Annotated in this window: 53 protein-coding genes and 1 pseudogene (1 of these 54 cut by a window edge); 11 read left to right on the forward strand and 43 right to left on the reverse strand. The window is 34.9% G+C overall.

Features of this window, described 5'->3' with window-relative positions; translation table 11 throughout:
• Positions 1-21 precede the first annotated feature (21 nt).
• From JM172_RS04025 to JM172_RS04035, 3 genes are all read left to right on the forward strand, one after another.
• Positions 22-321, forward strand: coding sequence for a hypothetical protein (locus JM172_RS04025; RefSeq protein ID WP_214480808.1), 300 nt, complete (start codon positions 22-24; stop codon positions 319-321).
• Positions 322-959: 638 nt separating this feature from the next.
• The gene (locus JM172_RS04030; RefSeq protein ID WP_214480809.1) at positions 960-2,591 is read left to right on the forward strand and encodes an SWIM zinc finger family protein; all 1,632 of its coding nucleotides are present in this window, start codon (positions 960-962) and stop codon (positions 2,589-2,591) included.
• Positions 2,584-5,427 carry a DEAD/DEAH box helicase gene (locus tag JM172_RS04035; protein WP_214480810.1) on the forward strand — a complete coding sequence of 948 codons (2,844 nt, stop codon included), beginning with the start codon at positions 2,584-2,586 and terminating at the stop codon, positions 5,425-5,427. The genes JM172_RS04030 and JM172_RS04035 overlap by 8 nt, the downstream gene beginning before the upstream one ends.
• Before the next feature lie 801 nt (positions 5,428-6,228).
• Here the strand turns inward: JM172_RS04035 and JM172_RS04040 are convergent.
• A complete protein-coding gene (locus tag JM172_RS04040; protein ID WP_214480811.1) occupies positions 6,229-6,747 on the reverse strand; it encodes a VanZ family protein in 519 nt (172 codons plus the stop codon).
• A gap of 312 nt (positions 6,748-7,059) precedes the next feature.
• Positions 7,060-7,218 (reverse strand): YwzD family small protein, encoded by a 159-nt coding sequence (locus tag JM172_RS04045; protein WP_214480812.1) that lies wholly within the window; start codon positions 7,216-7,218, stop codon positions 7,060-7,062.
• Positions 7,219-8,023: 805 nt separating this feature from the next.
• Here JM172_RS04045 and JM172_RS04050 point away from each other — a divergent pair.
• The 3 genes and pseudogenes from JM172_RS04050 to JM172_RS04055 all read left to right on the forward strand — a co-directional run bounded on the left by JM172_RS04050 (position 8,024) and on the right by JM172_RS04055 (position 10,082).
• Positions 8,024-8,458 carry a GNAT family N-acetyltransferase gene (locus tag JM172_RS04050; RefSeq protein ID WP_214480813.1) on the forward strand — a complete coding sequence of 145 codons (435 nt, stop codon included), beginning with the start codon at positions 8,024-8,026 and terminating at the stop codon, positions 8,456-8,458.
• Between the two features lie 571 nt (positions 8,459-9,029).
• A pseudogene (locus JM172_RS25605) lies at positions 9,030-9,131 on the forward strand (hypothetical protein); the annotation flags it as partial.
• 96 nt (positions 9,132-9,227) lie between these two features.
• A complete protein-coding gene (locus tag JM172_RS04055) occupies positions 9,228-10,082 on the forward strand; it encodes a methyl-accepting chemotaxis protein (RefSeq protein ID WP_483297241.1) in 855 nt (284 codons plus the stop codon).
• A 205-nt stretch (positions 10,083-10,287) separates the two neighbouring features.
• Here the strand turns inward: JM172_RS04055 and JM172_RS04060 are convergent, their stop codons facing one another.
• Positions 10,288-11,295, reverse strand: coding sequence for an NAD-dependent epimerase (locus tag JM172_RS04060; RefSeq protein ID WP_214480815.1), 1,008 nt, complete (start codon positions 11,293-11,295; stop codon positions 10,288-10,290).
• A gap of 505 nt (positions 11,296-11,800) precedes the next feature.
• Between JM172_RS04060 and JM172_RS04065 the strand changes: the two genes are divergently transcribed.
• Positions 11,801-12,166, forward strand: coding sequence for a carboxymuconolactone decarboxylase family protein (locus tag JM172_RS04065; protein WP_214480816.1), 366 nt, complete (start codon positions 11,801-11,803; stop codon positions 12,164-12,166).
• A 187-nt stretch (positions 12,167-12,353) separates the two neighbouring features.
• Here JM172_RS04065 and JM172_RS04070 read toward each other — a convergent pair whose 3' ends face one another.
• The 3 genes from JM172_RS04070 to JM172_RS04080 form a co-directional block, all read right to left on the reverse strand.
• Positions 12,354-13,046, reverse strand: a complete 693-nt coding sequence (locus tag JM172_RS04070; protein WP_214480817.1) for a CpsD/CapB family tyrosine-protein kinase — start codon at positions 13,044-13,046, stop codon at positions 12,354-12,356.
• Positions 13,036-13,773, reverse strand: a complete 738-nt coding sequence (locus tag JM172_RS04075; protein WP_214480818.1) for a YveK family protein — start codon at positions 13,771-13,773, stop codon at positions 13,036-13,038. Before JM172_RS04075 ends, JM172_RS04070 begins: the two co-directional genes overlap by 11 nt.
• Before the next feature lie 793 nt (positions 13,774-14,566).
• Positions 14,567-15,931: a flippase gene (locus JM172_RS04080; protein WP_214480819.1), complete on the reverse strand. Its 1,365-nt coding sequence runs from the start codon at positions 15,929-15,931 to the stop codon at positions 14,567-14,569.
• Positions 15,932-16,113: 182 nt separating this feature from the next.
• On the opposite strand from JM172_RS04080, the gene JM172_RS04085 reads away from it, so the two are divergent.
• From JM172_RS04085 to JM172_RS04095, 3 genes are all read left to right on the forward strand, one after another.
• Positions 16,114-17,655, forward strand: coding sequence for a right-handed parallel beta-helix repeat-containing protein (locus JM172_RS04085; protein WP_214480820.1), 1,542 nt, complete (start codon positions 16,114-16,116; stop codon positions 17,653-17,655).
• Positions 17,656-17,953: 298 nt separating this feature from the next.
• Positions 17,954-18,892 (forward strand): nucleoside/nucleotide kinase family protein, encoded by a 939-nt coding sequence (locus JM172_RS04090; protein ID WP_214480821.1) that lies wholly within the window; start codon positions 17,954-17,956, stop codon positions 18,890-18,892.
• Positions 18,877-19,653, forward strand: a complete 777-nt coding sequence (locus tag JM172_RS04095; protein ID WP_214480822.1) for an AAA family ATPase — start codon at positions 18,877-18,879, stop codon at positions 19,651-19,653. Before JM172_RS04090 ends, JM172_RS04095 begins: the two co-directional genes overlap by 16 nt.
• 28 nt (positions 19,654-19,681) lie before the next feature.
• On the opposite strand, the gene JM172_RS04100 is transcribed toward JM172_RS04095, so the two are convergent.
• From JM172_RS04100 to JM172_RS04155, 12 genes are all read right to left on the reverse strand, one after another.
• The gene (locus JM172_RS04100) at positions 19,682-20,740 is read right to left on the reverse strand and encodes a hypothetical protein (protein WP_214480823.1); all 1,059 of its coding nucleotides are present in this window, start codon (positions 20,738-20,740) and stop codon (positions 19,682-19,684) included.
• 45 nt (positions 20,741-20,785) lie between these two features.
• Positions 20,786-22,243 (reverse strand): lipopolysaccharide biosynthesis protein, encoded by a 1,458-nt coding sequence (locus tag JM172_RS04105; RefSeq protein ID WP_214480824.1) that lies wholly within the window; start codon positions 22,241-22,243, stop codon positions 20,786-20,788.
• Between the two features lie 32 nt (positions 22,244-22,275).
• Positions 22,276-23,478 (reverse strand): glycosyltransferase, encoded by a 1,203-nt coding sequence (locus JM172_RS04110; RefSeq protein ID WP_214480825.1) that lies wholly within the window; start codon positions 23,476-23,478, stop codon positions 22,276-22,278.
• A gap of 113 nt (positions 23,479-23,591) precedes the next feature.
• A complete protein-coding gene (locus JM172_RS04115) occupies positions 23,592-24,767 on the reverse strand; it encodes an O-antigen ligase family protein (RefSeq protein WP_214480826.1) in 1,176 nt (391 codons plus the stop codon).
• Positions 24,768-25,574, reverse strand: a complete 807-nt coding sequence (locus tag JM172_RS04120) for a glycosyltransferase family 2 protein (protein ID WP_214480827.1) — start codon at positions 25,572-25,574, stop codon at positions 24,768-24,770.
• 20 nt (positions 25,575-25,594) lie between these two features.
• The gene (locus JM172_RS04125) at positions 25,595-26,527 is read right to left on the reverse strand and encodes a glycosyltransferase family 2 protein (protein ID WP_214480828.1); all 933 of its coding nucleotides are present in this window, start codon (positions 26,525-26,527) and stop codon (positions 25,595-25,597) included.
• A gap of 100 nt (positions 26,528-26,627) precedes the next feature.
• Complete coding sequence (locus tag JM172_RS04130) at positions 26,628-27,821, reverse strand: glycosyltransferase family 4 protein (protein WP_214480829.1); 1,194 nt, start codon at positions 27,819-27,821, stop codon at positions 26,628-26,630.
• Between the two features lie 14 nt (positions 27,822-27,835).
• Positions 27,836-28,849, reverse strand: a complete 1,014-nt coding sequence (locus JM172_RS04135; RefSeq protein WP_214480830.1) for an NAD-dependent epimerase — start codon at positions 28,847-28,849, stop codon at positions 27,836-27,838.
• Positions 28,850-28,882: 33 nt separating this feature from the next.
• Positions 28,883-29,473: an exopolysaccharide biosynthesis polyprenyl glycosylphosphotransferase gene (locus JM172_RS04140; RefSeq protein WP_214480939.1), complete on the reverse strand. Its 591-nt coding sequence runs from the start codon at positions 29,471-29,473 to the stop codon at positions 28,883-28,885.
• Between the two features lie 385 nt (positions 29,474-29,858).
• Positions 29,859-30,791 (reverse strand): NAD-dependent epimerase/dehydratase family protein, encoded by a 933-nt coding sequence (locus JM172_RS04145; protein ID WP_214480831.1) that lies wholly within the window; start codon positions 30,789-30,791, stop codon positions 29,859-29,861.
• A 566-nt stretch (positions 30,792-31,357) separates the two neighbouring features.
• Positions 31,358-31,819: a VanZ family protein gene (locus JM172_RS04150; RefSeq protein WP_214480832.1), complete on the reverse strand. Its 462-nt coding sequence runs from the start codon at positions 31,817-31,819 to the stop codon at positions 31,358-31,360.
• Positions 31,820-31,855: 36 nt separating this feature from the next.
• Positions 31,856-33,022 (reverse strand): nucleotide sugar dehydrogenase, encoded by a 1,167-nt coding sequence (locus tag JM172_RS04155; RefSeq protein ID WP_214480833.1) that lies wholly within the window; start codon positions 33,020-33,022, stop codon positions 31,856-31,858.
• Between the two features lie 942 nt (positions 33,023-33,964).
• On the opposite strand from JM172_RS04155, the gene JM172_RS04160 reads away from it, so the two are divergent.
• On the forward strand, positions 33,965-34,396 hold the full coding sequence (locus tag JM172_RS04160) for a YwpF-like family protein (protein WP_214480834.1): 432 nt from the start codon (positions 33,965-33,967) through the stop codon (positions 34,394-34,396).
• Positions 34,397-34,617: 221 nt separating this feature from the next.
• Here JM172_RS04160 and JM172_RS04165 read toward each other — a convergent pair whose 3' ends face one another.
• The 25 genes from JM172_RS04165 to JM172_RS04285 form a co-directional block, all read right to left on the reverse strand.
• Positions 34,618-35,124 (reverse strand): hypothetical protein, encoded by a 507-nt coding sequence (locus tag JM172_RS04165; RefSeq protein WP_214480835.1) that lies wholly within the window; start codon positions 35,122-35,124, stop codon positions 34,618-34,620.
• A gap of 262 nt (positions 35,125-35,386) precedes the next feature.
• A complete protein-coding gene (locus tag JM172_RS04170; RefSeq protein WP_214480836.1) occupies positions 35,387-35,551 on the reverse strand; it encodes a hypothetical protein in 165 nt (54 codons plus the stop codon).
• A gap of 8 nt (positions 35,552-35,559) precedes the next feature.
• The gene (locus JM172_RS04175; protein ID WP_214480837.1) at positions 35,560-35,967 is read right to left on the reverse strand and encodes a hypothetical protein; all 408 of its coding nucleotides are present in this window, start codon (positions 35,965-35,967) and stop codon (positions 35,560-35,562) included.
• A 483-nt stretch (positions 35,968-36,450) separates the two neighbouring features.
• Positions 36,451-36,651 carry a hypothetical protein gene (locus tag JM172_RS04180; RefSeq protein WP_214480838.1) on the reverse strand — a complete coding sequence of 67 codons (201 nt, stop codon included), beginning with the start codon at positions 36,649-36,651 and terminating at the stop codon, positions 36,451-36,453.
• 365 nt (positions 36,652-37,016) lie between these two features.
• On the reverse strand, positions 37,017-37,451 hold the full coding sequence (gene fabZ / locus JM172_RS04185; protein ID WP_214480940.1) for a 3-hydroxyacyl-ACP dehydratase FabZ: 435 nt from the start codon (positions 37,449-37,451) through the stop codon (positions 37,017-37,019).
• An 18-nt stretch (positions 37,452-37,469) separates the two neighbouring features.
• Positions 37,470-37,763: a DNA-directed RNA polymerase subunit beta gene (locus JM172_RS04190; RefSeq protein ID WP_250886507.1), complete on the reverse strand. Its 294-nt coding sequence runs from the start codon at positions 37,761-37,763 to the stop codon at positions 37,470-37,472.
• 257 nt (positions 37,764-38,020) lie between these two features.
• Positions 38,021-38,869: a flagellar hook-basal body protein gene (locus JM172_RS04195; RefSeq protein WP_214480839.1), complete on the reverse strand. Its 849-nt coding sequence runs from the start codon at positions 38,867-38,869 to the stop codon at positions 38,021-38,023.
• Positions 38,870-38,941: 72 nt separating this feature from the next.
• Entirely contained in the window at positions 38,942-39,781 is an 840-nt protein-coding gene (locus tag JM172_RS04200; RefSeq protein ID WP_214480840.1) for a flagellar hook-basal body protein, read from the reverse strand.
• Positions 39,782-39,968: 187 nt separating this feature from the next.
• Entirely contained in the window at positions 39,969-40,970 is a 1,002-nt protein-coding gene (gene mreB / locus JM172_RS04205) for a rod shape-determining protein (RefSeq protein ID WP_214480841.1), read from the reverse strand.
• A 246-nt stretch (positions 40,971-41,216) separates the two neighbouring features.
• Positions 41,217-41,492: a sporulation transcriptional regulator SpoIIID gene (spoIIID, locus tag JM172_RS04210; protein ID WP_214480842.1), complete on the reverse strand. Its 276-nt coding sequence runs from the start codon at positions 41,490-41,492 to the stop codon at positions 41,217-41,219.
• 732 nt (positions 41,493-42,224) lie between these two features.
• On the reverse strand, positions 42,225-43,121 hold the full coding sequence (gene spoIIQ / locus JM172_RS04215) for a stage II sporulation protein SpoIIQ (RefSeq protein ID WP_214480843.1): 897 nt from the start codon (positions 43,119-43,121) through the stop codon (positions 42,225-42,227).
• A gap of 205 nt (positions 43,122-43,326) precedes the next feature.
• Positions 43,327-44,352, reverse strand: coding sequence for a stage II sporulation protein D (gene spoIID / locus JM172_RS04220; protein ID WP_214480844.1), 1,026 nt, complete (start codon positions 44,350-44,352; stop codon positions 43,327-43,329).
• 216 nt (positions 44,353-44,568) lie between these two features.
• Positions 44,569-45,879 (reverse strand): UDP-N-acetylglucosamine 1-carboxyvinyltransferase, encoded by a 1,311-nt coding sequence (murA, locus tag JM172_RS04225; RefSeq protein WP_214480845.1) that lies wholly within the window; start codon positions 45,877-45,879, stop codon positions 44,569-44,571.
• Positions 45,880-45,915: 36 nt separating this feature from the next.
• Positions 45,916-46,656, reverse strand: coding sequence for a YwmB family TATA-box binding protein (locus JM172_RS04230; RefSeq protein ID WP_214480846.1), 741 nt, complete (start codon positions 46,654-46,656; stop codon positions 45,916-45,918).
• Positions 46,657-46,823: 167 nt separating this feature from the next.
• Positions 46,824-47,831, reverse strand: coding sequence for a nuclease-related domain-containing protein (locus tag JM172_RS04235; protein WP_214480847.1), 1,008 nt, complete (start codon positions 47,829-47,831; stop codon positions 46,824-46,826).
• Between the two features lie 478 nt (positions 47,832-48,309).
• A complete protein-coding gene (locus JM172_RS04240) occupies positions 48,310-48,543 on the reverse strand; it encodes a DUF1146 family protein (protein WP_214480848.1) in 234 nt (77 codons plus the stop codon).
• Positions 48,544-48,826: 283 nt separating this feature from the next.
• A complete protein-coding gene (nuoN, locus tag JM172_RS04245) occupies positions 48,827-50,338 on the reverse strand; it encodes an NADH-quinone oxidoreductase subunit NuoN (protein WP_214480849.1) in 1,512 nt (503 codons plus the stop codon).
• A gap of 5 nt (positions 50,339-50,343) precedes the next feature.
• Positions 50,344-51,870 carry an NADH-quinone oxidoreductase subunit M gene (locus JM172_RS04250; RefSeq protein ID WP_214480850.1) on the reverse strand — a complete coding sequence of 509 codons (1,527 nt, stop codon included), beginning with the start codon at positions 51,868-51,870 and terminating at the stop codon, positions 50,344-50,346.
• Positions 51,867-53,735 carry an NADH-quinone oxidoreductase subunit L gene (gene nuoL, locus JM172_RS04255; protein WP_214480851.1) on the reverse strand — a complete coding sequence of 623 codons (1,869 nt, stop codon included), beginning with the start codon at positions 53,733-53,735 and terminating at the stop codon, positions 51,867-51,869. The genes JM172_RS04250 and nuoL overlap by 4 nt, the downstream gene beginning before the upstream one ends.
• A gap of 45 nt (positions 53,736-53,780) precedes the next feature.
• Positions 53,781-54,095 carry an NADH-quinone oxidoreductase subunit NuoK gene (nuoK, locus tag JM172_RS04260; RefSeq protein ID WP_214480852.1) on the reverse strand — a complete coding sequence of 105 codons (315 nt, stop codon included), beginning with the start codon at positions 54,093-54,095 and terminating at the stop codon, positions 53,781-53,783.
• Entirely contained in the window at positions 54,092-54,607 is a 516-nt protein-coding gene (locus JM172_RS04265; RefSeq protein WP_214480853.1) for an NADH-quinone oxidoreductase subunit J, read from the reverse strand. The genes nuoK and JM172_RS04265 overlap by 4 nt, the downstream gene beginning before the upstream one ends.
• Positions 54,604-55,023, reverse strand: coding sequence for an NADH-quinone oxidoreductase subunit NuoI (gene nuoI / locus JM172_RS04270; protein ID WP_214480854.1), 420 nt, complete (start codon positions 55,021-55,023; stop codon positions 54,604-54,606). Before nuoI ends, JM172_RS04265 begins: the two co-directional genes overlap by 4 nt.
• Before the next feature lie 51 nt (positions 55,024-55,074).
• A complete protein-coding gene (gene nuoH, locus JM172_RS04275) occupies positions 55,075-56,082 on the reverse strand; it encodes an NADH-quinone oxidoreductase subunit NuoH (RefSeq protein ID WP_214480855.1) in 1,008 nt (335 codons plus the stop codon).
• On the reverse strand, positions 56,082-57,182 hold the full coding sequence (locus tag JM172_RS04280; protein ID WP_214480856.1) for an NADH-quinone oxidoreductase subunit D: 1,101 nt from the start codon (positions 57,180-57,182) through the stop codon (positions 56,082-56,084). The genes nuoH and JM172_RS04280 overlap by 1 nt, the downstream gene beginning before the upstream one ends.
• A gap of 3 nt (positions 57,183-57,185) precedes the next feature.
• A protein-coding gene (locus JM172_RS04285) for an NADH-quinone oxidoreductase subunit C (protein ID WP_214480857.1) crosses the window boundary here: on the reverse strand, positions 57,186-57,671 show its final stretch. 711 nt of this gene lie beyond the right edge of the window; only the last 486 of its 1,197 coding nucleotides appear in the window; its start codon lies off the right edge, out of view; its stop codon occupies positions 57,186-57,188.

Raw genomic sequence — 57,671 nt, forward strand, 5'->3', positions numbered from 1 at the left:
TATATTTTTGGAGATGTGAATATGTTAAAAAAATCCTTAATAAGCTTTTTTGTTTGTTTTTTAGTGTTAATTAATCTAGTCATTTGGCCAATTATTTTGCAAGAAAAACCTCAGGATGATAAAGCCGAGAGCAGTGATACTGAAACAACGAGCTCACATGCGAATAATACGACAGATGAATCCTCTGAAGAAGAATCGAGTGATGATGAACAGATTGAAGAATCAAATCCTGAAGAAAATCCTGAACAAAATACTGAAAGTGAACAAGCTGAAGAAATTGTTGATCAAGAGGAACAATTTCAAATTATTGATATAAAATAGGGCATGTAATAGAGACCTTCCATTTTTAGCAAAGCATGAATGGTAGCATAATTGAATAGTGAATACACACCATAAGTCCTTGTAAAAAAGGTACCCTAGTCATTACGCTGGATCGCTTAAGCGTGTTAGTTCATTGGATTGGGAATGAGTTCAGCTTCCCTTAGCAGATTTAACACAAACAGCCTTTCCTACCAATTGAAGCTTATGAAAGACAAACCCACTCATTATCAATGGATAATCATCGGCAATGAGTGGATTTCTTTGTTAAGTAGACCTTGTTTTAAAGCGTTCAATAAAACTGTTGTTGCTAACACATAAATATATGTACCTATAAAATGAGGTGCATCATCACTTTTCTTCTAAAAAAAATTACAATCGTATAACACACCCCTAGTTGATACAATTTAATAGCAATCGCAAACAAAGTTCATGCACGGATTGTTGAAAGGTTCTTCAATATTGAATTTTGTTGTTAACTTCTATTACCATGAGACTATTTCGACAGTTTCCCATCCCGTTAAGTGCTAGAGGTTATTCCTTTGTTTTACCAAAAGTGGGTCGACAGTGCTGTATGAGGTGGTTTACAATGATAAGATATGGTATTTTTCGGTGTGAATTTGTCATAATGGAGGGTTTGTATGCTTCAAGATGTGCTTTCTAAGGAGCAAGTTGTCAATTGCGCAGAAAAAATTAAAGAATTACTTGCCCCGGACAACGAGAAGGACAGAATATTAGCGAATAAAGGTCTTCTTCTTTATCGCCAAGGAAACGTATATAACGTCAACGTTGAAGAAGACGTAGTCAGAGCGCGAGTGCAAGATGTCACACCATTTGATGTCAGCCTTGATTTGGATTTTATTCAATTCAGTGAATGCACTTGTACAGCAGAACATTTTTGTAGACACCAGCTTGCTGTCTTTTTTTCGGTTTATGCTGCAGTCGATCGCGTAGGTAACTTCTTAGAGGAATGGAAGAGAAGTAGAACAAAGATTGTCGAAAATATAGCTTTAAGTACGCTAGGTACCAAGAAGGTCATTGCGAAATATGAAGAAAAATCTATCGCTAGTTGGATGGATTTTTTTGAAAAAGAATATACTTCTTTTTTACAGCAGCGTTCACATGACGACAATTATTTTTTTGCTAGCCTTTATCATCGCTATTACGCTAACTTAAAAGGCGAAGCACCGACTCAACTAGAATTAAAGCGCTTATTTACCATGCATGCCGGCTTAACAACCATGGCAAAGATGAACGAACATTTAACTGACATAAGCATGTCAAGTTATGGCATGGATAACTATGTTACTCCATATATACACCACCTCGTAGATGACATCATAGAACAAGCTGAACTACTTGGTAACGTTACTTTACCATTTATTTTTGATTCTTTATTACAAGAGAGTATTGAAAGGCTTCATACGCTCTTTATTCCAATAAATCAATTTAAGTATGATCGAATGACTGTTTATCGCGTCATTTGGTCTAAGCTATTACAAAAAAAACAATGGGTTGACTTAGAAAGAGCATGGCTACAAACACGACTAGACGAGCGAGAAAATGAGGATAAGAAAGCTGATTTATATGTGATAGCCCTTGCACATATGGCATTTTTAGATAAAAACGATGAGGATGCAATTAGCTTATATTCACAGCTTGATGACCCTACTGCCTTACCGTACAGCTTTACATGGCTCATACAGTTAGCCGACAAAAAAGCATGGGCAAGAATGGATCCCTGGGTTTACGATATGTTAACGAAGCTAGATGAGTATATATCGTCTTCCCACTCCTATGACCAAAGTCGAACGATGACAAGAAAAATATTACATTTACTTGCTGACTACAGTTCAGAGTCTAATAAAGACGATGTATATGTCGAAGCGATGGAAAAGCTGTTACCTTATAGCTATTATGAATTTGATGATTATTTGTATACACATGAACAATATAAAAAATGGGTTGATCTACAAATTTTAGTAGGTTTCGCTGTTGATGAGCATGACAGATATACGTTAAAGGAAATTGAGGAAAAGGATCGCGAAGTGCTACTCCCCTACTATCACTATTCCATCATGAAAATGGTGAAGCTAAAAAATCGTCAAAGCTATAAGCAAGCTATTAAATTTTTAAAAAAGCTGCGCGCACATTATCGTAAGCTAAAGCGAGAAAATGATTGGAATATATATATAAACAAGCTCGCCACGTCCCATAAAAGACTGCGTGCCTTTCAGGAAGAGTTAAGGAAAGGAAAGTTGCTTCATGAATAGTACATTAGCGTTGCACATCGACACGTTAATAGTTGAAGATCAGTTTTTTATATACGATCGTTCCGTCGTTGAGGACAACGATTATGAGAAGCTATTTCTCTGGCATGAAGCCTCTTTTTATGGATCATTTCTTAAAATGCAAACCGTAAAAGGTGTGAAGGGAGTCATTCTTTCTCCTTGGGAAGCACTCGACTTTTTTGCTAAGGATGTTCATAACTCATTTATACATGTTGACTGGAGTGAGGAAAGCCAGCTATATAGGAAAATTGCACCTCTGCTAAAAGAAGCCCTTACGAGTACAGACTTTTTACCAGACTATCATAGTTGGAAACTTCACCAACGATTCAGGTGGAAATTAACTGACGTTTGGCTTTCAGAGATCAAGGAAGCTGTTAATCATAATGAAGAGCACGAAAGTATTGCTATAGCATGGTTCTCTAGTGCTTTAGCAAATTGGCTCCAATCCGATGATGAACTAAAAAATGTATGGAATGACATTGAACAAACATTCCCACTCATTAGCCTCAACGCACATGATGAACATCAACGCCTCCAGTCTAGTGAGATAGACCCGAAGCATGATCAAAAACACCCTCAGACGATCGTCTTTAGTGAAGATGATTGGTTAGAAAAGATCGGTTGGAAACTAGATACAACGCCCTTTACTGTTGGATTGCGACTTGATGAACCTGAGCAGGATGATGGAATTTGGCTGTTAGAAACGTTTTTACGCTCAAAGGACAATAAAGACGAGCTAATGATTTTGAATGAAGATCAACTGCCAACCAAATGGAAGCCATTTATTGATCGCATTGAAAGAGAACAAACATTGTGGGGAAAACTTATTCCTTGGCTACAAACAGATAGAGGTATACTGGCAAAGTTAACAGAACAGCATGCATGGGAATTTTTAACCGAGGCAAGTGAAACATTGCTCTCAGCAGGTGTTGAAATTTTGCTGCCATCATGGTGGCAAGCATTAAAGGATACGAACCTCTCTATGAAAGCGAAGGTTAAATCGACATCATCCAACGGTAGAAAATCTTTTGTCGGCTTAACACAGCTAATAGATTTCGATTGGCGATTTTCGACAAATGGTATCGATTTATCGGAAGACGAATTTTTGACACTCGTCGACCAGAAACGACGCCTTGTCAACATACGGGGAAAATGGGTGAAGCTTGACCCAGAATTTATTAGAAGAGTACAAAGCGTTCTTGAGAAAGCAAACAAAGAAGGCTTGCATTTTCGAGACATTCTTGAACAAGAGCTATTACGAGATGAGTTAACAGATGGTCAATCCCCTGCGGATGACAGACCATTTGCAATGATCCAAATTGAATTGAATCGCCATTTAAAAAACATGTTAAAGCAGCTAAATGAAGTTCAAGAGATTCCTTCAGCAACAATCCCAGCTACATTTTGTGGTGAGCTGCGTCCTTATCAGCAACAAGGTGTTGACTGGCTGTTATTTTTACGTAAATTTGGTTTTGGTGCATGTTTAGCTGATGATATGGGCCTTGGCAAAACGATTCAAATGATTGCTTATTTGTTAAAGGTTAAAGAGGAAGGAAAAAAACATAAGCCATCTCTATTAATTTGTCCAACTTCCGTTTTAGGTAACTGGCAAAAAGAACTTGAAAAGTTTGCACCTTCGTTACGTATTCATTTGCATTATGGTTCTTACCGTGCAAAAGGTGATATATTTGAGTCCACTGTTCACAATGCCGATGTAGTAATCACTTCATATGGACTGTCACACCTTGATTTTGAAGATCTTTCAAGCATACAGTGGGGAACGATTTGCATCGATGAAGCACAAAATATTAAAAATGCGGACACAAAACAGTCTAAAGCGATACGCCAATTAGTAGGTGAACACCATATTGCGTTAACAGGTACACCGATGGAAAATCGACTTTCGGAATTATGGTCAATATTTGATTTTAGTAACCCAGGTTATTTAGGAAGCCTAGGTAAGTTCCACAAAGACTATGTGAACCCGATTGAAAAAGACCGATCTGAGCAACACATTAAAAAGCTACAAAAATTAACTCGGCCCTTCTTATTACGTCGCACAAAAACCGATCAAGAAGTAGCATTGAATTTACCTGATAAACAGGAACAGAAGGAATATTGCCCGCTTACTGTGGAGCAAGCATCATTATATGAACAGCTTGTTCAAGACACGCTTACAAAGATTGAGCAAGAAACAGGGATCAAACGCAAAGGCTTAATTCTAACGATGCTCAGTAAATTGAAGCAACTATGTAATCACCCTGCTCTCTATTTAAAAGAAGAGCAACCGCTTGATGTATTGAATCGATCTACAAAGCTTGGTAAGCTACGAGAGCTTATCGACAATATTCGTGAAAGTGATGAAAGCTGTCTCATTTTCACACAATATATTGGTATGGGTAATATGATCAAAAAATTGTTAGAAGATGAGCTCGGTGAAGAAATATTATTCCTGAATGGTAGCTTAGCTAAAACAAAGCGTGATCAAATGATCACACGCTTTCAAAATAAAGAAGTAAACATCATGATTTTATCATTAAAAGCTGGTGGAACCGGCTTAAACTTAACCGCTGCTAATCACGTCATTCATTTTGACCGTTGGTGGAATCCTGCAGTAGAAAATCAGGCAACTGATCGAGCACACCGAATTGGGCAAAAACGTTTCGTGCACGTCCATAAATTTATCTCGACTGGTACGCTTGAAGAAAAAATTGATCAAATGCTTGAGCAAAAGCAAGCGCTAAACGATCAAATTATTCAAACTGAAGCATGGATTACAGAACTATCTACAGAGGAGCTGCAAAACTTGTTGCTGTAAGTTGGTGAACTGAATACGTTTCATCTTATATTTGTTAACAAGCTATAAAGTCCATATTAAACTCTAGAGCAGGTTTCACCTAATGAGCTGTTGTAGATATAGAGGCAACCAGTTTGCCAATTAGCTACTCTTGATAAATACCTCCCCCCTACTTAGGTATGGGGGACCCATCTCATAGCGAACTAAAACATCGATCAAGGAGGTAGGAAGATTTGGAAAAGCCTAAACGAACGAGAGGACGAAAGAAAACTACAGTAAACCCAAAACACGAGGGGAAAGCTGAGCAGTGGCAGCAACTGTTACAATTAGTGGAGAAGAAACTAAAGAAGTAAAGCATGATAGGAAGGAAAAACGCTAGGTAGATGTAATTCACAGCACATTCAGGTAGATAAAATATCTATTTAGCAAACATGTGGTGCATAGTAAAACAACCTTCAGCTCTAGGCTTTAAATCATAGTAACACGTAGACAAATTATCGAATGTTCGCACATATCCCTATCTCCTACCTTACTTTATATAAAGTAAGGCTGTTTTTCTTACTAAGAAATACTCACGTTCACAACTAAAATTCGTGGCATCTTTTGTGATATAAAATTGTATGAATCACATATCATCTCATTTCAGCAATCAAGTTAACGAAAAAAGTATAAGGCAAAGACAATTAATATCACCACATATACATATTAGTACTGTGTTTATATGACTTTTTCAATTAATGGCATCATTAAAACGATTCATTCGAGTGAAGAATCGTTTGCTACTTTCCATATGTACATCATCTAAAAACTTGGAGCTGAACTTTATTTCTTGAAGACATAGAATCCAGTTATTTTCACAGATTTTCTGAAAATTATTGCAGCTGTTACGATTCCCACTAAACCACCAAAGCTATCTAAAAGGACATCGGCTATAAGCGGGGAACGACTGCCCGTAAACATTTGATGAATTTCATCGCTAGCAGCATAAATAATGATAAATGACATCGCATAGATCATGCATTTCCATTTATTTCGGAAAATCATCGCTAGAGCATTGAGTGTTAAAAAGCCTAATAAAAAATAAATAAAGAAGTGAGCACCTTTACGGATGAAAAACTCAAGAAATGAATAAGGTCCCTTACTTGCCACACTGATTTCCGATCCACTATAAGTAAATTGTATATGAGAAAAATAATCGATAATCCATTGCTTGTCGATATATTTTGCTAGTTGTGGTCTTAAGTCTTGCTGTGAATATGGTTGTGATGAAAAGTAAAAAATGACGGCCGCACAACTAATAACAGACAGCCAAATGAGTATAAGTACAGCTTTTTGTTTCATTTATAATCCCCTTCTATATGCATATCCTTAAAAAGGTTGGTATCAAGTGTGGGAAACAACTGACAAAGGAAGCGCTGACCCTATACATACGTGGGATTTCCACCATCCACCTTTGCTATTTGCAGTTGCCCTTACCAAAGCTCATTGAACTACCTCACCCTGACCTATTCCATCCTTTTTTAACAGTTATTCAACTACTATTTATAGCCAAAATATTAAAAATTTATATCTTTTTTTCATTATACTCATTTCACTAGATCATATGACACCGTCAGCGTGTTCTTGACAGTTTAACAATTTGTTTCAGTTAGCTTATTTTACTCCTTCTCCTGCTATTTTTGCTGATAATTTACTTACTAATTCTTTTGCCGTTATCGTTTCAGAGCCATTGCCTTGTTGGTGTGCATACTTTAAAATGTCGAGAAATTGTTGTGTAGAAATGATCGGTTTTATTCCTTCTGTTTTTAACATAATACACCTTCCATAAGTCTTATTTTCAATTCATTATTTAGCATTGATTACAGTTAACAGAACAGATCGCTACGGATTTCAAGCCAATGTGAAGCCTTTTCTTTCTAGTGTATTCAACAACTAGAAGGGAAGACACCTGCTTCTTTAAAACGCTGACTGTTTAGTAAAACTGACAACTTTATTATTAATGGCTGTTTACGCATTGATTATTGCTTTTCGTTCTAAGGTATAAGTACGTATATATCTAACATTCGTGGCATCTTTTCTTCTTTACCAAGATGGCTAACATATAAAATCACTTTTTATGGTACTAATTTGATAACTAGTAACAAAGTTTACGAAAAGAGGAACTATGGCAACAAAGTTTATGAAAATACCCCTTGCTAAAAAATATAGTGGAATACAATTAGCTTTCGAGTTATCCAATGTTAATTGCGATGACAATCGCAGGAAAGCTTCACTAACTGCACTCATTCATTAAGGGTAATTGTTACTTTCGAATGAAGGTTAGAATACGTATACAGCTAGTATTCGTGCCACCCATTCTTCAGTGGAAGGATAACAGCTTCATAAACTAAACCCTATCTTATCTTGCTGACATTTTAGTGGTGATAACCACAATATCCCTTAACCCTTTCTATCTTTATATACTATTACTCTTTCAAATTCAAATAATAACCAGTACATTCACAAAAAATACCATTCTTATACTAGTATGATTTCTGGCGTTTTTAGTACCGTGACATGCACTTTCAAATTTACGGTGAATATACAGTAAATAACTTAAGGTGCGAGGAGAGTCAAAATGAAAATAGTGAAAGCGTCAAATAGTGATGTGCAAACAATATTTCGGCATGCTAAGAAAGTAGCTGTCGAAAGCACGATGGGCTACGCTAAAGGGCATGAACAGCATGCAGTGAATGGCATCAAAATGGCCCTAAGTAATGGCTATTATTTAGTTGCAAAGGAGGACCATAAACTATTAGGCTGGGTTCTTGTTACAGGGACGATAGATTCTATTAAAAATACGTATATCGGCTATATTGCAGACTTATATGTGCTTGAAGAACATCGCAAAAAAGGGATCGGAAATAAATTATTAAAAGCTGGCTTAAATAAATGTAAGCAACATGGTTATAAATACGTTCAACTAAATGTTTTTGCTAAAAATCCCGCCAAAAATCTTTATGAGGAGTTTGGCTTTGAAGATCTCATTCACACAATGCAAATCAAGCTTTGATAAAGGCTCTTTTCGTATACTTTGTTGCTATTTTTATTAAAAATGGACAATTTGACGAGTTTTATGAGTGCTCATTAATTGTTTAGGTAGAAAAGATGCCACGAATATTAGCTTATTTGTGTTCACCTCTTTCGATGAAACGACCCATTCCTGCGAAAATTGATAAAAGAAGCCTTATACTTATATAGAAAACGCCCTTCTTGCTATTAATAAATGGGTGTTTTTCATGCAAAGAATATCAACGCGCATACGACTCTCTCCTTCTTTATCTATTAGTTAGCTCAATCAGTTCATGACAAAACAAGAAGATATTAGTATAATATGTAAAAATATAAATATTTTGAGAGGAGAACAGCATATGTCAAGTCCTGTTTCACTTACAAGATACTTAATTCGGACAATTTTATTTGCTGCAATCGGTAGTTCTATATTAGGTATATCATTAAGTACCATAATTGGCTTAGAACGAACCTCATTTGTTACTAATGTGATTGGTGTTATCATTGGAGGTGCAATCATCGGTTCACTTATTAGCTTTTTAAATTACCAAAAGTTTTTCCGTCCAATGACCATGATCATTAAACATACGAATCGACTTGCAGAAGGTGACTTAACATCTCGTCTAGATGAAAACAGAACCGGAAGCTTAAAGCCAATTGCGATATCAATAAACGAAATGAGTGACGAATGGCACCAGCTTATTACAAAAGTCTATGATGTATCGATTCAAGTATCAGAACGTTCACAGGAACTGTCTTCAAGCACCGAAATGAACAACAGAGCAACTGAGCAAATCGCTCTCGCTCTTCAAGGCGTCGCGTCTGGAACAGACAATCAACTCTCAAAAACAGCCTCTACATCACAATTTATGTCAGATATTTCATCAGGCATTAACCAAGTTGCTTCATCTATCCAGTCTGTAGCGAGGTTAACAGAAACGACAAACAAACAAGCAAACTTAGGAACTGAAGCGGTCACAAAAACGGCAGCACAAATGACTCAAATTCAGCAGCAAGCAGCTTTCGCTTCAGAGATTGTTAACAAATTCGGCGAAAAATCAAAAGCGATTGGCAAGATTGTTACACTCATAACCGAAATAGCTGAACAAACAAATTTATTAGCATTAAATGCAGCCATAGAAGCAGCAAGGGCTGGTGAGCATGGGAAAGGATTTGCTGTTGTAGCAGATGAGGTTAGAAAGTTAGCTGAACAATCTGGTAGTGCGACAGAAGACATTCGAAAGCTTATTGAAGAAATTCAATTCGAAGCAGATAAAGCAGTGCAATCTATGATTGAAGGAAAGACAGATGTTACGAACGGCCTTTCATTAATTAACCAAACTGGACAAGCATTCAATGAGATCGCCAAGATGATTGAAGAAATAGCTACACAATCGACAGAAGTATCAACAACCGTTGAGCATGTAAATGCAAGCGCTAACAACATTGTCGTGGCTTCGGAGGAAATTGTTAACATAGCGGAGCAATCTTCAGCAAATACCCAAAACGTTGCTGCACTAACAGAGGAACAAAGCGCAACGATGGAAGACATCTCTCATGCGACGGTCGTTCTTGCAAATACCGCAGCTGAATTACAGGCTATGGTTGGGCGTTTTAAAGTGTAGGCTCTTCGTATACTGTTCTATTTTCACTAAAAATGGACAGTACTATGCGTTTTATGAGATGTAAAAATAGAAAAGGTGCCTCGATCACTAGATGTGTATGTACTTATATGTTAGAACGAAAGTCAACAAACAAAGCGATAACAGCAAAAGTTACAAGGAAAGAGCATTCAGGTGGAGTCTATCCTTCACCTGATGTCCGCATGGATTAAGCTTCATTGTATTTTAAATACCAATCAATAAATTTACTTACTCCTTCTTTAAGTGATGTTTGTGGCTTAAACTCGATCTCATTTATTAAATCCTCAACATCCGCATATGTTTCTACAACATCGCCTGCTTGAAGGGGCAAAAAATTCTTTTTTGCAGTCATACCTAACTTTTCCTCAATAGCTTGAATAAAGTCAGTCAATTTGATCGGGTTATTACTGCCAATATTAAATACTCTGTATGGTACATAGCTCGTTCCAGGATCAGGATTGTTTCCAGACCAATGTTCATTTGGCTCAGGTTTTTTTTGTAATAATCTACTTATGCTTTCAACAATATCATCAATATATGTAAAATCTCGCTTCATGTCCCCTTTATTATAAACATCAATTGGTTCTCCATTTATAATTGCCCTAGTAAATAAAAATGGTGCCATATCAGGACGCCCCCACGGACCGTATACTGTGAAGAAGCGTAAACCTGTTGTCGGAAGATTGTAAAGATGACTATACGTATGTGCCATTAACTCATTAGCTTTTTTCGTTGCTGCATATAAGCTAACAGGATGATCGACATTATCGTGCACAGAAAATGGTTGCTTCGTATTTGCACCATATACTGAGCTTGAGGAAGCATAAATTAGCTGTTCTATACTATGACGGCGGCAAGCTTCTAGCATATTAACGAATCCAACTATGTTCGAGTTAATATAGGCATGAGGGTTTTCTAAGCTATAACGCACACCTGGTTGAGCAGCTAGATGTATGACTACAGTTGGCTGATATTCACGAAACACATTCATGATCGCATGTTCGTCAGTAATGCTACATTTCTTAAACATAAAATTTTTATGTTCTAACAATTTTAATCTATCTTTTTTCAACGAGACATTGTAGTAATCGTTTAAATTATCAACCCCAACAACATCATAGCCATCCTGTAATAACCGTCTTGATACATGTGCTCCTATAAAGCCAGCAGCTCCAGTTACTAGAATCCTTTTCAATCCTCTCTCCTACCTTTCATACCTCACACATCATAAGAAACCTAAATGGAACTACAATGACACCTTAAATACAAAATTACTCGCTAAGATTTTTAGCCATCAACTAATGTTGATTAATATTGGCTGTTTCCGCATTAATCGTTACTTTTCGTTCTTACATATAAAGCCCGTATACATCGAGTGTTCAAGACATTTTTAAGTTCTCATAAAATTCATCATAGTAAAAAATAACACAGCGTTTACGAAAAGAAACATTAGTAATCAGTTAAACGATCCTAGCTATTCTTATAAAGTTTAAAATAGCATGCAGGATTAAAAAAGTTTAACTAATAATTGATGGGCTATAGGCTATTAGTGTTCAAAAATGGGCGCTTTTCATATTCGATATTCTATTTTAAACCAACCGAAACTAAAAAGAAAATTGTCGCCTTCTTTCGTTTAATTACTTCTCAATTAGCTTATAATAACTGTTGACCTTTGCAAATTAGAAATGGAGTTGATGATAATGGAGTTTGAAGCTAGAAATTCAACGGAAGCATCTCTTCATCATTATAAGGCTGGACTCGGTTTATTTACTGAAAAGATGCCCGAGCTAGCTAAAAAGTATCATTCTTTTACTGAAGAATGCTTTAAGGAAGGTAGCTTATCACAGAAGGAAAAGCAATTGATTGCATTAGGTATTAGTTTATATGCTCAAGATGAATATTGTATTATTTACCATATAAAAGGGTGTTTGGATCAAGGATGCACTGAACAAGAAATACTAGAAGCTTGTGGAGTGACTACAGCATTTGGAGGCGGAGCTTCAATGAGTCAGGCAGTCACCCTTGTCCAAGAGTGTATGCAAGAGTTAAATCAATTGGAACATTAATGTACGCTAATGGCACAGTTAAAAACTTGTGCCTTTTCTCTTGTCTAATCCTTTGAATGATTTTTTTTGATAATCAGATAATCACACATTCACACTTCACGCTCGCACTTCTACTTTAAATAACAGAGATTTGATAATGCCTTGTTGCTAACTAGTTAAAAAAGCAACAAAGTTTACGAGAAAAACCCTATCTAATATAATTAAAATATTTATTTTTACCTGCTACCTTTTTATTTAGTACTGCTCCTAAAATATTCGCATTCGTTTGCTCCAGTAATTCTTTAGCTTTTTTTACCTGTTTTTTATCTGTTTTTCCGCTTTTCACTACAAGAAGAACACCACCACATAAATTGGAAACAATTTGTGCATCGGTTACTGCTAAAACAGGAGGAGTATCTAACAAAACCAGATCAAATTTCTGGAGCGCTTCTTCCAAAAAGTCATTCATACGTTTTGAACTAAGTAGTTCAGCAGGGTTATTTGGGATTGGGCCACACGGAACGATGGATAAATGATCTATTTCAGTATTAGAAATGACATCATCAATCGAAGAATAAAACCCTGCTAAAAAATTTGTTAGTCCATTTTCTTGAGATATTCTAAATATATTGTGTAAAGTTGGTTTTCGAAGATCAGCATCAACAATTAATATACGTTTTCCTTGTTGTGCAAATGAGATTGATAAGTTAGTAATCGTAGTAGACTTGCCTTCATTAGGAATCGAAGAAGTAACAACAATTGATTGCTTGGCATGAGCATTCATACTAAATTGGATGTTTGTCCGTAGGGATCGATACTGTTCCGATACTATTGTTTTTGGCTTCAAATAAGCGATCCTACCTCGTAATCTACTTTTAGCTTTGCCTTTTTCAGTTCTCAAGGTTATTCACTCCCCTCTCTAGTTGAACCTCTATGTTTGTCGAATCTTTTTTGACTTTTATCTTTTTTATTTTATTCACAGTACCTAGTATATTCATGCTTAAATCATCAATATCTTGTTCTGATTTCACAGAATTATCGAAAAACTCTATTAAAAAAATGAGTACTAATGAAACTAAAATAGAAGCTACAACAGAGAGAGCAATGATTAGGTTTGGGTTTGGTTTGATAGGATTGCTCGAAGCCTTAGCTTCAGCTAAGATTGTCACATTGTTTACATTCATTAGCTCATAAATATTTTCTTTGAAAACTTGTACAATAGTATTCGTAATTTGTGCGGCTAATTCATTATCCTCATTAGTCACTTCAATCGAAAAGACTTGTGATTGACTTTCCGTTTGTATCGTTATTAGCTTATTTAAACTTGAAGGAGAGTAGCTTAACTCTAGTTCCTCCACTACTTGTTCTAAAATAAACGGACTTTTTATAATTTCGCTATAAGTATTTATTAACTCTAAGCTGAGTCGAATGTCATTAGAACTGAATGGCTGTACTTGAGAATTAGTCGGTGAAACTAGTATTTGTGCAGATGATTTGTAGGTAGGAGTTAGAACATAAAAACTGATTAATCCACTAATAACAATGGCTACTATCATCATGATGATTACAATCCATATTTTTTTAATAACGATATAAAGTATTTGTTTAAAATCGATTTCTGCTTCCATCTCTTCCTCCAATGATATATTTACTTACTTTTGTTCTTCTAGCACTTTTGTTAATTACTTAAACTAGTAAACTATCATAAATATGATTACAAAAAAACATCTCACACTCTACCACCCATAACATTAACTAAATGTACTTTTATTAAGACTCTTTTTAGTAAGCTTTGTCCCTATAAGTTCCTAAAATAGAAGATAAAGATATAGTTCTTACTCAACAGTCGTCGTTTTATAGAAGAAATGATGATCATACGTTTTCAATGAATATTCATGACACCTTGTCCTCTTTAAAGACTACTTCTTACATACCTTTTTCGTTCTAATGCAATAGCCATCACAATAACTTTGTGAACAGTGCTTTTACAAAAGTACTGTTGTTTTTCATATAATTGATGATATTAAATTTTATGTTCATAACTAACAAATATTCCAACTATCTCTTTTTAATACTAAATATCTATCAAGATAACTAGAGTGCGTAGTACTTTTCTACCTTCCATTCGTTTGGCATACTATACCAATACGTAAAAATAACATGACTACTAGATAAAATGACCTGTTCTAGACAAAACCACTTTTTGAGCAACCTTCCAATAAAACTCTTCTACAAGATTAATAGTCTTTGAATCTAAGACCTCGACCCAAACTTTTTCAAAAGCTTCGTATTTTATATTCAATGAACAGATCCTATAAAAAATTACATAACAATTCATATGTCTAATACTAAAAAAATAATTAAGTCATCAATTTGCTGCTGGTTGACTTTAAACACTCTTCAATGACTGATATCATTATTTTATTTTACGAATGGAATGTACCATGTACGAAAGCTAAATATTTTATAAGCATAAATGGAAGCCATAACTTCCCGAACAATGATGCTTAATGATGTTGCAACAGCTGCACCGATCATCCCAAAGAAAGGTATTAAAATTAAGTTGCCCAGCACATTCGTAACTGCAGAAATGACAATTGCATTCCTAGCTAATTTTTCATTCCCTGTCATATTCAGCAGTTGCATTACACTACCAGCACATGCATTAATACACTGACCAATACATAAAATGATAAGAGGGATTACCCCTTCGACATAGACATCTCCAAAAATCCCCAAAAGAGCGGGCGCGAAAAGAATAATGATAAATAACAGTGGAATAGACGTCCAAACGATGAGTCTAGATGAAAAACGGAAGATCTTTATTAAATCATGCTTTCGCCCTTCCCAGTACAGCTCAGAAAATTTAGGCAAAATAATCATATTAATAGAAGATAGTGAAAAACTAATTAACAGTGATAGTTTAAGAACAATACTATAAACTCCTACAGCGCTAGTACTTTGAAAAACACCAAGCATAACGACATCTGTCCAATTTAAGATAAGCGACATAGCCGACGTTAAATACATTGGAATTGAAATATGAAGTATTTCCTTTAAACTTTTCGTTTCTATTTGATTAAATAACAGTTTTTGGTCTCCTACATCTTTTTGAATGTAATTATGCCAAGAATACATACTCATAAATGCGGTGATCGTAACAGCGATTGAAAGAGCATATATGATATGCATGAAGTTTTTATTCAATATAAGCAGGAAAAAAACTAGTAAAAGTAGGTTCCCAAAACGAATTCCAATAATTTCAAAATATATAGATTTTGTAATAGATTTGACCGCTCTAAATGCTTTTGAGTACATTCTTGTCATAACCATAAAGGGTAAGACGATAGACACTATTCTAAATGGTTGTATAAGCAGTTGTTCTTGAAATACTAGGATAGCAATTGGCTCAGCTAAGATAAAAAGTAAAGCACTAAATAAAACAGAGAGTGGTAATAGTAATTTCATAACCTTTGTAAAAATGGTGTTTGCATGCTTCATAGAATATTGACTACGATATTCTGTAATTAATCTAATGATTGCTGTGTCTGTACCAAGTAAAACGAGCGTAAGGCAGATCGTTAATAACGTAAATGACAACGTATATATGCCTAATGCTTCAGCTCCATAAACTTTTGCAATCAAAAAGTTTAATACATATAACAGAATAAATGACAAAAGGCGTAATATAAATGTCACACCAGAACCCTTTATTAATTCCCAATAATCCTTGTTTTTTGTATAGTGACTGATCTTTGACCCAAGCTTGAATTGAAATACTCTCATAGATTCCTTCCCTTTTGATTAATCTACCTACACTATTACATCCTATGTTTATATGAATCTTGTATTCCATTTTTTTTGGAGCTGATTAGACGTTGATATTTATTAAAAATAGTAATTTTGTCCAATCATTTGAAGCAGGTGTTACACAGAATATATAAATAACAAAAAAAGGATGATAAAAAATGAATGTGGTTAACATATTAGATTATGGTGCTGACCCTACTGGAAACAGCGATTCAACTGGCGCAATACAGTCTGCTTTTGACGCTGCTGTCAGTGGAGATGTTAAAACTGTATATATTCCTATTGGAAATTATTCCATCTATGATTCGTTACTAGTTGAGGGCTCAATCAATATAGTCGGTGATGGAAAAGAATATTCAAAATTAATTTGGAAGGAAACATCAAACACGGGTAATGAGGATTTAATATATTTATCTAATGGATCAAGAACTGACAACTTTACGTGGTCTGATTTTCGAGTTCAAAATGCACCAAGAGACGGTATCCATATCGTAGACGTACATCAATGGGTGATTCAAAATATTATTGCTGATCAATGTGGGAGACATGGTTTTTATCATGAAAAATCATGGAAGGGAATCTTCATTGCATGTATGTCAAATCAAAATGGTCAAAACGGATTTCATGCGGGCTCTGAATCTCAAACTACCAATGTGTTGAACTGTTGGGCACTCTCCAATGGAAACTGTGGTGTAGTAGCAGCTGTTGAATCCTTTGTACATGGTTGTACACTCGAATCTAATGAATATTGTGGTATCTATGTTGGCAGTGCAGGGGTAAATGTTGCTGGAAATTATTTTGAAGGAAAAGGTAATTATAGTAACCCTACAGCAGGAAATGTTTATCATGTTTTAGTTGAAGATACGAATGGGGTTCATATTAGCGGTCAAGATGCACTGAAAAATATAGATATTGGACTGATGATTAGAAGCTCAAGAAACATACAGCTTAGTGGATTAACTGGAAGGCAAGCAGGTGGAGCATTAGGGTCATATGGTTGGGATAAATACGGAAACGTTGGGGTATGGATTACCGAAGACTGTGAGGATATTGTTGTTGGTGCTATTGAGTCAGTACCTATGGTCATTGAGGATCTATCTAAAGTTTATTTTCTTAGAGACCGTAAACCTGATCAAGATGTACTTGATGGATATGGTTTTTTCAATGAGGAAGGAAGTTATCCAGGCATCGCTGAAAATTGGATTCCCGATATCGATAAAGGAGTCGGTGAAGCAGAATTATTACCTTCGAATACCGAAGCAATAGGAGAATATGTCCAGGAAATCACCATGACCTCAACCTATCAGGGAATTAATAGCACCGCTACGTTTAAACCAAATACTACCTATACAATAGGTATATTTTTAAAAAATGAAATTAGGGTATTTATTCAAGATCCAGATAACAACAGAATAGCAGATCAAGATATTTATCCTAGTCCTTATATGAGGTTTTTAGCTTTTCAATTTACGACCGGAGGTAATCCAACAGGTTCAATACGCATCAGATCAAGAGAAGGTTCTGGGACCTTTTGGATTGGAGGTGTAAAAGTAGTTGAGGGTGCATTCGATATGAGCTCATTTCCAATGCCGAGCGAACATGATTTAGGAGAGGATGCTTACGTCCTTAAATCACCTAACGGAAGTAGATACAAAATAAGTGTTGATAATAACGGTCAATTAATTATTAGCAGTTTATAATCTCTAGTTAAATTTAGCTCCCCAAGTTTATCATTTTGTTTCAAAAGTAATAACTTTTACAATTCTATCATAGTATGAAAGATCAGCATGTTTTACACGTAATCTAGTAGATAAAGTTGGGGAGTTTGATCAACGTATAAGTTGGTGCATTGAAATTGTAAAATACTGCAGAAAGGAGTGTCTCAATATAAACGACTATGAAAACATTAAATACGGTAAACTTCGAAGCAATAAGAATAGAAAAAAGAATCTGACTTGGGTACCGCAAATACATAAATTAGCTAGAAGCAATGATTCTTTGACAATTAAAGGACGATATAGACATCCAGAATATAAACAACTAACTCCTCTTCACTATTCATTTATCGTAGACGAATTATACAACGATTTTTCACTTCTCCGTACGCATGCATTGTTAGCAAGCATAAAAAGCAGGAAAACGATAGACGAGCCTTTACATGTGGGTACAACTGATGACGCTGTCACTAGCGCAACTTCAAGGGTAACAACTACTTCTAGTAGCATAACACTTCCAGCTGATGGTTTAATTATCTCCTTTATCGGCTGTGATGGATCTGGAAAATCTACTATTACTTCGGAATTAACCTCTTTTTTATCTAGCAAACTAGACATTTATAACATGTATTTAGGTAGTGGAGATGGTACGAGCTCTCTCATTAGATATCCATTAAAGCTACTAAAACAATGGACAGATAAACGACATATAAAAAAAGGGAACCCATTAAAACAAGAACACTTGCATGGTAGAAAGCTTCGCACAAAACTAACGGTCCTTGCAAAGTTTACTTGGGCTTTAACACTTTCATTCGAAAAAAGAAAAAAGTTAAAAAAAATTCGAAAGCTAAGGAGCCTTGGATACGTTATCATTACAGACCGTTATCCTCAATATCAAATCATGGGTCGTAATGATGGACCACTCTTACATGATTGGATACAACATAAGAATAAAATCATTCAGTATTTGGCTAGGTGGGAGAGTAGAATTTACAAAGAGGCGGATATGAAGCCTCCTGATCTCATTGTTAGATTAAATATCTCAGCTGATATCGCATTTCAAAGAAAGAAAGATATGAAGTTTGAGGAGTTTCGAAAGAGAGTCAAAGACATTAGCTCATTAGAATTTAATGAAAAAGCTACAGTTATAGAAATAGATGCAAATCGATCGTTAAATGAGGTTCTTTCAGAGGTGAAAACAAAGATATGGGGTCACATATAAAAAACTTTCATAACCATAAAGACATGATGATAGAATTTATAGGTATTCCAGGTGTCGGAAAAACAACACTATCACATATGTTGGCTAAATCATTATCAGTTAAAGGCTTTCATGTTAATGAGCCAACTTATAAAATAAATTCGAAGAAAGAATTATTTAAAAAAATAACTAAGTTATTATATATTGTGAAAATATTATTGACAGCTCCAAAAATATGCATCTATGCTATTCATATTATTCTTAAAACACACCAAAAAAGTTATAATGATTTTATCAAAACTGTTTCTAACCTGTTATATGTAATAGCCATTATTAAAGCTAATTCTACTAAAAAAGGAATCCATATTTTAGACCAAGGTTTTGTTCAGGCACTGTGGTCAATTGAGTATAGTGCCCACCAGCTCATTAAACCACTCGATTTAAAACAATTAATAGAGATGGTTCACTCAAAACCGCTGTTAATAATAGACCTTCACGTCAAACATACAGAAGTTCTTAAAAGACTACACCAAAGAAAAACAAACTATAGTAGACTTGAAAAATACTTTTTGGAAGCGCTACCAAACCACATAAAAATATCAAATGAAATTTTAAACCAATTGAAGCATGATATTTCTATGACAAATATTGATGAGAAAAAATTAAAAATATTATCATTAAGCAATGATAGTAACGAGCAATTGGATATAAACACAATCGTCATTGACCAGTATATTCAAGAGCAATGTCTTAATTCTTTTCGCTCTTATGGCAAATTATAAAGGCTCGCCGATTGGCGAGCCATATATTTTAGTTAAAACTAGCAGCTAGTTCTTTCTCATAAATCATTTCATTTAATAACTCTATCCTTAACAAATTGCAATTATACCTACAAAATTCTCCCTCCACAAAAACCCAGTTACCATTTTCCCATATATATCTACCTGGAATGCCATCAATGTACATTTGACTAGGAGAAATTGATCCGAAAAACACCTGCATTTCATTAATCAAGTAATTACCTTCTAAATCCTCAAAGATATCAAAGGACATTGAGGATATTTTTAATTTTTCACACCATGCTTTAACCAAATTTAACAATTCTTTTGGCGGATCTACCCAGTCACCAAGAAAACCAGATCCACTTCGCAACCCATTTTTCCCTTTTGGTTTTCTAAACCCAAAATAAGAATTGCCAATTTTTATTACTCTCCACTCTGTTTTCATATCCACATGTTCTTGAATGTGAATGTACCCCTGTCCTCTTTCAGTAAAAGGGAAGTATTCTCTATTCATATTTTTATACATTTTTAATGGCTTTAAATAGCTTTTCACAAACTTTGGTAGATCATTTAATGTATGATATCCTCTAAAGATATTTTTTGTAAAAAAAGATTTGTATATTTGAAGCATTAATTTAACTTTAGAATTTATTTTTTTGACACCAAGGCCTGAATTTCCACCATCACTTTTAATGATCTTAGGAAATGCCTTTGTTTGTTTAACGAAATGTAGTGCTTCTTTTATATTAAAAAAGGTGTTTGACGAGACATGTGGCAGCTCATTTAATTTATAGAAGTCAGTCATCATAATTTTAGATTCATAATATAAAATGCTCTCAAGCTCAGGAACGCATTTACCTTCTAGTCTATCTTTGATTAACCATATTCTATTAAGGAACACGTTTCTCCACAATCTTGTTTTAGTAGGAGGGCGTACAATATAACCGTCACACTCAGCCTCCTCAAACTGCTCTATCCAATTAGGTGCAAATATATCAATAATGACATAATCTACATTTCTATCAATACAAGCATCTACAATAGCCTTCTCATGTCCCTGTGGATCGGAAAAAACTCCAATCTTCATTTACCCACCACCTATACTATTATTCATCCAGACAATAACTTCTTTTTATGATCTCTTTTTCATTTGTTGAACTAAACCGATTAGGTCTAACCGTGTATCTCGAAAAAGAATATTTAGCGAGAAATAAAAAATCATACATAATAAAATCGATATAAAATCCCAGATGAGGCCCTCATTCATTTGTTGTAAAAGATATCCTAATAAACCCATCAAAGTTGCAAAAAAAGCTGAAGGGAGCACATTTTTAAGTATTTTAATTATAGAAATCCCGATTGCAAACTTCATTATAAATAAATTAACAATGATACCCTGCAACCTAACCCATGAACGCGCAATGACTAACACCCAAAACCCATACTTAACGCTGATGAGACAAACAGGAATTAAGACGACTAAATGTAATACTTGAGCTAATATTGATAATTTAGGGCGACCTTTAGCTCGATACACTTCACTACAGTATCGCCCGACACCTACCATAATTGCACTAGTCAACGCCCAATAACCAATGACATCGCTAGCTTCATACCAATCATTCCCTAGAAATATTTGGGTCGCTAAATCACTATATAGGTATACACCAATGCCCAGTGGAAATACGATCAAGGAAACGTATCTTTGGATTTTAAAGAAGAAAAGATTAAACTTCTCATTATCATGTTGTAAACGTGACAAAGCAGAAAATAAAACAGGTGCAGTTGAAGCAATAATAAGCCCGAATAAAGCATCGACCATCATAATAGATGTTTTATATATTCCTAGATAATAGACACTTAAGGCACCACTAATAATAAGAACGTCTACCCAAATGGTAAACCAGATCATTACACCTTCAATTAACGACCATATACTAAAGGAAAGCATCTGTCTTAATATTTTGAATTTATAAAACAATGATGGTTTCCATTCTGATTTTACAGTTAATACAATTGCACTAAATAATTGTCCTGCAATCATACCAATAATTAACGACCAATAACCTAAACCAAATAGTGCTAAAGGGATCGTAATAAAAAATGGGATACATACAGTCCCTACTCTTACTGTAAATAAAGTCCGAAAATCAAAACTTCGTCTGTATAATGCCATTTGAATACTTGAAAAGGATGTTAAAGGTAATACCATACAAGAAATCGCAACAACGATTCCTAAACCTGGATTTCCTACTAAAGTAGCAATTAAATCACTAAATATAATGATTATTCCCCAAAGGAACAAAGAAATTCCGAGGTTTGTCCAAAAAGCAACGTTCGTATTTTTCAGCTTTTCTTCCTTATCCTTAAACTCACGTTGAACCAAGTATTTTTGAAACCCTGCATCTGTAAACATATCTGCAAAGCTAATAATCATTGTGATGGTCGCAACAACTCCAAACGCCTCGGGAGCTAAGATTCTAGCTAAAATCATATTGGTAATAGGAGTAACTATTTTTGCAGCGATCTCAGTTAACGTTGCCCATTTAGTAGCATTTATCATTTTTCCTTTTAATTCTTTATTATCCAAAGTTATATACCTCTTAAATAATATAGTCATACTTAACAGAATTTAGAAATCATGTTTTCCCATTCTTTAATAATATGATTTATATTAAAATCACTTATCCTTTCAACACTTCTATTAGCATAATATTTCCTCAAATCTTCATTATTTAATAAGTGATGAATGTGATTAGCTAACGTTAATTCTTCTTCTAGTAAGCTGTCTGTTTCCCTTAAATGATTACTTCTACAAACTGGTGTTAACACTCCGAACATCTCTCTATCAACTTCATATGTCATATTCTTAACACCCATATGAGTTGGTGCTAGTATTTCTCTTGGACCAGATAAACAGTCTGTTGAAATGATAGGTATACCGCAAGCCATCGCTTCTGCTAATGCATTCGGAAAACCTTCATATAAAGATGAAAGAACAAACACTTGTGACTTATGAATATATTTAAATGGGTTTTGCTGAAAACCCAGAAAATGGACATCTTGTTTAATATTTAAATCCTCGGCCAATTGTTCTAGTTCTTCCTTTAATACACCTTCCCCCAGAATAACTAGTTTCGCATTTGGATTTAATGCTTTCACTCTACTAAATGCTCTAATGAGATGACACTGCCCCTTTTGTTTATTTAATCTTCCAGCTGTAATAATTACTGGATGTTCAAATATACTTCTATACTGCTCTTCAATGGGTTCTTCTGATAATTGATTAATTTTTTGAATTGGGTATGAGTTATAAATAATTGTTATTTTATCTGCATCAATGCCATAATTCGTAACTAAATCATTTTTAATTTCGTGTGAAACTGCCACAATTTTATCAGCTTTTTTATACAAGATTTTGATAGTCTTTTTCCAAAAAAAAGCTTTAAGCCCCTTTTGATGTTTCGTAGACATATGATTTCTAACAGAAATAACCGTTTTTCCATATTTTCTAGTTAATAAGTTGATTAGATTCGGATATTCTAAAAAGCTGATCATTGTTTTAATTTCATTTTCTTTCTTTAGCTTCTTAATGATATTCATCCTATAATAAAGTGCTAAACATTTATAAATGACATTGCTTGCTTTTACATTTCTCACTTTAATTATTTCTCCAGTATAGGGGTATTCAACTTTTGCTTTATTTTCAAATAAAATTATATTGTTATCAAATTCATTTGATAAATTTAATGTTAAATTTGATACCGCTCTTTCAGCTCCACCTGTTGCTAGTGTTCCTATGAAAAATGCAATTTTATGTTTCATGAGAAGCCTCCTGGTATGACAAACAGTTTTGGCGATCAATCAGAACTAGCAATGAAGTCCAACCCACAAAGTATGTTGCTTACTAAGTATTCAGGTAACTTAGTTTACAATACTTACTTGAGGGCTACATTATTCATTTTGCTTCTTTTTAAATCTACAGCAATAATTAATAAAATCATTAGAAATATCCATAGCATCGTATTCCTAATACCATTATGAAACAGACCATAAAACATTAAGCCAATAATTGAACTGATATTTTTAAATCCCTCTACCTTTTCTATATAAAAAATAATAAATATAAAGATAAATAGACCTACTATTCCATATGAAAAAACAAGGTTCCCAATCGTTGAATGGATTTCCTTATTAATTTGACTTTCAAAACGATCGTATAATCCCTCTCCAGCTCCAAATATTAAATAATTGATATGGTTAAAAATCCTATCGTACCCTCGCCCACCTAATGAATCATCTTTATCTTGTCCAATTTTATTAATTCTTTCAACTACATTAGTCGTTAATGGATTGTTTACAATTTCATCCTGAAAAACAACTCCAATTGGAATAATAATTAATAGTAGAATAAAAAGTGTTTTGATCCATTTACCGTTCTTCATAGAAAATCGTTTGACAAGTGTTGGAATAAAAATGAGTAGATATGCTAGCATTGCAGCTTTTGACAAAGATATTAAACATATGACTAAACTAGAAAATAAAGATATGAAATACAAAGGTTTATATATAACGTAAGCTTTTAAAGCAAGGAGTAGGGCTGCGATTAGGATTGCATAATAACCTAACTGATTAGGGTTATTAAAAAACAACACCATTCTTGAAGAGGAAAAACCACCATATATGATGAATAGCAAAAATTGAGTAATGATGGATAATTGGACGGCTAAAGCTGATGCTCTCAAAAAGGCTACATCGTATACTTTATATAATCCTACTACCATTAACATCGCAAAAAAATTAAATATATAAAACAACGAGTTTTTAAAGTAAGCACTCCATTCTTGATTGATGATTCCCCAAATAACATTGATAAAAACTACATACAAACAAAAAAACAGCGCAACTTTCAAAATTAACATAACGGGTTCAGGAGCGAGAAACTTTCCATTTAGACCAATAAGAAGTATCCCGAAGGTGGCCAACAAAATAAAATCGGCGATTTGTAAAGATCCACTACTAAAAAGGTAAAAGGGTTTCAAGGTAAAATACATCACATAGCCAAATAATAAAGCCACAGCAGGCTTAGTATCATTAATACTTATCATAACCATTTACTCCAAGCTCCTTGATTTTACAGGGCTAAAATAATTTCTTAGCATGGTATTCACCTTACCAGGTAAGATATACATCAGCAGTGCTTTAATAATACCTGACATACATGCCTTTTTAGGAAGGTAGTTATTTTTCATTGCATTTACTCTAATTTTTATTCCATTCCTTAATTGAACTTTATTTTTATTGTAGGTAATAGAATTACTAATATCATAAACACTTGTTGATAATGTCTCTGGAATAACATATAAACTAGAAGTATGGAGCATTTTTACCCACAAATCGTAATCTTGAGAAGTATAATATTTTTTGTTATACCCACCAACTTCATCATATATAGATCTTCTAAACATAGTAGTACAATGCTCAATTCTATTACCTAAAGCCATTGATTTCTTAATATTTTCAGCTTCTAGTACTTTGTTGTACTGTTCTATCATTATGCCATCTTTCATTTTAATAATGTTACAATATGAAGTAACTAAGCCAACCTTATCATGTTCATCCAAAATTTCTTTTTGTTTTCTAAGTCGTTCAGGGTGCATTAAATCTCCAGCATCAATTCTCGCAATATATTCCCCGTGTGATAAACGAACTGCTTTTATAAGTGATTTTGTCAAACCTATATTCTCTGTATTTTTTATTAAAGTCATTCGAGGATCTAATGTGATTTTTTCTTCTATTGCTTCTACTGTATTGTCGGTTGAATAATCATCAACAATAATAAGTTCATAGTCTTGAAATTGTTGGGATGAAATTGATTCTATCGTTCTCCCAATTATTTCAGCAGCATTATAACAACTCATTACAATGGAAATATATTTTTTTATAATAACCTCTCCTTCTTTAATAAATAGAGTTTTACCATCACCTTATCCATCAGCTTATACAATTGTCGATTCAATAAGCTAGGTATCACTCTTAGCCCGAGTTTATACTTTTTCCAGCATTTAAGGGCCGCTAAGAAATCTTTATTCAAAAGATGTTGCTTATAAATCTCTAAATAGTTATAAAAATAAATTAAATGACCTCGTTTTTGATAAGTTTGTATAATGCCCTCATATTTAGATAAAAACTGTTTTTTTATTTTTTCCATAGCGGCGGTATCCAATATATTAGCCCTGTCATCTTTATAAATACTTAACAAGGACTTATTAATATATTTAGTCTTATAGTCATTAAAAAACCTTACTAGAAACTCTAAATCCTGATGTCTGTTAAATCTTTCATCATAGAATCCTGTGTTTTCAACTGCATTTTTCTTAAAAAGGAAGTTAGAGCCTGAAATATTCAATTTGTTGCATAATACATCGAATTGTAAATTACCTTCTTTGTTATACCGATTCTTTCTAATTATTTGATTGTTATCCTTCACTACAAAGTCACAATACACGGCACCAATCTTTCCGTCAGTTTTTCGTAATTCCTTCACTTGGTACCAAACTTTATCCTTATGAAACTCATCATCATCATCTAAAAAGCCGATATATTGACCTCTTGCTAGTTTTATACCTGAATTTCTTGCTGAAGCACCATTTTTGTTTCTATCATGTTTAAAATAAATAACATTTGGTGTAGTTATAAATTTTTTCATAATGCTTTCAGTTTTTTTTCTATACTCTGTATGAGGATCATTATCGTCTACAACGATAACCTCAATATTTGTATATGATTGATTTAACACACTCGCAATGGCTCTTTCTAACAAATCAGCTCTTTTATATGTTGGTATAATAATGCTCACAAATTCATCTTGCATTCTTAAGTTCACCTCATATGAAATCAATTACAAGTAACTATTATGTCTATAGAAACAAATCATGGGAAGCATGTTTTCCATCACACGATTTATTAATAGGTTAATAGCTCCTCAGCCTCTCATTCATTGCATTAATATCATATTCTTTGCTTATTAAATCTTTATAAAGAATATCTAGCCTAGCTGCCACTTTCGCTTCAGTAAATTCGCTAATTATTCTTTCTCGCGAGTTCTTTGCAAATTGTTCTAACTCTAATCTATAATTCTCTGAAATCCACTTGGATATTGTTTCTGTCAAACCTTCTATGTCATTTAATTCTACTAATTCACCCGTTTGATTATGCACAACTAATTCTTTCGTTCCTAGCACATTTGTAGCTAATACCGGCTTATTAAACGCCATGGCTTCCATTAAAATTCTCGGTATCCCTTCTTTTTCCGAAGTTAGAATGACAGCATCACATAGTTGGATTAAGTCATACATATCTTCCCTATATCCTAAAAACAAAACTTTGTCTGTAATACGAAGATTCTCAGCCAGTAACTTCATACTTTCTAATTCATCTCCTGTACCAGCAAGAAGAAACTTACACGAACGATCCGTTTTTAAATTGGCAATTGACCTCAATAGCATTTGATGATTTTTTACACCCTCAAACCTTGCACCCATTAAAAATACAAATTCATTATTGTTGATACCCATGTTTTGTAGCAGCTCTGCTTTTCTTGAAGTCGCTAACTTTTCATGCGTATCAATTTTAGTTAGAGGAATACCATTTCCTTCATATGCTGTTATAATTCTTTTTGGTACGATCTTCCTTATAACATTTAAATCTTCTTTATTTTGAGAAAAGTAAGCATGGCTAAAAAAGCTTGCCATTCTCTCTAAACCTTTATAGACAAAGTTTTTTATGTTAGATTGCCCCTGGTAAAAAGGTAAGCCATGACTTGTATGAATGATCATTTTTACTCCAGCTATTTTAGCCGCTATTCGACCTATGACACCTGCTTTAGCTGCATGTGTGTGCACAATATCATATTTCTCATTTTTCAAGATTTTAACAATCTTCATAATACTAATGAGATCCTTTAATGGTTTTATTTTGCGAGACATACTTACTGTAATGTGACGATAACCTCTGCCCTCTATTTCTGTAACTAAGCCGGTATCATCAGAAAGAAAATCAATGGTATAATTTAACTTTCTTAGTTCATCCATCTTATCTAGCAGCATATCTTTTATCGTTAAATCAATTGTTGACATATGAAGAACCTTTACATGCTTATGATTCATATAACCAACTTCCCCTATTTCGTTATTGGAGTGTAGTATTTTTTGTACCAATCAACAAATTGATGTATTCCCTGCTCAATGCTAGTTGATGGTGTAAAGCCGATATCATTTGTTAATGAATCTATATCTGCATACGTTTCTTTTACATCTCCTGGTTGCATCGGAAGGTATTCGATGATTGCTTTTTTTCCAACGGCCTTTTCTATCGTTTGGATAAAGGTCATTAATTCGACTGGTCGATTATTACCAATATTGTATACTTTATACGGTGCATAGCTTGAATCTGGCACAGGATGCTCTCTATTCCAACTTTCATTCGATTGTGGAACCTTATCTATTAAATTTACAATTCCCTCTACGATATCATCTATATAAGTAAAATCCCTCTTCATCTTTCCATGATTAAATACTTGTATAGGTTTCCCTTCAATAATTGCTTTCGTAAATTTAAAGTAAGCCATATCAGGTCTTCCCATTGGGCCGTATACAGTAAAAAATCTTAAGCCAGTAGTTGGTAAACCATACAAGTGACTATACGTATGTGCGAGTAATTCATTTGACTTTTTTGTCGCTGCATAAAGACTTATAGGGTGATCTACATTATCTTGAACCGCGTATGGCATTTTTTTATTAGCACCATAAACAGAACTTGATGATGCGTAAATGAGATGTTTAATGCTATGATGTCTACACGCCTCCAATACATTTGTAAAGCCTAGAACATTAGAGTGGATATAAGATAAAGGATTTTCTAAGCTATATCGAACACCAGCCTGTGCTGCTAAGTTAATTACTTTAGATATTGGGTAATTGTTGAATATATGCATCACTTGACCTTGGTCTTTCAAATCTACCTTCTCAAATGTAAACCTCTTGTTTACCTCAAGTAGCTTCAATCTATCTTCTTTTAATGTGACATCATAGTAATCATTTAAGTTATCTATGCCTAAAACTTCATGTCCTTCTTTTAATAGATACTGTGATAAATGATAGCCAATAAAGCCTGCAGCACCAGTAACTAAAATCATATTTTTTATCTCCCCATATTTATAATCTTTTTACTACCTTGCTCCATTTCCTGTAATTACGATGCGAACTGTTTTTAACATAATCTTCAGCTCCATCAAAATAGATTGATTCTCTATATAATAAAGATCCAGCTTTAGTTTCTCATTTGGAGTAATCTCATATCCACCATTAATTTGAGCCCATCCAGTTAATCCCGGTTTTACTGATAAGCGATTTATAAAGCCAGGAATTTCTTCATTAAATTGAGCTGTAAACATCGGGCGTTCAGGCCTTGGACCTATAATACTCATGTTACCTCTTAATACGTTAATAAATTGAGGCAATTCATCAATCCTTGTTTTTCGCATAAAACTTCCAACCTTCGTTACTCTTGGATCATTTTTTTGGGCCCATTGAGCTCCATTCTTTTCTGCATCTACACACATAGATCGCAATTTGATTAAATTAAAGTATTTTCCGTTTTTACCCACTCTTTTTTGAATAAAAAATGCAGGTCCTGGTGTCTCCAGTTTTATCAAAATAGCAAATACGATAATAATGATAGATGTCATTAACAATCCGATTAGCGAAAGAAGTATATCTGCCCACCTTTTCATTACTGGAAATATAATATTCTTTTGCATTTTAAAACTATCTTTTTCTATGTAAGTAGCAGAAACATAAGTGTCGAAAAAGTTATTTGTTGTTTTCAATACGCTGCTTCCCTCCTGTTTTGTTTAGCAATTTATCCTACTTCCTATTCTCACTCTCTATGGGCAACAAGTATCCCTCCTCTAACTAATGCTATAAACATACAAATCTACTTTTTTATAGTTGGAAAATGAACACTGAAATGTGTTTAAACAAAACCTTGATTCATTATATGCACTTGATTACTTATTAATACTGTTTTTATCATTATTAAAAAATTAAGAGAGTTTCTATCATAAAGAGTGGAAAAGCATAAGAATAAGATTGCCAACCAACATCTTTTTAGTGAAGTGATAGGCAATCTTTGTGAAATCTACCTTATACTAAAGAGTAGTTTTTATAATAATCTATCGTTTCTTTTAAACCTTCTTGAAATGAGTAGGACAAATTCCAACTTAGATGTTCCTCTGTAGATTTGTTACATAATACGCTATTCGCTAGTTCTCCTTTTCTAGAATTTTGATAGCTTACTTCTTGCTTATAATCTAGCAAAGCTGTCATTTTCTTAAATAAATGGTTAATTGTTACTGGCATAGTTGAAGAAACATTTAAGACTAATCCATCACCATTCTTCAAGGCTCGAATATTAGCAGCAGCTACATCCTTAACATAAATAAAATCTCTCGTTTGCTCGCCGTCACCATATATGTTAATTTCCTCATGATTACTCATTTGATTGGCAAAGATGGCTACTACTCCACCCTCACCCAAATAGTTTTGACGTGGTCCATAAACATTGCTATACCTTAAAATACTGAACTTCACACCATAATACTTTGAAGCCATTTTCAAATATTCCTCTGTTGTCCATTTGGATAAACCATATGGAGATTGGGGCTTTGTAGGATGATAGATATCAATGGGTAGGTATTGCGTTTCACCGTACACAGCAGCTGATGATGCAAAAATAATCTTTTGTACTTTAAACCGTTTGGCTGCTTCAATTACATTTAAAGAACCCTTAATATTAACTTCAGCATCGTGCATCATATTCACAGTAGAATTGACAACTGATACATGTGCTGCTTGATGTATGATATAATCTGGTTTTGCTTTTTGCACAACCTCATGGAATTCAGCACTTGTAACATCACATACAAACAACTCAACCTTATTTGAAGGAATGTTATCTAAACGACCAGAGCTGAGATTATCCACTACTACAACTTCATACTGTTGTTCCAGTAGTTGATCTACTATATGAGATCCAATAAAACCACATCCACCAGTTACCATAATTTTTGTACCCATTATTGCTCCCCCTCATCTTATTCATATGAATTGCAGCTAATTAACAATTTTCCTTGTGTTACGTTTCGATATGAATCTACGAATCAATACTTTCAAGTTACCTAACTCGCTTTCCATGTTATGTACGTATGACTACTTCTGTTGTCTAGCATAATATTCTCACTCACACTCCCTTTCAATAATTTATAGATAAACAATACTATGCGTCTTCATTTACCAATATGTCATTTTTTGCTAATCAGATAATCCAAAAAGTGCTTTTCATAAAACTTAATAATATTTCATAAAATTCAAATAATTTAAATGGATTTTATATCCATATCAATAACTTATGAATAATATGCACGAACGCTAGTTATATTCGTCTTTATTTCTTAGTGTGAAGATAACGCATAATGAGAGACCTTTTTAATGTTATTCAAGTATATAAAAGAGAGGGGCATACCTTGCTAGCGGCATCAAGAGGTAAACGTGATGGAGCTTGACTTAGATGTAACTGAAACTTCTTAGCTATTAAAAAAACCTCTCAATCAACAACAAACGTAGATTAAGAGGTTTCATATTTATTATTTCATCAGAAAAATTTTCGGCAGAAAGGTCATACTAATACCAACCATAGCACCAGCACTATCGATGATAACGTCCCTCATTTGAGCACCTCTGCCAGACACAAATAGCTGATGAAATTCGTCCGATATTGCAAATAACACACAAATCATTAGAGCAACACCAAAGGATTTCAAACTAGACCACCCACTGTTCCTCAATGCCAATACAACTAGCATTCCTAATACTAAGTAAGCGATAAAGTGCGCATTTTTCCTTACTAAACGATTCATTTTATGTAAATTAAATTCAGATTGAGGTGAGACCTTTTCTGCTGATTCTATGATAACTTGTGTGATGTTTTTACTTAGATGATCAGATTGCTCCTCCACTTGTGAGGATAAATAAAAAATAAGTATCATCCATGTAATGACAGTAATCCATAAAATGATGTAACTCGGCTTTTTTCGGCCACTCACCATGTAAGCTCTACCCTTTCAGTTTACTTCTTATTCTACCTAGTCTGTATTATACAAATCCCTCGTGTATACTTTCTCTTTAACATCTTCAATTTCGGCACTTAGTCTATTTGAAACAATGACATCTGATAACATTTTAAACTGAGACAAATCCTTAATAACTTTTGAGTGAAAGAAAAGTTCATCGTTTAAGGCTGGCTCGTACACTACAACCTCAATTCCTTTGGCTTTAATTCTTTTCATAATTCCTTGAATCGATGAATCTCTAAAATTATCTGAGTTTGTTTTCATTGTCAGCCTATATATTCCAACAACTTGAGGTTTTTTTGCTAAAATTTGATCGGCTATATGATCTTTTCGCGTTCGATTTGAATCTACAATAGCACCAATGATATGGTTAGGTACATCCTCGTAATTCGCTAATAGTTGCTTCGTATCCTTCGGCAAGCAATATCCACCATACCCAAAAGAAGGATTATTATAATGATTGCCGATTCTAGGATCAAGCCCTACACCATCAATAATTTCTTTTGTATTTAGTCCTCTGATTTCAGCATAAGTATCTAGTTCGTTAAAATAGGCAACTCTCATCGCTAAATAGGTATTTGAAAAAAGCTTTACTGCCTCAGCTTCAGCAGCGTTTGTATATAAAATAGGGATGTCCTTTTTAACAGCTCCTTCTGCTAATAAGCTTGCAAACCTTTCGGCTCTTTCAGATTTTTCTCCAACGATTATTCTTGAAGGATATAAATTATCATGAAGAGCCTTACCCTCTCTTAAAAATTCTGGTGAGAAGATGATATTATCGGTCTCAAACATTTCCTTCACCCTGGTCGTATATCCTACAGGAACAGTTGATTTTAAAATCATTGTAGCCTTAGGGTTAACTGCAAGGACATTCGCTATAACTGCTTCAACTGTTCTGGTATTAAAATAATTCTTGTCAGGATCATAGTTCGTAGGTGTAGAAATAATGACATAGTCAGCATGCTCATAAGCTTTATATACATCTGTTGTTGCTGATAAATTCAACTCCCTAGTTGTTAGAAATTCTTCAATCTCTGTATCTACAATAGGAGATTGTCTATTGTTAATCAAATCTACCTTCTCCTGATGAATATCTATCGCTATTACTTCATTATGTTGCGCTAATAGTATCGCATTTGATAAACCTACATAACCAGCTCCCGCTACTGTTATTTTCATTATTCAAGAATCGCCTCCTCAATCTACTAACTTAAATTCAAGCTGTATACTTTTTATTTGAAATACTAACCTTCTTCATAAACTATGATTTTTTGTTGCTTATTATACCCATTTTTTCTTCTTACTAAAACGTTAAACGCATTCATACTATTTTAATTTATACATATAAACAACATAAAAGAGGGATAATAGATTCAGTGGTTGGCCTAATTATATTGTAGTGCAATGAATGATACGAGTTAACAGAAGAAATGATGGAATGTTTAGCTAGGAAATGTGCAAAAGCTATGATGGTGCTGGAAATGAGCTTAATTGACACGTTCTACAAAGCAACATACTCTTTCTTTGACTGTGAATGAATGTAACAGCTTCACTAGCATAGATGAATCCATACCCATTCACATCCCTAGCTGAAGATCTCAACGACCAAAACTAGGCGTTATTCTTTCATAGCTATAAGTTGCTTTTCGTCATAAGAGATAAATACGAAAAACAACTAAGTTCTGGGAACCTTTTCTTCTCTAGCAATTATAAAAATCATATAGTACACACCAGTTTCTCAAATGTAAGTGAAAGTAAGCAACAAAGTTTACGAAAAAAAACTAGATTTAAGAAATCTTCACTTCAATGCTTGATAAAATTAGCCACAAGCGCAACCTGTGAGGATATAAGCTTAAGTAAGCACATGATTTTGGGACTTATTATTTCAATGGGGCGCAATATGTTTATGAAAGGACCGACTCGTTTGAATAAATCATCCATAATCTACTTTCCACGTATCTCATATTATCTGGATGAAGTCATTTACAAAACGAAAAGCTACTCCATTGAAAACACGCATTAACGAAAGTTTGTCATTATTTCTTTTAAAAATATCCCTCATTGATTATGATATACTGTAAGAAATGAAGTTGTTTCTTATTAAATGAGGGAGGTGTATACATGAAAACCTTCAGATTAGTTGCCCTCACAATATTAAATGATGACGAAATACAGGTTAGTAAGCAAGGCATTTCATTACTTGATGGGTTAATCATTAATAAAGAGGACGGCGAAAACAGGTGGTTACTTGATATTCTAATTGCTCAAGACTATTTACACCTATTCAATGAACTACATAAACAGAGTCAAATAAAGAGCATTCCGATTCAAACAGTCATCTCCAAAGAAGACAATGATCCAGCAACAATGTCTGTAAAAGTAAAGAAGATTACAACCATGGGGGATAGTGTGAGCGTTTTAATGGATGGTGTCTTGATCAATCGAAGAACGAAACGTGCCGAAATATTATTAACTGACTTACTCCAAAGAGGTTTACAAGGTGAACAGCTATTACAAGAATTTAAACAACAGCTTAATAACAATAGTCGTTAAGTGGTGACACGTGCATGTATGCTATCCATCACTTTGTTACAACTTACCATACAACAATGCGTCTCATGCATGGTGGCATACACGCTAACCATAATAATATTAATTTGAGGTATTCCTAGGGTCTGACCTTACACTATATATTCTACATTTACCGTGAATGGAATCAATTTTTCAAAGTTGTAAGATTGACCCTTTTCAATCTATCACATCGTTGTGTCCTACTATTTATTCTTTCTATCATTCGGAAAAAGTATAAATGAAAAAACATTCCCCTTCATAACACTAAATCGTTTTAATACCCTTTGAATAGAGACTTCCATAAAACTATCTTCTACATGCAATGGTTGTAAGATATACTCTTTCATTCGTTTATTCCACTTATAGGTTAATAAACGTATTTTATGATGTTCGAGGAAAATCGATGCAACTACTAATTGTTTTTTATCATTAGATAAAAAGTCTAGTTCAATGATGGAATTAGTTCTACAATAAAAAGCAGTGGAATGCGAGTGTGGTTTTGGTAAAGCAGATAAAGGTATTTGCACGTCATCGAAGTGATAAATAATTTGGTTAGTAATGACATCATCCAAATTCTTCAAATGTGTATTTTTATGATTATACATCGCTGGATCTTCATTAATGAGAATTTTGTAGAATGAACCATTTTCCTCTGTGTCGCTCCGCACTTCTGATACCGACACCTTTGTAAGGTAAAAGTAAATACTCACATAAAAACCCCCTAAAAAAAGATAATATATATTATATAGTATAATTATCTCAAATTTATGAAAAGATAGAATTTTTATCTAAATATTACTACTTTTAATCCTACCTACTATACTACCTTCTTTAAGTCTGTTCTTATAGAGTATGAATTTAATAATGAAATAGTTTTATAAAAGGAATGCTGGATGAAGTGTGGGGTAGTACCTATTGAATAAGGACAGTCCATATAGGGGTATGGTACCTGTCCATCGATACTTTATATTGTTAATGGTATAATTTAAAGTCTTTATCCTGTGTCATATCATCAAGCTCATCAGTACGTTCTTCTGCCGCATTAAGCTTATCCTGTGCTTGCTTCCCAATTTTTGTGAGATCATCAAGACTATATGCCTGTTCAGGTAATTCTTCTTCAAATGCCTGAAAATACAAGATTTCAGTTAATTTTTGTCGTTGCTGTTTTTTTTTACAGCCTTTGTTAATTGGTCAATATGGTATTTCGCTTCTGATTTACACGCATAATCAATATCTTCTATTTGCAGTTCATTAACTAGAGATTCGATTTGTTTTATTTGATCGTTTGTTGGTTGTTCTGATAAAAGCTTCTCAATTGTTTCATTAATTTTATCAGCGAGCTGTTCATGAAATAAAGGATTTTCTTTAATTTCATCTTCTATTTTATCAAACCATGATGCATTTTTGTCTGCATAGTGTCTCCAATGCTGAATAAAATCATTGGTATCATATTTTTCTTCATTCCACTCAATTTTGTTCATATACTGTTCGAATGCTGCAGATATTGAGCGAGAAATACTAATTTTTATACCGTGTGGAAGATTTTTGAACATTTACTATCCGTACCTCCAAAATTAATCTGACTAATTATTAATAATACCATATAGTTATTCAAAATGACAAATATTGAGGAAATTTGTTACATTGTGAAGAAGTATTTCGAAGAATAGAATTTGGAGGATTATTTAGATTTTACTTAAAAAGCTGTTTTCGTTTTCTATTGTTATCCCAATTAGTACCATTCATCGTTGGACAAAAGAAAAGATGCAACGAACGCTAGTTGTATGCTTGTTTACTACTTAATACGAAAAACAACGATCAAAACGAAAACAGCTTTCGTAAACTTTGTTGCTATTGAGACTAATTTTCGGACAGCAATAAAAATTTATTTGCAATTGACCTCATGTCAAATGAGAAAGGTGCCACGAACGCTTACTTATAAGTATTTATTTCTTAGTATGAAAAGCAACAATCCATTCGAAAACAGTCTAACGAAAATGAGCCCACAAAAGTGGGCATTAAAAGTAATACGTTTATTATCCCTCTTGATTATCTTCCTCTTCTTCCATCATATCTTCCTCATAAGTATTATTATTTAAATCTTCTTCAGGCATTTCTTCTTCCATCGGTGTTTCAGTCTCAGGTGGTGGAGGGTTTTCCGGATTCGTATTACAACCCGTAAATAATAACGCAAATAATAATGAATTCATTAATGTTAATGACCATTTTTTGTTCATGAAAATCACTCCTTATTAATCCTTTCTTAGACATCCAAAGGTTTGTCTTTGAATATGTTTCCCAAAATTGATTAAAATTCTTCATTAAAAAATTGTTATTTTTAGGTAATTCTATATTCATTTGTATCTTCATTGCATTATTAACGACATTCGTATAAGAGTTGGTTTAGCAACATCCTAAAAAACTTAGCATACCAAGGGCTCTTCTCGTAACCCAAGTTGATAAAAGGTCTAAGATGCCGCGGTAGCTATTGTATACGTGTATATTTATTCGTACGTAAAATAAGGTTTGCCTAAAAGGACAAAAAAAAGACTACCACTAGGGTAATCGTGTTATTACAACATTCTTTTTTTAAAGAATAGATTTACTCGGTTTTCTCACCAAGAGCAAACATAATTTCTGCTTCACATGCAACTTCTCCATCAACTGTAGCTACAGCCTTTCCCTTCCCTATGGAACCTCGCACACGAATCATTTCTACCTCTAGACGCAATTGATCTCCAGGCTTCACTTGTTTTTTAAATCTACAATTATTAATCCCACCAAAAAATGCTAACCTGCCTCGATTTTCTTCTTTTTTTAGCATAGCGACTGCACCGACCTGTGCAAGTGCTTCTACAATTAAAACACCAGGCATAACCGGAAAATCAGGAAAATGTCCATTAAAAAATTCTTCATTTGCTGTGACATTCTTTATACCTACAGCTCGTTTGCCTTCTTCTATTTCTAGGATCTTATCAACTAATAAGAATGGATAACGATGGGGTATAATATCTTTAATTGCTGTTACATCTAACATCATTCGGTAATCTCCTTCTTACTTTGTATCTTTTTCAACTAAATTAAAAATGTGCTGCCACGTAGATTTTTTCAATGCATCAGATGGGTCTCCATTTCCAATGACACCATAACCAACAATGGCACCTAATAACAGACTGAGAACAAGTAGCACAGCAACAATCATTAATTTTAACCAAATGGGAATTAAGCGAACACGAGCTTTCAGTTTTCTTTTACTCGTATGCTCTTCCCCTTGTTGTTTTTGTTCGTGTCGTTCTTGTCTCAATTGAGATCGCGTCTTTGTTTCAGACTGATTTGCATTCGTTGTCAATGATCTTTGCTCCTTTAGAATATTGATGCGTGTTCAAAAAGGAAGGGGGAATAATATCAAAACTGCATAACATGCTAAATAAACATCATCGTTGCCTTGTTCATTGGAAATTACTCCATAGAATAAATCAGAAAGCAATGTCTAGCATAGATTTATATTTCTACCTCCTGCTGAAACATTCTGTAATATTCACAGGACTAGCGTATCTTATTCTAAATTATTTAGCCGTATTTCCCTGATTTTTTGAACAATCTTTATTATCGAATTCCATTTACGAGGCCCATCATTTGATCAGCGATAGAAATCGATTTTGCATTAAATTGATACGTCCTTTGCGTTGCAAGCATTTCCGTCATTTCAGTTGATACGTCAACGTTGGACTGTTCTAATGTACCATTTTGTAGTCTAATTTGTTGCTGAAGATCGTCAGTTAATAATGTTAAAACTTCTTCTTCATCTAAGTTAAGCTGTTCTAGATTCGGTAATCCAAGTAAATTTCCACCGACAGACTGTAGTAGTTGTGGTCGATGTATTTTAACAATAGAAAGGTTATTGCCTTCTACTTTTTCCCCATCACTATTTATTAAGTTTATTGTACCATTTTCATCTATTGATATGTCTTGGTAATCATTTTCAATATTAATCGTGTTACCAGAGTTATCAAGCACAGGATATCCGTCACTCGTTACTAGTATCAATTCATCAGATCCTTCTTCAAGAGGTGAAAGATAGAGTGCACCATTTCTTGTATAATGCACAGCTTGCTCGCCATTATTTTCTACAGCTACACGAAGAAATTGTCCTTCCTCAGTAAAAGCAATATCAAGCGGGCGGTTTGTTTCTTTTAGACTTCCTTGAGCTATGATCATATTCGTTTGACCTAATTTCGATCCAGTCCCTATCCTAATACCATTAGGAGTTAAACGACCAACCTCTTGTTCCTCTCTTGGTTGATTATTATAATTCTGATACAACAGCTCGGTAAAGCTTGCTTGACGACGTTTATAGCCGACTGTATCTACATTGGCAAGATTATTCCCAATTGTGTCAAGTTTGTGTTGTAACTGACTCATCGTATTTGCGGCTGTCAAAATTGACCTATTCATTACATATTCCCTCCCAATAATCAGCAATAATAAGAGTGTATGCTCAATTGAACTACCGGTCTTAATTTATTTCTATCGTAGCCTTCCAATTTCATTTACTGCTTTATCCATACTTTTATCATATGCTTGTAATATTTTTTGATTTGCTTCAAACGCACGGTAGGAAGTCATTAATTCTGTCATTGTTTGTGCTGTGTCAACATTTGACCCTTCTATAAAACCTTGCTCAATATTAAATACAATATCTTCGTTTGTATTCACATTTGGCAAAGGCTGGTTATCTTCTGTTCTTAGCATCCCGGTCTCATCTTTAATAAGGCTATTCGTGTCAGCTGCATAAGCGATATTTATTCGAGCAATAGCCTCATTGTTTTCTAACACTGTTCCATCGCTGCTAACTGTAAATTGACCACTGCCCACATTTATCGGTGCGTTATCTTCATCAAGGACATAATAACCACTACTAGTCGTTAAATTCCCTTGTCCATCTATCGTAAAATTACCATTCCTAGTGTACAAAGTGTCACCATTTGCGCTTTGTACCGTAAAAAATAGTCCACCTTGATTATTTGTATTTTCATTAGTTGGTACAAATACATCAAGTAACGCTAAGTCAGTATGTAATCCCGTTTCTCTCAAGTCACCTTGAGTGAAGTTTGGTCTAGTTTCCTGTAAATATACACCTGTATTAAGTTCACCAATTGGTTTTGCAAAAGGAAGGTTCTTCAACTCTTGTCCTGGAATAGAATTCGTACCTAGTTGCTGCAATAGCATTTCTGGAAATGCTCGTAAGGACCCTTGTTCTGCTTTATAACCTGGTGTATTTGCATTTGCCATATTATTTGTTAACATATCCGCTTTTCTCTGCTGTGATATCATCCCTGATGCTGCTGTGTAAAATCCACGTAACATTGTTATCACCTCATCCTTAAATCTATATATCTGTTATCCATGCGCTGCTCTTTTCGTAAATTTTGCTACTACTAAACACAACAAGTGATTTATGCGTTTGTCATCGTATGATATAAAAAAAGATGCCATGAATTCTATTTGTGAACTTGTTTAATTTTTTGTGCGTAAAACAACAATTAGTAGCAGCTTAGCCGTAATTACGTACTGGAAGCTTGTCCAAATTCTCAAGCATAATACCAGTACCAATTGCCACACATTCCATTGGATTTTCTGCAATAAGTACGGGAACCCTCAGCTCATCAGACAATAGCTGATCGATGCCATGTAATAAGGCTCCTCCGCCAGTTAAAATGACTCCGCGATCAATGATATCTGCAGATAATTCTGGTGGTGTTCGTTCTAGTACGCTTTTTGAAGCTTGGACGATAAGTGCTACAGATTCATGCAATGCCTTTTCAATTTCTTCTGATCTGACCGTAATTGTTCGAGGTAATCCAGATACCATATCACGTCCACGAATATCTATTTCCTCATTACGTGCCCCAGGAAATACTGTTGCTACTTGAATCTTAATGTCCTCTGCTGTACGCTCACCAATTAATAACTTATATTCTCGTTTTATGTATTGAAGAATTTCCATATCAAGCTTGTCCCCTGCCATTTTTAACGAAGAAGATGTAACGATATCTCCCATTGATAAAACAGCAACATCAGTCGTACCACCACCAATATCAACGACCATATTTCCACTCGGTTGAAAGATATCCATACCAGCACCAATTGCTGCTATTTTCGGCTCTTCCTCTAAAATAACTTTTTTTCCGCCGCTTTTCATCGCCGCTTCTCTTATCGCCTTTTGCTCGACCGATGTAATATTCGTCGGACAGCATATAAGTATGCGTGGCTTAGAAAGAAAACCTTTTACATCTAGTTTATTAATAAAATGCTTAAGCATTGCTTCGGTGATTTCAAAATTCGCAATGACTCCATCTTTTAGTGGGCGAATGGCTGAAATATTTCCAGGTGTTCGACCAACCATACGTCTTGCTTCTTCACCAACTGCTAACACTTTTTCTAATTGACGGTCAATGGCAACAACGGATGGTTCGTTCAAAACAATTCCTTTTCCTTTTACGTGAATGAGCACATTCGCTGTACCTAAGTCAATTCCGATATCTCTAGCAAACATTATTATAAGCCTCCTTGCAAAATTCCCGATACTTTCTCTAATTTTATATTTTATCACAAATTTACGCCTAGAAGGCAATGATGTAAAAAAATAGTCGAATTTTAAGAGCTAGATCAAATATATGAAAAGAGGATGCCTCAATTGAGTGTGATTTCATATTATATTCAGGATTTATTAATCATTGTTATTTAACATATAGGCTATAAAACCGGGCTCTACCCAATTCATGATTCATCCTCTTTCTTTTTATCGGACAGTCTCTTCTTCTCGTTCACCCTCTTTCTTATATTTTAATTTTGTTGCTTCTCCACCACGTAGATGACGTATTGATTTATGGTAATCTAATATTTCCTTCACTTCATTTGCAAGTTCTGCATTAATCTCAGGTAATCTTTCTGTTAAATCCTTATGAACAGTACTTTTGGAAACGCCAAATTCTTTCGCTATTACACGAACGGTTTTTCTCGTCTCCACGATATACTTACCAATCTTGATAGTACGCTCTTTGATGTAATCGTGCACACCACTCGCCCTCCCTAAATTGGATGTGAGAAGTGTCAAAGGAGACTCGTTTTCTTTCCAACGATTAAAATGCTCTAATTTGTTACGGCAGTAATAAGTTGTTGTATAAATGAAATAAATTATATCGTTATCATAAAACCCAAGCCCCTCACCTCAAACACTCTCTTTTATCAGGTTTGTAACATTTTATTAGCTTGGATGATTATATATTCCATAAAAGTCAAGAGGGACAAGGGATTTGTTAATTTTTTGTTCAAATTACAACCATGATCCTTTTTGAAACTAAATTTCCGACAAAAGATCCGCTATACTGCAATCAGGAAATAACTTATTTGACGATGTAAACAAATGTATTTTTGTATGTTCATACAAGATTATTTTCCATAAAGGTATAAATTGTTACAAAGCAATGGATGTCTTCACATTGATTGTTTTTTTGCACATAGATATAAACACGAAACACCTAACGTTCGAGGAATTTTTTTGTTAGGTTGTTTTCGTGTTAATTGTTGCATTTTGTAGTTAGAGCTAAATACGAATATAGCTATCGTTCGAGGCATCTTTTCTTCTGTACAACGACTAACAATAGCAACAAAGTTACAAAAGGAGCTTTTAGCTAAAATAATGGTCACCTAAAACCACCACAGTAAATTGACAACAAACAAAAAGCCACTCTCTAATGAGAATGGTCATAATTGTATCAAGCTATTCACTTTATACTAAAGCAGATAATTATGAATCTTTATCTTCTTTTTCATCTCCTGGCTTTTCTTCTTCAGCAGGAGCTTCCTCTTCTTTTTCTTTTTCTTCAGCTGGTGCTTCCTCTTCTTCTTCCTCTACTTCTTCTTCAGCTTCTTTCTGCTCTTCTTCAGCTTCTTTCTGCTCTTCTTCAGGCAATGTTTCTTCTTTCTTTCCTTCAGAAGCCTCTAGATCCATATTTTCATCTTCATCTAACAAAGAAGTGATAGGACTTCCAAATAAATTAATTGGATTGATCGCTTCGTCATTTTTACGTATTTCAAAATGTACGTGATTTTCTGCCTCACTATTTAAGAGACTTCTACCAGACTGTGCAATAACTTGCCCTTGTTCCACCATATCATTTTCTCGGACTTGGATATCAGCAAGTGATTGATATACAGTTACGATCCCATTTCCATGATCAATCTCTACAACATTCCCAAGGGTTGAATCAACGCTCGTTCTTGTAACAGTTCCACTAGCAGAAGCAACTACATCAAAGACACTATTATCCTTCGTTACAATATCAATACCTTTGTTTGGAATATATTGATTGTCGTAGTACAACAGCGCTGCTTCTTGATCTGCGTCAGATGCATCGGCATCATAAAATTGCTTTTGAATTTCCATTTCTTCAACATTTGTCACTGGATACATAAAACTTTCAAGCGATTGTGTTACTGGTACAGAATCATCATCCACAAAGTAATCGGATTGCAATGATACATTATCAAGATCATATTGATCAGAATCTGCAACATTTTTGCTGTTTTGATACCAAAGGATAGCTGTTAGAATGATTGCTGCACTAGCAATATAAATTGCTGGAAGAACCCAACGACGTTTAAAAAATCGTTTCATTTTTGAGAATTTCTTTTCTTCTCTCATGAATTCATCACCTCAGCAACCATTTTGAACACATTTTCATATTTTTATACAATCTTTTTATATTTTTTTGATTTAATATCCCCATCATGTAAAAAATTATCCATAATAATTAAAAAAAGCCCTAAATTGGGCTAATTTTTTTCTTATTACAATGAAAGAGAGCTTTCTTAACTGATTTTTATTAATTTTACTCAGGATCAAATAATTAATTTTTCACGATAAAGTTCGTTAAATAAGGAGTTGCATCACTAATTTGCGCTCCTTTGTAGTAGTGTGTAAGAATTTCTTGATATGTTTTTCCTTCTTCAGCCATTCCGTTTGCGCCATACTGACTCATACCAACACCATGCCCATAACCTTTTGTTGAGATGACAATTTGATCATTTTTACGTACCCATGTAAAATCTGATGAAGATAACCCTAATTGATCACGAACCTCTCTCCCTTTAAAGGTTTTACCGCTTATTTCTACAGTATCAACACGTTTACCAGGTGTTCTTGCAATAATTTTTCCTACTGTACCATCGCTCGGTAATTGTATGTTAAGTTTCTGTTCAAACTCAGCTACCGTCATCGTTACTTGATTATGAAATTTTGGGGAAGCCTCATCCCAAGGACTTGCTACACTTGTTAAATAGGGGAATGGATTTTCCCAATAATCCTCCGAGTTTTCTGTATACCCATTACTCGTTGAGAAAAAGGATGCTTCTATCGGGGTACTATCATAAGTTAATATTTGACCCGCAGTTGAACGTACAGCGTCTTGAAATTTTTTCATCTTCCGTTCATAATCAATCCCCCACAATTCCTTCAACTCATCTTTGTTTTTATATACTTGATGAAGTACCATATCTGTAACATCGGCACCCTCTGGTACGCCGACCGTTTGCCCACCTATCATCTTTTTAACAATATATGTTCTGGCACTTAAACTTTGTGCTTTTAATGCCTCAAGCTCAAAATCCGCAGGCATTTCTGATGCTAGGACTCCAACGACATATTCTTCAAGAGGGACATGCTCGATCGTTTTAGCTTGACTACGATAGACAGCCACTTCAACTTCGGAATTTAATGTGTTCGTAGTTAAGGTGGGAGAAGGTTCCGACTTCGATTCTTCAATGAGCTTTCCACCTTCCTTGGCTGAGAAAGGGAAAACTAACAATGAGGGGATTACAATAATCATGGCAAATAGTACAGAAATTAGTATAACGAGTGGTTTTACTTGTTTCATCGCTTCAAGCCTCCAAAAAGATTTTTTGTGTAGTCCTAAGATCTTTAAAACCACACTTCTATATATGCTTATGGAGGTGGACAACCTTTTATGATAAGAAAACCTAGTACTTTATATCCCCAAAATACAAAAGCAACCTCAACGGTTGCTTTTTATTTTAAAATTATTTAATTATATACTTATTGTTACATTCATAGCAGTTGAAAGGATGGTCCTTTAAGCATTCACATCTGTTACATGCTGATCAAAAGGTATTAATTGATCTCTTTGAACCGTTACACGTTCAATATCAGCTCCAAGGCCTGTTAATTTCTCATGAAAGCTCACATATCCACGATCCAAGTGCTTTAGCTCAGTAACCCTTGTATGCCCTTTAGCAGCTAATCCAGCTAAAATAAGAGCTGCTGCTGCACGGAGATCTGTAGCAGCTACTTCTGCACCTTGTAAATCTGAACGACCGTTAATAATGACTGAACGTCCTTCAATCTTAATATTACCATTCATTCGACGAAATTCTTCAACGTGCATAAAGCGGTTTTCAAAAACAGTTTCAGTGATCATGCTAGTGCCTTCTGCACATAACAGTAATGACATCATCTGTGACTGCATATCTGTAGGAAATCCAGGATGAGGCATCGTTTTTAGATCTACAGCTTTTAACTTTTGAGGACCAATTACTCGTATGCCATCATGTTCCTCAGTAATCGTTACGCCCATTTCTTCCATCTTTGCTATTAATGAGCTTAAATGTTCCGGTACTGCTCCTTGTACGTATACATCACCACCAGTAATTGCAGCTGCTACCATAAAAGTACCCGCTTCAATTCTATCTGGAATCACTTGATGTGTTGTTCCATATAAGGTTTTTACGCCTTCGATACGTATCGTACCAGTTCCAGCACCACGCACTTTTGCACCCATTTTATTTAAAAAGTTTGCTAAATCGACAATTTCTGGTTCTTTTGCACAATTCTCTATAATCGTTGTTCCTTCAGCTAATGTAGCTGCCATCAAAATATTTTCAGTAGCTCCTACACTAGGGAAATCTAGGTATATTTTTGCACCTTGTAGTTTTCCATCTACCTTTGCATCAATATATCCATTACCAACTTTAACAGTTGCTCCCATCGCTTCGAAGCCTTTTAAATGTTGATCAATTGGTCTTGAGCCAATTGCACATCCACCTGGTAAAGCAATTTTTGCTTGACCATTCCTCGCTAATAATGATCCCATTACTAATACAGAAGCCCTCATCTTTCGAACATATTCAAACGGTGCTTCTATCGTTAACTCTCTAGATGCATCAACTATAATTTGATTATTGTTAAATGTTACGTCAGCATTTAAATAACGTAACACTTCATTTACCGTGTATACATCGGAGAGCTCAGGTACATCACTTATTATACTTTTTCCTTCACTCGCTAATAAAGATGCAGCGATTACAGGTAAAACGGCATTTTTTGCACCTTCTACTTTAACCGTACCACTTAACCTTCTTCCGCCACGGACGATGATTTTTTCCAAGGTATATTCCCCTCCGCGTCCATTTTCTATATAATATTAATATTCAGATGTTATGATAGGTGTTCCAACTACAACGTTAGTCCTCCCACCTAACCCTGTACTACGCAAGGCTACTTGTATATTGATCGGTTCAGTTTTTGTTGGAATAATATCTTTCCAATCATCAGTATATGCAGAAATTGAGACAAATGTCTCTTCGTTCAACGCCTCAATTGCTCTAGCATTAAATTGTTGTAGTATTTTGTCCGCTCGTTTATACAAAACCTCTTCAATCTTATCATTTAAATAGCCCTTGATACAAGTAAAAATTGTGACATCATCAGTAAAAATGTCAGCTATTCTGTTTTTTGTAGTGCTATTTACACTAGTCCAATCGGTGTGATTTCCTTTCACCTCATAAAATAGGTATGAATACCGATGTCCATTGTCATATGATGAGATGAGCTTTACAATTTCTGTTTGGTTTTTTTCCAAGTGCTCAAATGTCCCAACAGCTTCCCATTTATTTGAACTTTCAGAAATATCCCAATTAAAGTTGCCAGTCTTCTCCTTAAGCTCCTCTATCCGTTGTTCGAATTCCACCTGATCGCTGATTTCTAATGCCTGTCTACTGTAGAGGCTCCATTCTTCGATCGTAATATGATTATTTTCGTATACATTTGCAATTTCCTCTAGTTTATTTACAGACTCATTTGCACTAGTCATCGAATTTCCATAAATACTTAGTAAAATCATTACAATAAATAACATACATATTTTATGAAGCTTATTTTTCATCTCTCGCCACTTCCTCTCCTTATTTTCATTGTTGCCACAACAACGCAGTTCATACTTGGAAAAACTCGTCATCTTTAGACAAGAAAATAAGTGAAGGAAAGTAAACACGTTACTATGCAAATGGGTTACTAATATGACTGTTAAGTATTAAGCAGATGGCAACTTAGTCATAGCTTTGCGGAATGAGCCTTTACTATTTCATTTAGATTTGTAAATGAAAGCTCGTACTGTCTGTTTTTAAAATTCCCAGAATATTGTAGATTTAGCGATGCCAATATTTTTGTGGCAATGGATATGGAAGGTAGCTGAAGAAATTCACGTAATTGTTTGTTAGAAATAATTGGGCTAATGAGGAGATAAAAATCTTTTAAAGCATAAACATGAGCATTTTCAATATTCGATTTACATACGGGACAACTCCAAGCACCTCGTTGTCGATGTAACGGAAGGGTAGTACATATTGGACAATGAACTCCTGTAATGATCTCAGAGGGTTGAATGTGAAATTTTTGTAACACATCCGGATATGTTGGAGAATGTTGTTTTACGAGCAGTTGGATTATTTTATTAAGGTCTCTCTTAGTTAATATTTCTTTTTTATATACGGAAGCTAGATCGTTTAATTTGGCTGGGAGTGATGCAGCGTGGATCACTTTTTGAGAGGTTTCCTTAAAGTGGGAAGTGGTTTTTATAATTGTTGAAGGCTTGCTTATGACGATGAGTGATATAACTGGTATAGATGGATATTTATACTTTGTTAGCAAATTTTTCAGTTGACTTTCTTGCCTACTAGTTTGTAAAAAGGGGTCAGGAAATGCCTCTTCATTTCCATCTAATTCTCGAATCAGCTGGTGAAAGGTTCGGTCGAATGTGAGTGTGCCAGAGATGTTCTTCACTTCAATAATGAGAATAAAACATGCCGATATGATGAGTGTATCTAGCTGAAAATAACGGTTTTCACTATCGGGAATTCTTAAATCATGTAGTATGAAATACTTTTCACTTGGGAGAAAGTCAAAATAATAATCAAGCGACTTCTCTCCTCGAAATCCAGCATACGCTTTTGCTAATTCTTCACTAAGGATCTCTTTTTTGGAGTGTGTAGGTGGCAACCGTCTTAATAAAGCCTCTAATTTTTCTATCTTAGGTGGGATTTGCCTTTCTTTTTTGATCATTCTATCACCTCACATTATTTTTTTGAAGAATTCTTCACCTGTTACTCGTTCTCCTTTAATTTTCTTACATTCTTTTCATTATCTTAACAACAATAGAAGCTGTACTTGTCCGAATTTTGGGTTTTACTGTCCAAACTTGGGGCTTTACTATCCGAACTTCGCGTTTACTATCCAAACTCGGGGCTTTACTATCCGAACTATGGGTTTTACTATCCAATCTTGGGGTTTTACTATCCAAACTTGGCCTTTTTCTATCCAAACTAAGCCTTTTTCTATCCGAACTTAGGGCTTTACTATCCAAACTATGCCTTTTACTATCCAAACTTGAGGTTTTACTATCCAATCTTGGCCTTTTACTATCCAAACTACACCTTTTTCTATCCGAACTATGCGTTTTACTATCCAAACTAAGCACTTTACTATCCAAATCATACGTGATACTATGCAAAGTTCACTCTATGCAGTTTTAAGTACAAATTTAGCTAAATAACGTTGTAATTTGTTTCGACCAGAAAAGGTAGTCTAAAAAGAAGTTACTAATGGTTGAACCGAGTGCAATTGTGATTAAAATAAATAATGTTCGAGCTTGGAATACACGATTTTTTTTAAAAAGCTTTTCAAAATTTAGCGATTGTAGTGCCCACCATGTAATTGTAATAAATATCAAATGTGATAGGATGCTAACAAGCGCATCTATACCATAATTTGTCATAATTATATACCTCCCATCGTTTTTCAGGTAGTTTGCTATTGATCTTCTTTACTTGAAAAACTGCTCCGTTCATAGCATTTTTCAATTAGAACCACTGAGCCTTCCCACAAAAAGGAGAGGTGGCATTGTCCACCTCTCCTTCTATCTTATCAATAAACCCCTATATTTGTGAATTCAAATGACCAATGGACGCTTCGACGGTGAGTGTTTACTTTCACTCCACCTTGCTTTCAATGTCTCATTCCTTTATAAGAGCTATAAAACTTTGCCCTTTCGGCCTCAACTAGCGTACAAAATCATTAAAATAGTTAAAAGTGTCGTATAAAAAGTCAAATGCAATGCCAGGAAGTAACCCTAGAAGGATTGTACCAATTGCACAAATGACGATAACAGCTATGACACCAAATGAGATGTTAAATGCACCTTGCGATGGCGCAGGACGAAAGAACATTTGCGTCAATATGCCGAAATAATAGAAATATGATATGACAGTCGTCACGATTAAAATCGATGCGAGTACGTAATGGCTAGGAACAGAAGCAAATGCGCTTATAAATATATTTAGCTTCCCAATAAATCCTGCTGTTCCAGGAATACCTGCAAGCGATAATATATAGATGGTCATCGTCACTGCTAAAATTGGTGAGCGTTTATATAGACCAGCAAATTGGCTGATATCCTCAGAACCTGATTTATCAGTGATTAGTTGTAATACCGCAAATGCGCCTAAATTCATTAGTAAATACGCAGCTAAGTAAAACCAAATAGTGTCAATCATAAATGGTGAGAGTGTGACAAAAGCTACTAATACGTACCCAGCATGAGCGATACTAGAGTAGGCGAGCATACGTTTAACATTTCTTTGTTTTAACGCAATGGTATTACCAATAATCATCGATGCTCCTGCTAAGAATGCAATGTAATCTTGCATTTCGAAAAACATCCAATTCCCACTTGTTCCTCCTGCTGGTGTTCGTGGAAAAATGGATAAGAACAGACGCATAATAATTACAAAACCAGCCGTTTTTGATACTACACTTAAAAACGCAGTTACTGGTGTAGGTGCCCCTTGATAGACATCTGGTGCCCACATATGAAAAGGTGCAGCTGCTAGTTTAAACGCCAAGCCAACGAACATAATTAAAAATGCCAATGATAACATGTATTGCAAGTTCGTATCGTAAATTGTTGAAAGCTGGTATGCAATTTCAATTACATTTGTAGTACCTGTTAATCCATAAATATAACTCATTCCAAACAACGTTAGTGCTGTGGCAATTCCACCATTTACTACATATTTCATCGCTGATTCATTTGATAGCTGATTCTTTTTGCGCAATCCAGCTAATATATATGATGAAATAGAAAGTAATTCAAGGCCGACAAATAGTGTAATCATATCTCCACTTGAAGTCATAATCATAGCGCCTAGTAGTGCAGTTAAAAATAAATAATAGAATTCACCACGGTATTCTAGCTTATCTTTTGGCTGATAGCTCATAGAAAGCAATAACACTAAGCCAGCACCTACTAGCAATAATAGCTTAAATGCTTTACCGAAAGAGTCAAGTCGATACGTATCATATAAAATGGATGTCACGTCTTTATCGAATGATCCTACTAAAAAGATAATAGCAACGACAATTCCAGCAATGCCTAACCACGCGAGTGGCTTACGACTTTTATTTTGCCCCATAAATAAGTCTATTAATGAAAGAAGGGTTGCAACACCGAGGATGACGAACTCTGGTGCCATAATTCCCCATTCGTAACTAAGCAAAGTATCGAGATCCATCCCGCTCACCCTCCTATTCCTAACATAATAGTCTCAATAGTTGATTTTAACGGCTCTGATAGAACAGTTGGGTATACACCTATTAAGATAATAAAACCGAGTAATACGAGTGCAGGAACCATTTCTACTCCTTTGAAATCAGCTAGTTTCCCATATGATTGCTTTGCAGTTCCAAATGTAACTTGCAACACTGCTCGTAGTAAATAAGCTGCTGTCAAAATAATCCCAAGTGCCCCTATTGCTGCAATGACAGGCATTTCTTTAAATAAACCAGCAAATGCCATGAATTCACTTACGAACCCTGACATGCCAGGTAATCCTAATGATGCCATTGCCCCAGCAAGTAAGAACCCTGCTGTTAATGGCATCGCCTTGGCTAAACCACCAAGCTTGTCAATCGATGAGGTGTTGACACGTTCATACATTACACCTACGAGGAAGAACAACAATGCTGAAATTAAGCCGTGTGATACGACTTGAAAAATCGCACCTTGAATGCCAGCCTCATTTAATGCAGCTAGTCCAATTAACACAATTCCCATATGTGAAATACTTGAATAAGCTAGTACCATTTTTAAGTCTGTTTGAATAAGTGCTAAAAATGCACCATATAACAGGTTAATAACACCTAATATCGCTAGCCATATTGCTATTGACTCAAACTCGTTCGGGAATAACCCCATACCAAACCGAATGAGACCGAAAGCACCGATTTTTAATAGGACACCTGAGTGAAGCATTACAATGGCTGGTGGTGCTTGGACGTGAACACGTAGCATCCAGCTATGTAACGGAAATATAGGTAGCTTCACGCCAAATGCAACAATAAGTGCAATGAGTAACCCAAAACGAAGTTGTTCAGAAACCGGAAAGAAAAATTGAATTTGATCGACAGGGTAGCTTAAGGCAACCTTAAGATCCTCAAAATTGGCTGTTCCAGTTTTCGCAAATAAGATAATAATAACGATTAATAGGATAGCTGAACCAATCCCATTATAGATTAAGAAGCTGAACGCTGCTTTTTCTTTGGCAAAATAGCCCCATTTTCCAATGAGGAAAAACATTGGAATAAGCGTTACTTCGAAGAAGATAAAGAATAAGATAAGGTTCCCAGCAGTAAAAACGCCGAGCATACCAATTTCTAATAACAGGAAAAGCATGAAATAGCCTTTCCATTCTTTTTTAATATGAATAGACGCGATCGCCGCTAGAGTCGAAAGGACTGTTGTAAGTACGATCATGACGAGTGCTAGACCGTCTAGACTTAGCTCATAATCAATTCTCCAAGCAAATTCAGGTACCCCTGGAAACTGACCTAAATGAATCCATTCATATTTTTCAGCATATTGACTTAAAGCTTCACCAGTTACATATTTCACAAAAACAATGAGTGATAAGCATAATGCAGGTAATGTTGCTAAAAAACCTACAAGCTTAATTTGCTTCTCTTGCGTTTTAGGAATCAACATGAGAAGAATAATTCCTAGCAATGGGGAGAATATTAATAGTGATAAATAGAAAGATGCGTTCATCCGATATACCCCCCTGTCAAAGCAAAGATCACTAATAAGATTGCTAAACCAATAATAGTCACTGCACCATACATTTGAATCTGACCATTTTGCAGCTTGGACCCTATTCTACCTATGCTTTGTGTAAATAATGCAATGCCATTCACTATACCTTCAACGATAAATTTCTCAATATATTTCATAAATAAGCTAATCACTTTAGTCGAGTAAACAACCGTTGCTTGATAAAACTCATCTATGTAATACTTATTTAACAAAATGTTATAAACAATCGATTCACGTGAAGAAAAGGTATCCCTTGCAAGTGATTTTTTCCCATACATTAAATATGCTAGAAAAATACCGACAAATGAAACGACCGTTGCCACAATCATAATCCATGCTGGGGCTTTAATATGTGCAGCTTCCAAGTATTCATTTCCTTCTGCCAACCAATCACCTAAGAACGTTCCAAACCAAGGTGTATTTATGTATCCAGCTACAATCGCTAAAATAGCTAACACAATCATCGGAAACGTCATCGATAACGGTGACTCGTGTACCTCTTTCGTAGTTCCATTTTGTTTTCCCGTAAATACTAAAAAGAATAAGCGGAACATATAAAATGCTGTGAAGAATGCTGCAATGACAGCGATCCAAAACAACCCATAATTGCCATGAGTCCATGTCGCAACTAAAATTTCTTCTTTACTGAAAAACCCAGAAAGCAATGGTACTCCGCTAATTGCTAACGTACCAATTAAAAATAACGGACCTGTGAGACGCAGCTTTTTCCATAAACCACCCATCTCATTAATGTTCTGCGTGTGAACTGCGTGAATGACACTACCAGCTGCTAAGAATAGCAATGCCTTAAAGAATGCATGTGTTGTCAGGTGAAATACCCCAGCAACATAGCCGGCAGAGCCTAGTGCAAGCATCATATACCCTAACTGACTAACCGTTGAATAAGCTAGCACTCGTTTAATATCCGTTTGAACAAGTCCGATCGATGCAGCAAATATCGCTGTAAAGCCACCAATAATAGCAACTGTTGTCAATGCTGTTTCACTTGCAGTAAACAATGGAAACATCGATGCAACCAAATATACCCCTGCAGCTACCATCGTCGCCGCATGTATAAGTGCGGATACAGGTGTCGGACCTTCCATCGCATCAGGAAGCCATGAATGTAATGGAAACTGACCTGACTTACCCATCGCTCCAATAAAAATTAAAATAGCTGTTAATGTAATCATTTCCATTGGTATCACATTTGTTGATACTGCATGAAAAATGTCATCATATTCAAAGCTACCGACCTGCCAAAATAATAGAATCATACCAATGAATAGTCCTACATCACCGATTCTTGTCATGATAAACGCCTTTTTGGCAGCTGCTTTCGCATCCTCTTTATAAAAATAAAAACCGATTAATAAGAATGATCCTACACCAACTAACTCCCAAAATACATATGTTTGAAGTAGGTTTGGTGAAATCACTAATCCTAGCATAGAAAATGTAAATAACCCTAGATATGCATAAAATACTGGAAACCGTTCATCTCCATGCATATATCCCTTTGAATAAAGGTGTACAAGAAAACTGACAAGCGTCACTACTACTAGCATTAGTGCATTTAATTGATTGATTTCAAATCCCGCTGTTAAGTTGATATTCCCAATCGTAAGCCATGTACCTTCTTGCTTAAATGTTGGTTCACTTAGCCGTTCTACCAATACGAAAATTGCCAATGTGAAAGATACCAACGTCATGAGAATACCTACATATGCACTCCCCTCCTTCAAACGCTTACCAATCAGGAGAAGAAGCACAAAAGAAACTAACGGGAAAAGCGGTATTAACCATGCATATTCCATCATCGTATCACGATCCCCTTTTTTTAGTCAGTGAAGATAAACTGTCCATTAATGCTTCATCGAATCCATTTCGTCGATGTTAACTGTCTTTCGATTACGATATAGCGCCATTAAGATAGCTAAACCAACCGCCGCCTCTGCTGCAGCAATAGTTATCGTAAAAAGGGAAAAGATTTGACCAGTAATATTTGGATTGACTCCAAATTTACTAAATGCTACTAAATTAATATTTACAGCATTGAGCATTAGCTCAATCGAAATGAGCACAATGACCATATTTTTTTTTGTCAGCGCACCATACAAGCCTAAGCAGAATAAAAACAACGCTAATAATAAATAACCAGCTAAAGGAGTTGAACTCATTTATTGTCTGCCTCCTCATCATCTTTTTTTGCTAAAATAATAGCCCCAATCAGTGCTACAAGCAAAAGAACAGACATTAACTCAAACGGTATAACAAATTTAGAATAAAGGGCTATACCTATCTGCTTTGTATTTTCTACATGTAAGGTAGTCGCTTGTTGACCGAAATCAAGATTAACAATTCCTAGCATGACAACGATTCCAAAAGCTATGACACCTATTAAGGTAAGAAGCTTACGCAGCATGCTTGCCTTAGAGTCACCCGTTTCATCATTATGACGAGTCAGCATAATACCAAACAACATAATAATCGTAATAGCACCAGAGTATATTAATATTTGAACAGCCGCTACAAATTCTGCAGACAACAGGACATAAACACCAGCAATACTAATAAACGTAAACACAAGTGAAATGACCATGTGTACTACCTTTGTTAGAGACAACATGAGGATACTGCCAATTATAGCGATTAGTGAAAGTACTATTAGTGCTATAAATTCACCGCTCATGCCTTATTCTCCTTTCGAATGTTTTGGTCATTCTCATCTAACCATTCTAGATTTTTAAATAGCTCATCACGACTGTACTCAGCAAGCTCAAAGTTGTTGGTCATGACTATTGCTTCAGTCGGACAGACTTCTGTGCATAAATCACATAAAATACAAATTTCAAAATTAATATCATAAGTATCGATGATTTTCCCTTTTTTATTTGGATCAGGGTGCTTCTTACCAGTCAGTCTAATGCAATCTGTCGGGCATATATTTGCACACTGGTTACAAACGATACATTTTTCAGGATAGAATTTTTGTATTCCTCGAAAACGATCAGGAAGTGGTAATGATTCATTCGGATAATCATACGTAACCTTCTTCTTCGTTACACTATTTAGGGTATATTTTAATCCTTTTGCTAAACCTAGCATGTACCCAACCCCTTATTTTTTAATGACATATTACTAGATGAGGATGTTCCTCTAAAAGTAGTTAATAATTTCCTTAATTACAGCTGTAATAAAAATATTTGCAAGAGCTACAGGTAGTAACACCTTCCAGCCAAATTCCATTAGATGGTCTGCTCGTACGCGTGGAAATGCAACACGGAACCAAATAAGTAAAAATACTACGAAGCTAAACTTTAAAGCAAACCAAACCGCTCCAGGAATGAAATCAAGGAACATGATCGGATGCCATCCCCCTAAAAATAATACAGTTATTAGTGAAGCCATTGCAAAAAAGTAAACATATTCAGCTAGCATGAAAAATGCCCAGCGAAACCCTGAATATTCGACGTGGTACCCTGCAATAATTTCTGACTCTGCCTCTGGCAAATCAAAAGGTACACGATTTAACTCTGCAACAGCAGCAATTAAAAAGACGACAAAACCAATTGGTTGCCTAAATATATTCCACCAAGTTTCTTGACCTTGAACGATATCATTTAAATTTAAGCTTCCAGTTAAGAAGATGACCCCTAATACTGACATTACAAGTGGAATCTCGTAAGAAATCATCTGTGCAGCGGCACGCATACTACCTAATAATGCATATTTGTTGTTTGATGCCCAACCACCAGTCACAACCCCAATTGTCGTTAAGCCAGATATAGCGATATAATACAATAATCCCACACCAATATCTGCAAATTGAAATGCATCCGTGAATGGCATTGTTGCCAATACCATAAATGCAGGAGCAAAGGCAATGATTGGAGCAATTAAAAATAGTGGTCTATCAGCATTCTTCGTTACGACATCTTCTTTTAATAGCAGTTTAAGAACATCTGCAACAGTTTGTAATAAGCCCCAACGGCCCCCCACTTGGTTTGGGCCTATACGTCCCTGCATAAATCCCATTACTTTCCTCTCTGCTAAGATGCCATATGTAACAAATCCTAGTACTACAAATAAAAATAGCGTACCTAATCCTAAAAAAATGCCCAGATTTCCGACAGTTGGTGAGGAATGCAATAAGTCTTGTATCATTACCCATCTACCTCCCCAAGAACAATATCAACTGCTCCTAAAATAACAATTAAATTCGCCATATTTTCCCCTTTTAATAATTTTGAGAGGATTTGCAAATTATAAAATGAAGGCCGACGGAATTTTAAACGATACGGCTCCTTCTTACCGTCACTTGCAATGTAACAGCCTATTTCTCCACGAGGTGATTCAATTCGCACATACGCTTCACCTTTCGGAGCTTTAATAATCCTAGGTACTTTCGCCAATATTGGACCTTCATTTGGAAACTGTTCACAAGCTTGTTCAATTATTTTTAATGACTCTTCAATTTCTTCTAAACGGCAGAAATAACGTGCTAATGCATCGCCTTCTTCTCGAAAAGGTACATCAAAATCAAACCTATCGTAGATTGAATATGGCTCGTCTTTTCGTAGGTCCCATTTAACGCCCGTACAGCGTAAGTTTACTCCGCTTAAAGAATATGCAAGTGCATCTTCCTTCGTATAAGTTCCTACACCTTTTACACGACTCATAAAGATCTCGTTTCCTGTGACGAGGTCATGATACCCTTTAAGCTGTTCGCGCATGTATGGAACAAACTCTTCTACCTTCTGAATCCAACCTTCTGGTGCGTCCCACTTGACACCGCCTACCCTCATATAATTAAAGGTAAGTCTAGCACCTGAAAGTTCGTTTAGCAGATTAATAATCATTTCACGTTCTCTAAATGCATAAAGAAACGGACTGACTGCACCGATATCTAGTAAATATGTTCCCCACCAGACGAGATGACTTGCGATACGTCCAAGCTCCATCGCCAATACTCGTAAGTATTCAGCTCGTTCAGGTACTTCAAGCCCCATCATTGTTTCAACTGAATGACAAAGGACGTAATTATTCGTCATTGCTGATAAATAATCCATTCTATCAGTAAATGGGATAATTTGTGTATATTGTAAGTCCTCTGCTAGTTTTTCTGTTCCACGGTGAAGATAACCAATTACTGGTGTCGCTTCCGTTATGATTTCACCATCTATTTTGACCACAAGCCGAAATACACCATGTGTACTTGGATGCTGCGGTCCAACGTTAAGGAGCATTTCTTCTGTTCGAATCATCAGTTAAACCTCCACATCATACGGTTCGTAGTCTTTTCTAAGCGGGTATCCAACCCAATCCTCTGCAAGTAAAATGCGTGCTAAGTTAGGATGACCTTTAAAATTGATGCCTAATAAGTCATAAGCTTCCCGTTCAGGCCAATTCGCTCCTTCCCATAATGGTTGCAACGAATCAATAATTGGTTCCTCACGATCTATTTTGACCTTTAAGGCAACAGTTTGCCGATTAATATATGAGTATAAATGCACATAAACTTCCATATGCGAAACAAAATCTGTTCCGTGTATATTCGATAAATAGTCAAAGCTTAACTGTTCATTATATTTTAGGAATTCTGCTATTTTAAAATATGAGTCAGGTGTTGCTACTAGTGTTGGAACATCTTTTGAAAGCTCATTAATATATGAGTCTGACAAAACTTCCTTTCCAAGATGCTCTTCAATTACTTTTACATATTTATCGAGATAAGGTTGGTTTTGAGATGGTTT

The organism is Bacillus sp. SM2101 (genome assembly GCF_018588585.1).
Lineage (GTDB): Bacteria > Bacillota > Bacilli > Bacillales > SM2101 > Nanhaiella > Nanhaiella sioensis.

Coding starts and splice junctions, on each gene's coding strand:
- JM172_RS04025 (WP_214480808.1), top strand. CDS start 22: ATGTTAAAAAAATCCTTAATAAGCTTTTTTGTTTGTTTTTTAGTGTTA.
- JM172_RS04030 (WP_214480809.1), top strand. CDS start 960: ATGCTTCAAGATGTGCTTTCTAAGGAGCAAGTTGTCAATTGCGCAGAA.
- JM172_RS04035 (WP_214480810.1), top strand. CDS start 2,584: ATGAATAGTACATTAGCGTTGCACATCGACACGTTAATAGTTGAAGAT.
- JM172_RS04040 (WP_214480811.1), bottom strand. CDS start 6,747: ATGAAACAAAAAGCTGTACTTATACTCATTTGGCTGTCTGTTATTAGT.
- JM172_RS04045 (WP_214480812.1), bottom strand. CDS start 7,218: ATGTTAAAAACAGAAGGAATAAAACCGATCATTTCTACACAACAATTT.
- JM172_RS04050 (WP_214480813.1), top strand. CDS start 8,024: ATGAAAATAGTGAAAGCGTCAAATAGTGATGTGCAAACAATATTTCGG.
- JM172_RS04055 (WP_483297241.1), top strand. CDS start 9,228: ATGAACAACAGAGCAACTGAGCAAATCGCTCTCGCTCTTCAAGGCGTC.
- JM172_RS04065 (WP_214480816.1), top strand. CDS start 11,801: ATGGAGTTTGAAGCTAGAAATTCAACGGAAGCATCTCTTCATCATTAT.
- JM172_RS04075 (WP_214480818.1), bottom strand. CDS start 13,773: ATGGAAGCAGAAATCGATTTTAAACAAATACTTTATATCGTTATTAAA.
- JM172_RS04080 (WP_214480819.1), bottom strand. CDS start 15,931: ATGAGAGTATTTCAATTCAAGCTTGGGTCAAAGATCAGTCACTATACA.
- JM172_RS04085 (WP_214480820.1), top strand. CDS start 16,114: ATGAATGTGGTTAACATATTAGATTATGGTGCTGACCCTACTGGAAAC.
- JM172_RS04095 (WP_214480822.1), top strand. CDS start 18,877: ATGGGGTCACATATAAAAAACTTTCATAACCATAAAGACATGATGATA.
- JM172_RS04100 (WP_214480823.1), bottom strand. CDS start 20,740: ATGAAGATTGGAGTTTTTTCCGATCCACAGGGACATGAGAAGGCTATT.
- JM172_RS04110 (WP_214480825.1), bottom strand. CDS start 23,478: ATGAAACATAAAATTGCATTTTTCATAGGAACACTAGCAACAGGTGGA.
- JM172_RS04115 (WP_214480826.1), bottom strand. CDS start 24,767: ATGGTTATGATAAGTATTAATGATACTAAGCCTGCTGTGGCTTTATTA.
- JM172_RS04120 (WP_214480827.1), bottom strand. CDS start 25,574: ATGAGTTGTTATAATGCTGCTGAAATAATTGGGAGAACGATAGAATCA.
- JM172_RS04125 (WP_214480828.1), bottom strand. CDS start 26,527: ATGCAAGATGAATTTGTGAGCATTATTATACCAACATATAAAAGAGCT.
- JM172_RS04130 (WP_214480829.1), bottom strand. CDS start 27,821: ATGAATCATAAGCATGTAAAGGTTCTTCATATGTCAACAATTGATTTA.
- JM172_RS04135 (WP_214480830.1), bottom strand. CDS start 28,849: ATGATTTTAGTTACTGGTGCTGCAGGCTTTATTGGCTATCATTTATCA.
- JM172_RS04140 (WP_214480939.1), bottom strand. CDS start 29,473: ATGCAAAAGAATATTATATTTCCAGTAATGAAAAGGTGGGCAGATATA.
- JM172_RS04145 (WP_214480831.1), bottom strand. CDS start 30,791: ATGGGTACAAAAATTATGGTAACTGGTGGATGTGGTTTTATTGGATCT.
- JM172_RS04150 (WP_214480832.1), bottom strand. CDS start 31,819: ATGGTGAGTGGCCGAAAAAAGCCGAGTTACATCATTTTATGGATTACT.
- JM172_RS04155 (WP_214480833.1), bottom strand. CDS start 33,022: ATGAAAATAACAGTAGCGGGAGCTGGTTATGTAGGTTTATCAAATGCG.
- JM172_RS04160 (WP_214480834.1), top strand. CDS start 33,965: ATGAAAACCTTCAGATTAGTTGCCCTCACAATATTAAATGATGACGAA.
- JM172_RS04175 (WP_214480837.1), bottom strand. CDS start 35,967: ATGTTCAAAAATCTTCCACACGGTATAAAAATTAGTATTTCTCGCTCA.
- JM172_RS04180 (WP_214480838.1), bottom strand. CDS start 36,651: ATGAACAAAAAATGGTCATTAACATTAATGAATTCATTATTATTTGCG.
- fabZ (WP_214480940.1), bottom strand. CDS start 37,451: ATGTTAGATGTAACAGCAATTAAAGATATTATACCCCATCGTTATCCA.
- JM172_RS04195 (WP_214480839.1), bottom strand. CDS start 38,869: ATGAATAGGTCAATTTTGACAGCCGCAAATACGATGAGTCAGTTACAA.
- JM172_RS04200 (WP_214480840.1), bottom strand. CDS start 39,781: ATGTTACGTGGATTTTACACAGCAGCATCAGGGATGATATCACAGCAG.
- mreB (WP_214480841.1), bottom strand. CDS start 40,970: ATGTTTGCTAGAGATATCGGAATTGACTTAGGTACAGCGAATGTGCTC.
- spoIIQ (WP_214480843.1), bottom strand. CDS start 43,121: ATGAGAGAAGAAAAGAAATTCTCAAAAATGAAACGATTTTTTAAACGT.
- spoIID (WP_214480844.1), bottom strand. CDS start 44,352: ATGAAACAAGTAAAACCACTCGTTATACTAATTTCTGTACTATTTGCC.
- JM172_RS04230 (WP_214480846.1), bottom strand. CDS start 46,656: ATGAAAAATAAGCTTCATAAAATATGTATGTTATTTATTGTAATGATT.
- JM172_RS04235 (WP_214480847.1), bottom strand. CDS start 47,831: ATGATCAAAAAAGAAAGGCAAATCCCACCTAAGATAGAAAAATTAGAG.
- JM172_RS04240 (WP_214480848.1), bottom strand. CDS start 48,543: ATGACAAATTATGGTATAGATGCGCTTGTTAGCATCCTATCACATTTG.
- nuoN (WP_214480849.1), bottom strand. CDS start 50,338: ATGGATCTCGATACTTTGCTTAGTTACGAATGGGGAATTATGGCACCA.
- JM172_RS04250 (WP_214480850.1), bottom strand. CDS start 51,870: ATGAACGCATCTTTCTATTTATCACTATTAATATTCTCCCCATTGCTA.
- nuoL (WP_214480851.1), bottom strand. CDS start 53,735: ATGATGGAATATGCATGGTTAATACCGCTTTTCCCGTTAGTTTCTTTT.
- nuoK (WP_214480852.1), bottom strand. CDS start 54,095: ATGAGTTCAACTCCTTTAGCTGGTTATTTATTATTAGCGTTGTTTTTA.
- JM172_RS04265 (WP_214480853.1), bottom strand. CDS start 54,607: ATGAGCGGTGAATTTATAGCACTAATAGTACTTTCACTAATCGCTATA.
- nuoI (WP_214480854.1), bottom strand. CDS start 55,023: ATGCTAGGTTTAGCAAAAGGATTAAAATATACCCTAAATAGTGTAACG.
- nuoH (WP_214480855.1), bottom strand. CDS start 56,082: ATGATACAAGACTTATTGCATTCCTCACCAACTGTCGGAAATCTGGGC.
- JM172_RS04280 (WP_214480856.1), bottom strand. CDS start 57,182: ATGATTCGAACAGAAGAAATGCTCCTTAACGTTGGACCGCAGCATCCA.